Here is a 57,671-nt window from a genome sequence, read left to right on the forward strand (position 1 = left end):
GGTACGAACGGGGTTGTAACAACAGCCATTCCAAATTATTATGCATACGCCAATTCAATAAGTTTACAGCCGGATGGTAAAATAGTAGCTGCAGGTAATGCTTTGCCCCCTGATAGTGAGCAACAGCCATACTACAACCTTGCCTTGGCCCGTTACAACAACGGCAGCCAAAGGAGCCTGATAGCCCGCATAAAAAAATGGATAAAGAACCATCATTTATATTGGCAGGGCATAGCTGATGACGGCAGCATAGCTTATTACAGCATTAACCAAAGCAATAATGCAACCGGTAGTTTTACAGAAATTGCAAAAGTATATCCTACAGAAAAAAACCTGTACAGTTATGCGCTGTCTGCAACTGCAGCCAATGCGCAACCTGCCAGTTATTACCGCATCAATGCTGTTGATGCACGCGGCGATATTGTGGCTTCTGCTGTTATAAACGATGTTGATGCTGCTATGGCTGCAACAAACACTTTGCACATATACCCCAACCCGGTAAAAAACACTTTGCACATAGAAGGGCTGGATGCCTCGCTTAACTATAAGCTTAGTATTGTTAATGCACAGGGCAATATTGTTGCAGCAACAGCCATCGCTAATGTAACTGCGTATAACTTTAATGTGGCAGGTTTAAAAAAAGGCGTTTATTATGCAACAGCCAGCACAGCCGGCAATCAAATATTTTCAACAAAATTTATCAAGGAATAAACCGGAGGTGATGCCCCTGCCTGTTTAATGCAATAAAAATTAATTTTGGAATTTTAATAATCAATCGTTTTATATTTGCAGCCAATGAATAATCTTTCTTCAATGTGTTGTTGTATGTGTAACATATCTTTTCGGAGAAGGATTATGCTATTGTAATACACGAACAAATAGATTGATAATATAAAGCCTTCTCTCAACAGGGAAGGCTTTTTCTTTTTACAACAATTAATAAAAATGGAAAAACATAGTTATGACTGAAGAACAAATAGCCGACAGAATTAAAATCTATAAGCAGCTTGGCCTGAAGCTGTTTACTACCTCCTCTTTTCAAACGCACAGTACCGTATTGCTGCATATATTAAGTAAAACTGATAATACCATACCGGTTTACTTTATTCATACGGGCTATCATTTTCCAGAAACTTTAAGTTATCGCGATGAGATTGTAAAGCTGTTTGGATTAAACCTCATTAATGTTTATTCTGCCACTGCCAAAATCAACCAACGCGATGCCAACAACAGGCTCTTATTTGCCAGCGACCCCGATTTATGTTGCCACTTAAATAAGGTAGTTCCGCTGGAACCTGTTTTGGCGCAATACGATGTTTGGATAAACGGCGTGCGTGCAGACCAGGGCGAAGTACGCAAGAATTTTAAGGTGGAAGAAAAAGCCAAACTTGGAACTATACGTTTCCATCCTATGCTCGACTGGACAAGCAAGATGATTTACGACTATTTGCGCGAACATAAAATACCTCATCATCCGCTTGAAGACAAAGGTTACTTCAGCATTGGTTGCGAACCGTGCACACGCAAGTGGGACCTCAATAATATTGATGAAAGAAATGGCCGCTGGTTCGGGCTTAAGAAAACCGAATGCGGACTGAACACTGAGCTCGTTGAAAAATAATTAACCTGATTTTTTAAAGCCACCAACAACTATATTAAATGAATGTACTTATTACGGGCGGCGCCGGATATATAGGCACCGAACTGGTTTATACGCTTGGAGAATTGCCTGAAGTTGACAGCATAACTGTGTACGATAATTTAAGCCGGGGCAATTATAATTTATTCATCGGCCACAGGGCCACATCGCCGAAAGTAAAATTTATACATGGCGAAATACTTGATTCACGCAAGCTGCGAAGCACGCTGAAGGGTATTGATGTTGTATTTCATCTTGCGGCAAAGGTTACAACACCGTTTGCCAATACCGATGGCCATATTTATGAGCAAACCAATCATTGGGGCACCGCAGAGCTTACTTATGCATTGGAAGAAAGCAATGTAAAGCAATTAATATTTTTAAGCAGCACCGGCGTTTATGGCAATACGATAGACCCTGTTACAGAAAATTCTTTGCCACAGCCTGACAATTTTTATTCTATTTCAAAGCTTCGTGCAGAACGGCATATAAAACGTTTGGAAGGTAAAATAAAAACTATCATTATACGGCTTGGCAACGTTTATGGATACAGCAAAAGCATGCGCTTTGATGCTGTTATAAACCGGTTTATGTTTGATGCTCATTTTATAAAACGCATTACCATAAACGGCGTAGGCAGTCAGCATCGTTCCTTTATTCATATCAATAAAACAACAGAGGTGCTTGCCAGGTTATTAAAAACCGATATTCCGGCGGGCACTTATAATCTTTCAGATAAAACTTTAAGCATTCTTGATATTGTTGATGTAATGAAGAATGTTTATGAAGAGCTGGAGTCTTTCTTTATTAACCAGAATTATACCGGCCCTAATCTCGAAGTGGAAAGGCAATCGAAGCTGCTTGAATATATTCCTTTGCCGGAAACTAACCTTGAAGATGAACTGAGAGAATTCAGGACGAAATTCACATTTTACCCCGGATAGATTTAGTTAGCTGAACGAATAAATCATTTATTGTAAAAAGTGTAAAAGCCTTAAGCTGCTGCAATTTCATTGATAAATATCCAAAATGTAAACAGCTTATAGTATTTTTCAATCGTCAAAAAAAACTTCGATGGGAAAATATTACTTGTTTTTAAGCTTGTTTATAACAGCAGCCGCCGTTGCATCTGCACAACTTAGCAATTCAGTGCCAACTGTAAAAACACAAAATGGCATATTAGAAGGGCTGGATGAATCAGGCATAAAAATATTTAAGGGAGTGCCGTTTGCTGCGCCACCTGTTGGTGAATTTCGCTGGCGCGAACCACAACCTGTACAAAACTGGGCAGGCGTGCGTAAGGCAACCAAATTTGGCCCACGCGCTATGCAACTGCCACTGTTTGGCGATATGAATTTTCATTCCGATGGCATGAGTGAAGACTGTCTTTATCTCAATATTTGGACACCTGCCAAAACGGGTGATGAAAAATTACCCGTTTTGGTATATTTCTATGGCGGGGGCTTTTTAGCAGGCGATGGCTCAGAGCCACGTTATGCCGGGGAAAGCATGGCACGACGTGGTATTGTAGCTATCACCGTTAATTACCGGCTGGGAATATTTGGCTTTTTTGCGCATCCAGAACTTACGAAAGAATCACCGCACCATGCATCGGGCAATTATGGTTTATTAGATCAGGCCGCTGCACTGAAATGGGTACAGCAAAATATTGCTGCATTTGGTGGCGATCCTGAAAAAATAACGATTGCAGGAGAATCTGCCGGTTCATTTTCTATCAGCGCCCAAATGGCTTCACCTTTATCTAAAGATATCATTGCAGGCGCTATTGGTGAAAGCGGATCATTATTAAGCCTTACGCCAACTGCATCTCTTGCTGATGCAGAAAAATCGGGCGCCGGTTTTGCTTCGGGTATTAAAGCCGGCACTTTAGCTGACTTAAGAGCTATGCCCGCAGAGCAACTTTTGAAAGCCACGGCCAGCGCAGGTTTCGGCAAATTTCCTGTTACTATTGACGGTTATTTTTTTCCGAAATCACCCCTGGCTATTTACGAAGCGGGTGAACAAGCGCATGTGCCGCTTTTAGTTGGCTGGAATTCAGAAGAAATGAATTATAAAATGTTGATGGGCCAGGATGCCGTTACAAAAGATAATTTTATCAATGCAATTCAGAAAAGATTTGGAGATAAGGCCGCTGCTATATTAAGCGTATATAACCCGGCCACAGATGCAGATGTTGAGCAGGTTGCTACAGACCTGGCAGGTGATATGTTCATCGGCTTCAGCACCTGGAAATGGAGTGATGTGCAAAGCAAAACCGGAGGGAAGCCTGTATATCGTTATTTATATGCGCATCCGCGTCCTGCTATGCTTACTGAAATGGGTAGTGCTACGGCAGGCCTTGCGGGCGGCGTAATAAAAGATACCGCTAATTCAACTGCTCCTAAAACACCTCTTTCAAAAGGAGCAGTTCACTCGGCAGAAATAGAATATGCTATGGGTAATTTACCAACAAACCGGGTATATGACTGGCAGCCTGAAGATTATAAAGTATCAGCTATTATGCAAAGCTTCTTCGTAAACTTTATTAAAACAGGCAATCCTAATGGCTTAGGTATTCCGGAGTGGCTTGCTGCAGATAAAAGCAATACTGTACCGGTAATGCATATTGATGTTGACACCCGGCTGGAACGGAGTACAAAAGAAGCCCGCTATAAACTGATAGATAAAGATATAAGGCAATAATACCGGCTCAATAACAGTCGATCAATCGTGGTTACTTCGCCATTATTTCAATTGCTTTCAGATTGTCGCTTTCAATATTGCCATCGCGCAAACGCACAATACGCTTTGCATATTCGGCAATATCTTCTTCATGCGTAACCAATACAACTGTATTACCGGCAGCCTGTATCTGGCCAAAAATTTCCATTACTTCAATTGAAGTCTTGGTATCAAGGTTACCGGTGGGTTCATCTGCCAATAATAATGAAGGGTTATTTACCAGTGCCCTTGCAATGGCTACGCGCTGAATCTGGCCGCCGCTCATTTCGTTTGGTTTGTGATGGCTCCTGTCGGCCAATCCAACTTTTTGAAGCGCCACCATAGCCCGTTCGGTCCTGTCTTTTTTACTTATACCGGCATATATTAAAGGCAATGCAACATTCTCTGCAGCGGTTAAACGCGGCAATAAATTAAACTGCTGAAACACGAAGCCTATTTCGGTATTGCGCACTTCGGCCAAATCATCATCCGGCATTTTACTTACATCTTTTCCGTTGAGGATATACTGGCCTGCAGTTGGCGTATCAAGGCAGCCAAGAATATTCATCAGTGTACTTTTGCCACTACCGCTCGGTCCCATCAATGCAACATATTCGTTACGCTGAATGGAAAGCGTAATGCCTTTAAGCACTTCAAGCGAGTTGTGGCCCATAAAATATGTTTTCCTGATCTCGTTTAACTCAATAACCGGCTGCATAATTTTTATTGTATAAGGATGAATCTATTCGGTTTCTTTCTTAATTACTTTAGGAACTTTAATAAAGTTTCCATCCGTTAACGGTGCATTCAGCAAGGCTTCCTGCCTGGTGATTGTTTGCTTCACTTCATCTTCCCGTAACACATTTACAGCATCTGTTATGTGCAGCAATGGTTCCGTACCTGTTGTATCCACTTCTTTAAGCTTCTCCACAAATTCAATCATCCGCTCAAGATCGGTGTTCAATTCCTTTTTTTCTTCTTCAGAAAATTTTAGCTTTGCCAGTACCGCAAGACGGTCAATCATTTCAGACGTAACTTCCATTCAACAAAAATATAGTTTGTGCTTGAGCTAAACAGTAAAAAGGTAGAAACGGTTAAATTTCGGTTTGGATTAAATTGTAAAAAGAATGGCAAATATTTATATTGCAAACATAAAATCCTTCTATGCTAAGGGAAGCCGTTCGCATATTTGTGGTTGACGATGATGAGATTTATGCTGCCAAATTAGCTTATTATTTATCGCTTAATCCTGAGTTCGAGGTTAAGAAATTTTACTCTGCTAAATCATTAAACGCGTCACTTCACGAAAAGCCCGATATTATCACGCTTGATTATTTCATGCCGGATATAAAGGGAGATTCTTTGCTTACCCAGATTAAAGATGTATCGCCGGAAACGGAGGTCATCATTATTTCTGGCCAGGAAGATATACAGGTGGCTATCGACCTTTTTAAAAAAGGCGTTCACGATTATATTGTAAAAGATGCAGGCACAGAACAAAGGCTTTGGATGGCCATTCAAAACCTGAAACAAAATTTTGCCCTTAAAAAAGAAGTAGAAAATTTAAAGCAGCAGGTTGAACGCAAATACAATTTTCAAAACGCCATAATTGGTAACAGCAGCGCTATTAAAAAAGTTTTTAGCCTTATGGAAAAAGCTGCGGCTACCAATATTACCGTATCCATTACCGGCGAAACAGGAACGGGTAAAGAACTGGTTGCAAAGGCTATTCATTTTAATTCTGAAAGAAAAAAATACCCGTTTGTTCCTGTGAATGTTGCAGCCATTCCGAAAGATTTGCTGGAAAGCGAATTGTTCGGCCATGAAAAAGGATCGTTTACAGGCGCAGCCAACAGGCGCATTGGTAAATTTGAAGAAGCACATAACGGTACATTATTTCTCGATGAAATTGGAGAAATGGACATAAATTTGCAGGCGAAACTGTTACGTGCCCTGCAGGAAAAAGAAATTACCCGTATAGGCAGTAATGAAATTGTGAAAACTAATGTCCGTATCATAGTGGCCACACACCGTAACTTAAAAGAAGAAATAGCCAAAGGAAACTTCAGGGAAGATTTATATTATCGCCTGCTGGGTTTGCCTATTGTGTTACCGCCGTTACGGGAACGTGATAATGATATTTTACTGATAGCAAAATATTTTATTGACCAGTTTTGTAAAGAAAACGGCCTTGGCAAAAAGCATTTGTCACTCGATGCCAAGCAAAAGCTCCTAACCTATACGTTTCCCGGGAACATAAGGGAAATAAAATCTATTATAGAACTGGCCTGCGTTATGGCCGATGGAGAACAAATTGAAGAAAATGATTTGCAGATACATTTCACGCCTCTTAAAGTAAATCATACAAAAAATGGTAACTATACTTTAAAAGAATATACCATTAAATTAATTCAACAGTACCTTGATGAATACGATTACGATGTATTAAAAGTTGCCGGCAAATTAGACGTTGGCAAATCAACCATATACAGAATGATCAATAATTACGGGCTGAAAACCGAAAAACGAAAAACCAATGCCTGAAGTAGCAAAACTATACGATACGGCGCTTTTAATTCGCACCCACAATGCCGACCAGGAGTTTGTAAAATTTATGGCCTCACTTTTTGTACAGCACATGCCTGAAAGCAATGCCGGCCTTGAAAAGGCATGCGCAGAAAGCAACTGGGAAAAAGTTTATTTTTTCGCACATAAAATGAAAGCCAGCATTGACCTCTTTAACCTCGAGCCAATTAAAGATATTATCCGCAAGGTGGAGCAGCGTGCACTGAAATTTACGCAAACAGATCTCATACCGGGTGATGTTATTTTTATAACAGATTATATACAGCAATGTATATCGGCCATGAAAATGGAATTTGAACTGGAGTAGTTCAGGCAATAGTTCTCTCGGTTTTACGCAGCTCTCTTTTTATACCCTCGGTTATACTTTTTTGCCTTATAAAATCATCGTTTGCAGCAATTGTTTTAAGCATTGCATAGTGCATTACATTTAATATGCCTGCGCCGGTAAGCTCATATTTATTAGCAAGGTCAGCCAGTTCAACTTCCGGGTCAATTTTTATATTAACAGGCAACGATTTTTCCCAAAGCAAAAGTCTTTCTTTATTATCAGGCATGGGGAAATAAACAGTTGTATGAAAGCGGCGCACAAATGCGCTGTCAATATTGTTTTTAAAATTACTGGCCAGTATTAATAAGCCTGGATAATCTTCAATGCGCTGCAATAAATAACTCACTTCCTGGTTGGCATAACGGTCATGCGAATTCTGCACACTTGTTCTTTTGCCAAACAAAGCATCTGCTTCATCAAAAAATAATATCCAGTTTTTATGCTCTGCTTTTGAAAAAACTTTTTCAAGGTTCTTTTCTGTTTCACCAATATATTTTGATACCACCTGCGAAAGATCGATCCTGTAGACATCCCTGTTAAAATGATTGCCCAATAAAGTGGCGGTAAGTGTTTTGCCGGTGCCGGATGGCCCATAAAATAAAACGCGGTAACCGGGTTTTATTTTTCTTTTCATCACTTCATCTTCAAGCAGCTTTGCATTATGCTCCATCCATATCATTATATCATTAATCTGGCTTGAAGTAGTATTGTTTAGAACAGCATCTTCCCATTGCATTTGTGTGGTAATTTTTTTTGCCGGAAAATCAGGCCCGAATTTTATTTCAGCATCAGTACTATTAATGAATGCAGTAATGTATTCTTCACTCAGTATAATTTTACCGCTCATTAAAGGCTCGCCGTCTTTTACTTTTTCCAGTTGAATAATACCTTCTTTTATAAGACAGCTTTTATTCAAAAGTATCTGTTGAATTTCCAGCCTTTTTTCTATACTGTTGCCGGCTAAAATAAATTGTGCTGTTTCTCCTGTGGGCAACATGCTGCGCTGGCTGGATCCCTTCACCCCTCCTATCTCGGCAAAATCACCGCCCTGTGGTAAATATTGCTGAATGATATTATCATAAAAGTTCGGCTGAATATGCGGCACCAGCGTAATTAAAAAAATTACTTTTTCTTCGGCTGTAACGTCTTTACGTTCAAATAACTGGCACAATAAAGAACTGTCGTTATTCAACGATAACGATGGAAAACTGATTGCGGCAGATTCTGTTTTTCCAAAAAATATATCCAGACGCTGCTGCAGCAGGTTTGCAAGAAAATTTACGGAAGTAATGATATTGGAATAATTCGTTTTCAAAATTTCATCTTGTTTAAAACAAAAAATTAAAACTTATAAACTGCCCGATGTAAACGAAGAAGCTGTTGCAGGGCTCATCTTTCCCCACAGCTGCACATATTCAAACAGTTCAAATTCAGGTTGATCATGAAACAACATAGGATTAATTACAGATGAGTCCGCCGTAAGATCAAACAAGTGATTGCCGCTTACCGTTAATTCGGGTTCATACATTTTTATATGACTATCTGCCGGGTCTTTAAATATCAGCATCTGGTGGCCATGCTTTCTGTCGCGGTTCAAATCAATCTGGCTGGCTGCAGGTTTTCCAACCGTGGTATCAATACGCCTTATTGAAACACTGCGCACCGGCCGGTCACGCTCATCTGTTTGCGTATAACGTAAACGCTGTTGCGTGGTTGGCACACCGGCTTCATCAAAAACAGAATTAAAGGAAACATTCCAGGTATTAAGCATGAATTGTTCACCAGGCTGCAATGTAGCAGCTTGCGAAAGCAATTCAGTACTGTTGTTGCACCACACATCTATATTCGTCATATTCTGCGACATATCAAAACCAGGCGTTACCTGGCCTCTAACCGTATCGGGCGTATTGGCAGGCGTTCCTTCACTATCACTGTAAAACATATCATGTAAAGCTTCCATTGCCCAATACATTTCACCATAAGTACCACGGCGGTTTTCGATCTGGTATTGTACATGTTCCAATACGCGCATAGCCGTTCTTTTTCTTGGCGTTAAACCACCCAGTGTGCCTTGCAGTTGCATGGCCTGTAAATAACTTATTGCAGCCGCAGGTCCCATAATAATATGGCTCATTAAGCCAACTGCCTGTACACATCTTACAGCATCGCTGTCTGTGCCCGGAATACGATCGTATTGGCCAAGTTTATTGGCTATATCATTGCCATTCCAACCGCCTGTCGTGTAAGGCAATGCCGTGCCGGGCAGTTGGCTGTTTAGTTCTATATGGGCTGTATCAAAAGATGCTAACATATCACCTGCCGGCACCGGGGTGCTTAAAGAACTAAGATCAGAAGGCATGCCCACAGATACTGTTAACGGCTCCATGTTTACCACATCGCGTTGTATCATTGAATTATCACTTTGCTGCACCACATGCGTTAATTCATGCGCCAATAATTTTTTACCGGGTTCTGTATTAGGCTGATATTGCCCCTCGCCAAACACAATGTTATTGCCATGCGTATAAGCCAATGCATTTATGTTTTTTGCTGATTGATTGGCCGCAGCATCCGTATGCAGTTTTACACCAGAAAAATCATAACCCATTCTTGATTCAAAAAAACTTTTCTCTTTATTGTTCATTAATGTTCCGCCAGAAAGTGAGCCAAGATAATTTTCTGTTGAAGCATCGGCAACCATTGCATTGCTGCTTGCTTCTTTACGCTGCGCATCTTCTTTTTCACAATCGCTGCATTTACGTTGAATTGGTGTAAAAAACGATTGGCGGTTTGCAGGCATGCGCATTACTTTATCTGCCACCGCATCGGCTTCCTGCTCATACACATCATTCGGCTGATTGATTGAAAGCTTTGGCTGAAAGAATGATCCATTGCCTGTTTTTGCGTTCTCAGTTCCGGTTTCGTGTTTCTGTTTTTTGGTTAGCATAATTATTAACTAAAATTAATTGTAACGGTTAATGAATTTAAGCAGTTTATTGAACCGTTACCAAATCTACAATTGTTATTGTATTCATACACATTGGTTGGTTGACGCGTACACTTATGTTGAAAAAGCAAAGAACCCGCCGAAGCATTATTTCCGGTATGCGCTTCTTCGTTTTCAAACGTATTTAATTTTTAGGTTTCCATTTTCTTGGGTCCCATTTAGGATCAAAGGCCCAAACAATGTTTAAATCTGCTATACCACCCTCCTCTCTCATACGCTTTAAAGTTTCGTTGTGAATGGTATCTTCATCTTTCCCTTGTGCATAAACCACATTATTATATTCCCGCATTTTCCTGTAAGCCCAATACTCAGTCCAGGCTTTCAGTTTCTGCAACTCCTTTGTCTCCGCATCTGAAAGGCTACTGGTTTTGCCGGCAGCTTTATCATCTAAAGCCTTTCCATATTTCTTTGTAGAAACAGGATATTTTTCATTATGCAGTGCATGAATACCTTCATGCAGCAGATTGCCTTCTCCAATGTTTGCAAATACATCAGTCGTATCTTGTAACAGCTTTACATCCATATAAATTTCACCCGTTGTAAAATTGGTAATGCCATGCTGAATACCATCCAGGTAATAGCATTTGATTTTATTCTCCGTAAATTTTTTTCTGAGCAGCTTAATAGCTTCCTTTATATCACCAGGCATGCCTTCTTTTCCTGCATTTGCTTCCAGCTTTTTTATTACGTTATCTATAGCTGCAAGGCATTTGGCATATTGTTCCTTTTCTGTAACCGCATCCAGTTCCCGCCTGGTTTGAATTTTTGCAGATGCGCCATTGTTCTGCTGCACAACATGCGTTAATTCATGTGCCAAAAGTTTCTTGCCTTCTGCAGTGTCAGGTTTATATTGGTTATTGGCAAAAACAATATCATTGCCTTGTGTATAAGCAAGCGCTTTCAATTGTTTTGCCGATGCACTGGCAGCAGCATCTGCATGAATACGCACATTTGAAAATCATAGCGCATTGCTGATTCAAAAAAAGCCTTTTCCGAAGCAGGTAAAGCTTTGCCACCTGATAAATTATTCAGGTATGATGCTGTTTGCGGGCCGGCAACTAATGCTTCTTCTTTATCGTGCTGCTGCAAAGGCCTGATATCAACCGGTGGAAAGAATTTCTTACCTGCTGATGTTTCTTTCATCATTATATTACCGGCTACCACATCTGCTTCTTTTTCATATTCATCATCATGCCCGCCTGCAGCTAACCCGGGCTGAAAGAATAGAGAGGCTGATAACGAATTCACGTTTGCTTTTCTTCTTATGTACCTGCACGTTCTCAAGTGAAATTTATTTTTTAATTAATGAGCGTTTATCACATTTATGCTGCGATGGAAACTATATCAGCTTATTTTTTCTTAATAGCGCCTTTCAATCCTTTTATAGTAATGCTTTCATTCAGCACTTTATATACATCACTTTCATAACCTAACAGCAAAGGCGATACTTCTATTGAGCTATAACTCACTTTTGTAGTTTTACTTTTTTCATCTAATAAATAGGTGGCGCCCGGAATGCTGATGTTATCTTTACCTTCTTTTCCACCTCCAACACGGGCTGCTCCTTTATTAATGCCCTGGTTAATGTAAGCGCCTTCAATATGTATATCTTCAACTTTGTTGCTGCCTTTATCAAAGTTTAAGCTGCCGGCATCTTTTTCTTTTAATAATGCATTGATCACTTCCTGCGGTTTAAGCGATATATCAGCCGTTAAATCAACGGCCAGCTTGCGCATAATTTCTTTTTGTATATCCTCTCCTTCCTTTTTAAAGCAATCGATAAGATAGGCCAGCAATTCCAGGCCTGCCTGTTTCATACCTAATTCATCCAGGTCTTTTGCCGTTTGTGTTCCATCCAGTAAACTTTTTAATCGTGTTGCATTCAACACGCCCTGGTTTGAAACCAGTGCAGGGCTTACATATTTAAGGTTTTCAATAATGCCCCATAAATTATAATAATCATCTTTATTTGGATGTTTATATTTCTTTTCGCAAATGGCAAACACAGGCTGGTCGTCGTAACCGGAAATATCTGCCAGCCATGATGTTTCGAGGTCTATATTTATCCCGAACATATTTGCATCATCTGTCATGGCGCCAAGAGAAAGGCTGGAATCGTTAAACAGGTTATACACTGCTCCTACCCCATTTCCATCTGCAATTGACTTTATATGAGCCATTGCTGTTGGCGCAAATGGAATTAATGACCAATAGAAAAGTCTGTTTGCAAGCATCTTAATTTCCGGGCTTTGCCAGAAAGGTTTATTGGCGGTAAGCGTAATGATAGAATTAACGATGGACTTAACGCCGGTTAATATTGAATCGGGAACATGAACATATTTAGCGCCATCATAAGTTTCTACATTCAGCGTAAGCATGGTATCTAAAACAAATAATTTTAGTTCCGCAGTTCCTTCCACTGCATCAATGTATTTTTTGGTCATTGAGGCGGCAGCTATATCTTTTTGATGAGTTATGATAGCGGCTTTTTGTGCATCGTAAGCTCCTTTTGCCTGCTGGTAGGCGTCAGCAGCTTTATCATAATCCGGGTTGCGCACCGGAAAACGCGGATTGCCGGTTGTTGGTGGTGTGTTTTGTAATTTTTCATCGGCCGCATCTTTTGCTGCTTCCAGCTCAAGCAGCTTTGTTTGCGCTTCTATCAATACCGGATCTGGTTTTTCTGCATCGGGCACGGAAGTGCTCGTGTCTTTATATTCAAACCCCAGGTTGCTTATCTGTACAGGCACATTATCTTCTACGCTAAAAATAAAGGCATCGAAAGGATCACCTATTGTCATGTCTTCAAAGCTGCCATTGCCTAACTCTACATTGCCATCAATGGTAAGGTCGCAACGTATGCTTGTATAATCACCGGCTTTTTTCACGCCTGGCATACGCAGGTTAAACTTACGTATAGTTGGTTTTTGCAGGATGATATGCTGGTGTTTATCCGGGTCTATCTTAATGGTCACTGCTTCTAACGAGATAAGCTCAGGATCGGGCAGTGTAATATTTTTTTCAGATGTTTTTTTACCATCACTTTCAGCAATAAGATCAGCACTTATTTTGCCGCCTTTAATATTGGTGAGTGTAATTTCCTTTGAACCATCAGCATTTAATTTCACACTGGCTGTATCTGCGCCCAGTGCATCAGAAGCAAGCTTAACAGATGTGGTATTTTTTTCTTTGCCTTTTGTTTCAATGCTGTCAACCGTAATACCGCCTGCCGTTAAACTTAATACGTCAATCACCTTGTTCTTATCAGCATTTAAATGTATCAGCGCACCCTCGGCTGTTACGGCTTTATTATCGGTACTTCTGATTACCGTAGTAGTAACCGCGCCGGATGTAGCATCTGTTTGCGTAATGGTCATTTTGGGGAACCCGCCGCTGATAGCGCCCAGCACAATAACCATGTTACCATCTTTATCCCGCATAAATCCAAGCGAGGCTATATCCAGGTCAAGGGCTGAACGGCCACCATCTTTTTCCGCCAGGAAGCCGCCATCGGTAAGCCTTGCCGAAATGCTGTCAAAACCTGCCGTTATACTTTCTTCAGCGCTTCCTGCAGTTAGCCACCCGCCTGCTTTGCCAAATACATCAAAGCCTTTTGCAGAAGAGAAACGGAAACCGCCTGCATGTACATCCGGAATAACGAGGCCTTTTGATGCATCAAATTTTACGTCAACGCCTTCTTTCTTGTTATGGTATTCCAGCCCGAAAACATTCAGCTTTGCTATATCGAGCGACATCAAATAAATATCATAGTGCACTTTGTTATCGCTGTCAAATTCCACATAAGCCCTTAACCGTGCATCCACATCATCCATGAATGAAACATGCGCTTTATCTGCAGGTTTTGGAATGATTACTTCATGCTCATCTTTTTCAATATGCAGACCGGGCACATTCACGCGGGATAGCGGCAGCCGCATATCATAATAACCCGGCTTACCATCTTTTTCTTCTGTATAATCTATGCTGATGGGGATATTTTTCTTCCCCTTTAAACCAAGCTCAACATTTGTTTTTCCTTCTTTATACGTTCCGCCTGCATCAAGGCCTTCCAGCCTTGTTCTGCCAAAGAACTTAAAGAACTCTTTCAGCGTGTATTGCCTTCCATTTCTTGCAATGGCTTCAAGCGTAAGCGAATTAAATTTGCCGCTGTGTAAAGCAACAGCTTTCAATACACTTCCCTTGGCCGTTTTTTCTTTGTAACCAATTCCGCCAAGATCGGTTTTGCCTATACCCACTTCTGCATTGTCGCCAATTGTACTTAATTGTGTTCCTTCTTCAGCCATGGTTATGCGCAGGCCGAGCACATTAATATCCTGTATGGATATTTTATCGTTTTTTGGCAATGTTACTTCCTGCACAGTTTGCTTTGCCGGCTTTGCTTTGGGGTCTTTGTTTTCATTATCCGGCACTTCGCGCATAACCAGGTTAATGCCCTGCGCATTAATTTCACCAACATGCAGGCTGTTTATTTCAATGCTCATGGGCCTGCTGGGTTCTGCCCCGGGGATGGCATTTTTTTCAAGAATAATTTTTACATCAGCCTGTACATCTTTCACTTCAACCGCATTGGAATCTTTTGCCACACTGTTTATACTTAATTCCGGTGACTGCACATCAATTGATGGTATCCACGCAGAAGCTATATTAACCTTTGTAATTACGCTTTCATCTTTCTTATCATAGTTTATCTCAATAGCAGGCTTGAGGTTTTTTCCGGGTTCGTGGCCAATTACTGTATCAATGCCAAAACCAATCTTCCTGCTTGTTTTATCGGCTTCATTCGCATCAGCATAAACGCCCTGTGCTTGTACATCATTTATTTTTAAGTTGATATTGCCAACTTCAGGATCATAATCCCAAACCCGGAGACCGTAAACTTCAACAGGTGTTTTTGAAGGAAAATCCAGCAACGGTTCAGCTTTGCCCATTTTAATAGTAAGCCCATCAAATGTTGCCTTGCCAACATACAAGTTGGATAATTTATATTTATAAGATGCCCCGGCTTCTTTATTCAATGGGTTTTCAGAGAAATCTATGGCTACGGAAACATAAATATTTTCAAGCATTGTATTACCGGCTTCCAACAGCATGCCTTCAGTTTTATAAGCAAGCTTTGGCGAAGTAATAAGCGGGATTCTTAAGTTGCGAACCAAAACGCCAGGTTTTTTATCAAGTGCTGAAACACCTTTACCACTGGCGATAAATGCTGAATCAACACCGCCGATTTCTATATTTTCAAGGCCTTTTAAAGTTGGCTCCTCAAAGCCTAAAGATTTAAGCGTTTCGTTCAGCATATCCCTTACATAAGCGCCACCATGTAAATTGATGCCCCTCAGTTTTACCGTAACATCCGCACTCTTATATTTGGCTTCAAATGCTGCCTTGCGTTTGCGTGCTTCATAACGCTCGATACCGTCTTTATCGCCTGCAGCAAATTTTACATCATCAAAATATTTATTATCAAGATAGTCAAGGTCTTTTTCAAGCGAATCTTTTTCAGCTTCAAGCACTTTAAATACCAGCGGATCGTATAAAGGATTATCAACTTTTTCTTTTGCAAACTGTTCGTCCAGTTCTGTGTTTAATTTTCTTAGCTGTTTGTATATATCACGCATTCTTGTCATTTCTTCATCTTTGTTCTCATACCTCAACGCTTTCCGGGTAGTTATACCCAGTAGCTTTTGCTTTTCATTTTCCAAAGCAATAATGCGTTTATCTGCATCACTGTTTACAAGTTCGGCTTTCGCCGCAAGAATTTTCCTGTCGATGGTTTTTATCCTGTCTTTAATATTGTTTGAAGCGTCAATCGTCCATAAATTGGTTTCTTTTACGGTGATCTCCTGTTTTATAAGCCTGCCTTGTTCGTCTCTTTTTTCTATACTGAAATCATCGAGGAAGCCTGCAGTTGTATCAAACAGGTTTTTTATATTGAGGCTTGTAAAAGTTAACGATCCCTGCAGTTGTGAAAAATCAGCCTGCATTAAATCACCAAGTTTATCTTTATACACATGCGCTTTTGCGCCTTTAAATTCTTCTGTCATTGTCATTACTGCGTATGGCAAAAGCGTCAGCACATTTGGTAATAAAACCATTAATGCATTTAAAGTATAATCAGCGTTTTTGAAAAGCCCGATGAACAGGCCTTTGGCTGCAGGTAATTTGTTTTGTGAGAATGAAATATTCATTCCTTTCATTCCAATCTGCCCGATGGCAATGGTGCTTTTCGGTGCAACCAACTGAAAGTTGTTCAGCAATATATTATCAATACCAAGACTTAAATAAATATCATTGTCGGGATCGCTTGTATCTTTTGTCCACGACAAATGAATCTCAATTCCCTGCAATAGACCGGGGCCGCTGCGATAGAGTGCGCCTGCTTTAAAAAAGTTTAATCCATCAACTAATAAAGTTGAAGCATAAATATTCGCCTGCTTTACGCTGTTGCGTATGCTGGCAAAAATTTTATTTTGTCTTGCACTGCCTTTAGTTAGTTCCAGGTTGGCAAGCAATGTATCAGAACCCTCGTGCGCCTTTACCTTTTTATCAAGCCATTGTTCATCATAATATTCATTGTTTGCGAGCACTGCATTATCAAAACGCATTCCACCCAATGAACCAAGATTATCTGTTGTTTCCTGTAACTTGAGCAAATCAAAAGTGCCTCTTTGCTCACCGATTGCTTTGCCTGACTTATCTCCAAAAATAGTGCGGCTCATGATGTAGCCTGTTTGCCAAACATCATGATCAACATTCCTGGCTTTGTCTGCATGATAATTAAACTGGTCATTTGCCAGGAAGCCATAATTTTCAATAAGCACCAATAACTGCTTATCAATTTTTCCTTCTGCACTCTTTGGCCTCAATACTTTTCCTGTAATGTCTTTCTCCAAACCACCCCTCACACCAATAGCAAGTAAAAGATAAAGCCGTGATGCGCTTGTGAAAATATTATCGTCCTGCATTTGCGCTATCAGCTTTTCCGCATCACTTTTATCTTTTCCTGCCGCCGCATCTTTCTTATTGTCAATGCCCGTATCAAATCCAAACTTTCGTGTGCTTTTATATTCGTAAGTGAGCTTTGCACTCATGAGTGCAACGTGATCAATAGTTAATCGTTCGGCGAAAGGTGCATCCCACCTGTCCCAGTTCCAGGGCATAATAGCGCTATCCCAATTATGCGGCAGCGCTTTGTATTGCGCTTTAAAATTCTTTCTATAATATTTTTCTGCGTCTTTATCTGCTTCCAGCGTACCTGCAAAAGCAGCGGTTTCCAAAAATGCATTGCGTTGTTCATCCGGTAATTTTTTTAGCGCATCATAAATTTCTATTGCCTTTTCTTTATTTACTTCATTGGTATCGGTAATATCTTCATAAACAGATTTTGTAATGCCAGTGAACGGGTCAAACTTCTTTTGAGCAACTTTAAAAAGGCCATCATATACGGCATAAAATTTTATCTTTCTTTCTATTGTTGGCGCTAATAAATTAATAATATGGAACTCAGGGTTTAAAGTAAAATCTGTATATGTTTTGGAGGGAATTGCGCTGGTTAACCGCACCACTACGTCAACAACATTTTCTCCTGTATATGGTGAAATCTGTTGTACGAGATAATCGAACAGCGGCAGGTTGTTTGCATACACCAGTTTCTTTTCATCTTCGGTTTGATACCAGCAGTTAATGATTGCATAAACTTCTGCACGAGGTTTAAAAATTAATTCATCAGCAGAATATATTTCGGCAATTACAGTTGATGGCAAACTCTTTAAAAACAGGTATCTTATTTCAGCATGATCAAACAGCCATTTTCTTTTTGCTTCAAGCCCCTTCCAATCCAAATAATCATTCAAAGCAAGATAAGCGGTAGCATATTGGCCGGCCTGCAATTGAGCGCGAAGGTCTTCTTCAAATGTTGCCGAAATTACAGCAGGCTTGCGCTGAAGAGCGCCGTTTTGTTGCACTACATGCGTTAATTCATGTGCCAGTAATTTTTTACCATCGTCTGTATCCGGCTTATATTGCCCGGAGCCAAAAACAATATTATTGCCCTGCGTATAAGCAAGTGCATTTAAGTTTTTTGCAGATTGATTTGCTGACCTGTCAGTATGAATTCTTACATCAGAAAAATCTGAATCTATTCTCGGTTCAAAAAAGTTTTTTTCCTGTTTGCTTAAAGGTTCACCGCCGGATAAGGTGTTTATATAATTTTCTGTTTCTTCTGAAACTTCTATTGAAGCACTTCCATCTCCGGCTTTTTTAAAATGAAGCGCCGGCGCATGTATAATTGTTGGATTAGGCAGGCCGCCCCTTCTTTCTTCCTGCTCATTAAAAGTTGGAAAATCGCGTGATAAAGCTGAATCAACAGCAATGGGTGTAGTTGTATTTGACAGCCATGCATTCCAATCGCCGCCCGGTGGCTTTACACCAAAAAAGCGTAAAGCTTCGCCTGCAAAAGTATTGCCGATAACATTGCCTAAGCCAAGCTGCGAATAAAATTGATATTGTCTCGCCCATTCTTGTTGGGCGCTATCCATGTAAAGGCCGGGAGACATTACACCTCGGTTAAAAAACGTTTCTCTTAATCCTAAATAATCGATTGAATCAGTTGGAGGCCTGAGTTGAAGCGGTGGCAAAAAGGGCGGAAGTTTGGGTAGCTGAAAATTCTGATTGCTTTGTGGTGTTTCGTTTTCATCCTGTCTCTGAATGATTGTATCAGCATCATTTACTTGTTTTTTCTGAATTTTTTTCTGCAGATCTTCTTCTTCGCAATGCGCGCATTTGCGTTGAACAACCTGTGGTTGAAAAAATTTTTTTTCAACCGGTGCTTCTTTTTCCTCCACTACTTTTTCAGCCATAGCATCAGCTTCCTGTTCATAGATATCATTTGGCTGATTGATTGAAAGCTTTGGCTGAAAGAAAAACTGTTCATTCCGTTTATGCGGATGGCCAATGGTATTTTCTGGTGTTTTTATGATAGCCTGTTGTTTCAACATTTATTGCATTAATATTTTGCACCGCTGGGTGGATGCTTAAATGTTTTTTCATATTCAGCCCTGTCTTTTGCCGCCTGTTCTTCCGCCTTCATTTTTGGTTCTATTTCAGCAATGGATTCGTCAAAAGGAACTTCCATTTCTACCACCGTAATAAATGGTTTATATCCTCTGTCGTGCTGTAATATAAACCATGCCCTGAAGCCCTGGAGATAACCGTATTTCTTTTCCACATCCGGCTTATCCAGGCCAAAGTCATCATACAACATTATCTTTAGCTTACCCTTGAAATCTTTATCATTCTTATAATCCAGGTAAGTAATTTCAGATTGATAAGCCCATGTATCATTAATCGCAAAGGTTAAACCGCCTGCAAACGTATCGCCGGCAGAATTAAATACAGGGCGGTATTTTTCAAGCGCACCTTTGGTAACTGCAGTTTGTTTTATACCTTCTTTTTCGGCCAATATTTTTTTACTCAGCTCCATCTTTACATACGTAATAAATCTTTTTGTGGCTTCGTGTTCTTCCACAGCTTTGGTAAGTGCAGGGCTGGAGTAATCAGCGCCCGTATTGTCTTTAAAATGATCTATCATGGCCAATGCATTGGTTTCAAGTTCGCCAACAGAAAAGAGCGTTGAAGCCATGCTTTTTAAGAATGAGAATAATTGCTCGTCGCTATAAGAAACCAGGTAATCAAGCTTAAATGAAAGCCCGATGTCCTTAATCTGGTCAGGCGTAAAATCTCCATGTTTCATATCATCGGCAACAGTGCCATCTGCGTTTTTACCTTTATCTTTTTTAGATTCAACAATCGATACAGGTTTTAAAATACTTTCTTTGGATGCGCCATTTTCAGGAGAGGTTGCGTAGGCAAAAATGGTAATCTTCTCTGCTTTTTTTTCAGCGGGAATAAAAACATTCAACGTTGCTGTGTTATCATCAACTGACAATCCTTTGCTGGTATCAAAATTATTAACCGCTTCACTGTTGTATTGAAATGCCCATTTAACGCCTGAAAAGTTTACAGGTGTTGACAACGGCGCCATAGCATGAGCTGTATATTCAAACTGGCCGCCGGGATAAATGATTTCAGGGCCTTCGATAAAAGAAATGGTTTCCGATGCCGGCGTTGATTTTGGAGGCTCCGGCTGCGAAGGTTCAGGCGCTGTTTTATTCTTTAAATATTTTGTTTCAATAAAACCATGCAGTACTGGGTAATTTTTATCGGTTGCGTGTTTGCCCGGCACTTCAACCCAGGCCCAGGTACAGTTTTTTATATTGTTGTAAGTAAGTGCCCCGCCTTCATTTTTTACAGTTACAATATCTCCGTCAACTATAGCTTCGCCGGGAAAATTACTGGCTTCTGCATCCGGCGTTGCCTTCAGATATTTTAATGATGCACCAACGCCCGTTATTTCATGTTCAAATTTTTCATAACTGCAATCGGTCTTTCTTTGAATTGCGCCTGTTTGCTGCAGCGTATGTGTAAGTTCATGCGCCAATAAATGCCTGCCTTTATTTGAAGCAGGGTCATACTCATTTTTATTAAAATAAATATCGTTGCCTGCAGTAAATGCTTTTGCGTTAATGCTGCGGCTTATTTCAGCAGCAGTATTATTGGCATGAATACGTACGCCGCTAAAATCTGTGTTGAAGCGGGTTTCCATAAATTGACGGGTTTGACGGTCTAATGCCATGCCGCCGCCTTTATTTTCCTGCAACTGGCTGCTTATTGTTTCCGAAACTGTATTTTCTGTGTTTGTTTCCTTACGTTGTAATTTTCCTTCCTCTTCTTCACAATGCGCACATTTGCGCTGAACGTTTATTAAAGATGGCCTGAAAAAAGATTGTTGCTCAACAGGGTTATCATGCATTACACGATCAGCCATGGCATCAGCTTCCTGTTCATAGATATCATCCGGCTGATTGATTGAAAGCTTTGGCTGAAAGAAAAGCTGTTTTTTATTGTTAACAGACGGTGCATCTGATTTATTATTGATCAGGCTGGTAAGCATAAATTTTATTCAGCTAAACAAAAGACCAATTGAAAAAAGGTTAGCGCAATAAATGTAGATATTTTATTGAATATAGCTGATGTATTTTTATTAAGTCGTCGTATATAAAAGATGAAATATAACACGCAACATGAGCTTTTTTAATCGCACAAATAAATCAATATAAATATTTGCCTGTGAAAATTTAAGCACTAACTTAGATAGTGAAAAGCATCGCCTCTTAATTTCCCATATAATGTTTTTATTTTTTTGATCATCATTTAAAATGACAGATCATGCATGCTGACTTATTGAAAAACGAAAACGGGCTGCCGCTGGTTTCCTGCATTATGCCAACGTATAACAGGAGAAAGTTTATACCTCATGCAATTGAATATTTTTTAAGGCAGGATTACCCTAATAAAGAATTAATCATTATTGATGATGGCAGCGATACCGTGGAAGACCTGGTGCCTTCAAACACTTCCATCAGGTATTTTAAACTGAGTAAAAAATTAACGCTTGGCGCCAAACTAAACATGGCCTGCACTTATGCCAAAGGCGATGTAATTGCCAATTGGGATGATGACGACTGGTATGCTTCATGGCGCCTGCAATACCAGGTAGAAGCATTGAATAATCCAAAGGTTGATGTATGTGGTATTAACAACCTGCTTTATTATGATATGCATAATAATATTGGTTACCGTTATATCTATCCTGCCAGTCAGCGGATGTGGTTATTGGGAAGTTCTTTATGCTATAAAAAAAAGTTGTGGTGCTACAACCGTTTTGCAGATATTAATGTGGGCGTAGATGGCTTGTTTGTTTGGGCCACTGCACCCGGCCGTGTTAAAGCCTTAAGCAATTCAGGTATTGCCGTGCATATAATTCATGAAAATAATTTAAGCCCTAAAAAAACAACAAGCGCATGGTGGCATAATTACCCTGTTGAAGAACTGCAAAAAATAATGAAGCATGACTGGACGTTATATATAAACGGTTATGATAAAGCAAAGAATGTTTTTATTCAAAATAATAACAGCAAGGAGCCTGCTGCTGAAACCAGCACTTTTAAAAATATATTTGCCTGCCTTGTACATAACAGTAAAGAATGCATTACTGATCTTGTAAAAAACCTGCATTACAACGACCCTTCATCCACCATAATCCTATACAATGGCGGCGCCGATAAAAACCTTTTTGAAGACACTTTGAGTTTTGAAAAATATAATACTGTTATTCATCCTAAACCAGCTTTAACACAGCACGGTTACCTGCACAATTTTGCGCTGCATTGCATGGAATATGCTTTGAATAATTTCAAATTTGATTCAATCACCATGGTTGATTCTGATCAACTTATGCTGAAGAAAAATTATTCAAGCTATCTTAAAACATCATCTGTATTTGAGGGAAATGTTGGTATGCTTTCAAACAAACCGCAACGTTTAACAAGTAATGATTTGAATGTTGAAGTTTGGCCGGCCATACAGGCGTTTAAAGAATACGCTTTGTGGAAACCTTTATTACAAAAATTTAAAGATGGTGAAAGCAAGTTTGTCCATTGGACATTCTGGCCCTCCTGCGTTTTCTCATCGTCGGCGTCCCGCGATCTTGTTCAGTTATTTGAAAGAGATGAAACGCTGAAATCTATCATGCGCCAAACAAAATTATGGGCGACTGAAGAAGTTGTATTACCAACATTAACGGCGCTTTTAGGATATAAGATTGCACGCAACCCGTGCAACTACGAATATGTTAAGTACAAGAAAGATTTTTCAATAAAAGATGTTGACTGCGCTTTAAATAAAAAAGATACTTTCTGGATGCACCCGGTTAAACGGGAATACGATAATGTGCTGCGCAAAAGGATAAGACATTATTTAAATGATTATGCAATTGAAACAAAAGATGAACAACCTATACCCATGTAAAATTTAATCATGTTTTTACACGTCTTTTTCACGGAGGCAGAAACCTTCTTTTACCCGAATCAATAATGTTTTACTTAAACGTTCATAAGTTTAATTCTTCATTATTTATCATCACAATCATATCCTGGTGCCTGTTTATTTAATAAATGTTATCCTGTAAACCACCGCATAACCTGATGGATAATCTTTGCGCGGTTTTATAACTAAGCCGTTTTTAGTTTGAGACCAGCTTACTTTGTCGCTGCTTCCAATCAATGCAACGGATTCAACTGTTCCATTTCCTGAAGCTGATGACAGGTTTTTTATAAGGATATCTTTTTGCGGAACATCCATTGATATGGCATAAAGCGTATCGCCTTTAGTGGTGAACCGTATATCATCAGCAGTAAAAGGTTTATCTTTTGCATCGCTGAATGCGCCGCCGGCCACTTCTGTGGGGCCTTCTCCAAAAATTTTCCATGGCCGGGTAGCATAAATAGCTTCGCCATTAATATCAAGCCATTTACCAATTTCAAGTAAACGCTGCTGCGCTTCTTCCGGGATCGTTCCATCAGGCCGCGGGCCGATATTTAATAAAAGATTGCCATTCTTACTAACAATATCAATCAAATTATTGATAAGGTATTTGGCAGTTTTAAAACTATCATTAGGTATATAGCCCCAGGATTTATAGCTGATAGCATCATCTGTTTGCCAGGGCAGCTTTCTTATGCCGGTAAGTTTGCCGCGTTCAATATCCAGCACAGTTGTTCCTTCAGGATAAGCAATGGCATATTTATTATTTATCACAACACCTTTGTTCCATTCCAGGCCTTTATTGTAATAATAGGCTGCAAAACTTTTGCGGTAAGGCTCCAGTGCAGGTTGTTCAATCCACCAGTCAAACCAGAATAATTGCGGCTGGTATTTATTTACCAACTCCGTACAGCGCAACAGCCAGTCGTTCATATATTCCGGGCTCATTGTTTCATTTTGCTCTCTTGCAGGCCCGTAAAAATCTGCGTACGCAGGATCATTCACATCGCTGTTAAATTTCCTGCCGCCATTCATAAACCACCAGTGCTCTATGCGATGCGATGATACGCCGAAAATTAAGCCGGCCTTTTTAGCAGCCGCATCCAGCTCGCCAACTATATCGCGGTGCGGCCCCATTTCTGCTGCATTCCATTTTGATAAAGCTGTCTTATACATGGCAAATCCGTCATGATGTTCGGCAACCGGCACCACATATTTGGCGCCAGCCTTTTTAAAAAGCGCTACCCATTCATCCGCATTAAATTTTTCTGCTTTGAACATGGGAATAAAATCCTTGTAACCAAACTTATTTTGCGGACCATATTTTTCAACATGGTGCTTATATTCTTCAGACCCCTGCTGGTACATATTACGCGGATACCATTCGCTGCCAAATGCAGGCACAGAATAAACGCCCCAGTGAATGAAGATGCCAAACTTCGCATCGCGAAACCATTCAGGTGTTTGGTATTTTGAAAGCGATTCCCACGTGGGCTGATACCGGTCTTGTGCAAACAAAGCCATGTTTAAAAAAAGTAATGACGCAACAACAATAATAAATTTTGAAGTTTTCATGTGCAATCGTTTTGTGGTTTTATGTGCAGGTATTTTTATGTTGATGAAAAAATTTAAATGCTGGTTTTATCATTCTGCATAATCAATTTCTTTTTTCTCAATTCTTATCATATATGTTTTGAGGCTTTTAAATTAAAGCAATCATGCAAACAAATCAAAAGATATAAACAGGTTAAGTTTTTTATTGCAGCCAAAGCATGATTTAAATCATGCTTTCCGCCACCAGGTTATGCCTGCAATCACCTTTCACACTGTGCATGCCGGTTAATTTTGACTAATGGCGAATAAAGCATTTATAGACAAACGGCTGGTGCACAAATACAATTTGCCTGTGCCCCGTTATACAAGCTATCCCACCGTTCCTTACTGGCAGGATAATATAAAAGCATACGACTGGAAAGAAAATTTCAGGGAGCAATTTATGCTCAATAATAAAAACAAGGGCATAAGCCTTTATATGCATTTGCCGTTTTGCGAATCGCTTTGCACTTATTGCGGATGTAATAAAAAAATAACCACCAATCATAAAGTGGAAAATGAATACATACCTGCCATTCAGAAAGAATGGGATTTTTACCGGCATTTAATGGAAGATAAACCTGTGATACGTGAACTGCATATTGGCGGCGGCACGCCTACTTTTTTTTCTCCTGAAAATTTAAACCGCTTATTAAATTATATATTGGACGATGTGATTATTCATCCGCAGCACGAGTTCAGCATTGAAGGCCATCCTAACAATACAACCAAAGCACATTTACAAATGTTGTTTGATCTTGGCTTTCGCCGCATAAGTTATGGCGTACAGGATAATAATGAATACGTACAAAAAATCATCAACCGCATTCAGCCTTTTGAAAATATTGTGGAAGCAACTTATATGGCAAGAAAGGCCGGGTTTACTTCTGTGAATTTCGATCTCATTTACGGCCTGCCTTTTCAAACGGTTGACAGCATTGAACAAACTTTTAATGAAGTACTGCAATTAAGGCCCGACAGGATTGCATTTTACAGTTATGCGCATGTGCCGTGGACAAGCAAGGCGCAACGGCTGTTTGATGAACATGACCTGCCCGGCCCCACACAAAAGATTGAGCTGTATTTAACAGGTAAAAAGCTGCTGCTCGATAATGGTTATTATGATATTGGCATGGATCATTTTGCATTGCCGCACGATGCTTTATATAAAGCTTCTGCTGATGGAACATTGCACCGAAATTTCATGGGTTATACAACACAGCATACAGGCATGCTGGCTGGTCTCGGCGTTTCTGCAATAAGCGATAGCGGAACAGGATATGCACAAAATGAAAAAACAATCGCCGGGTATTATCAGCGCGTGCATAATGGTGAAATACCGGTGCGCAAAGGATATTTTTTAAATAAAGAAGATATAATTTTTAAACAATACATACTGGATATTTGCTGCAGGGGCGAAACATATTTTCTTGAAGAATCTTTGCCTTTACTGGAAGAATACAGCTTTCCTGCATTACAGGAGTTTGCGGAAGATGGCCTTATTGTGTTTAATAAAACAGCAGCAAAGCTTACACCCGAAGGTCATTATTTCATCAGGAATATTGCCAGTGCTTTCGACATAAAACTGCGCAGGCAAAATATAGCTGCTTTAAATAACCAGGTGTTCAGCAAAAGCATTTAAAGCAGGGCGCTGTTGCCAATATCCTATCATGATTTTTCCGGCAAGGCAACTAAAAAATCTTCTCTCTCATTTCTTATGCAATAAAATAATGCTTATGATTGTACAATAATTCTATTTGATTGTCATCACCGTTGCTCAAACCCATTTTTTTGGTGTAATGAAGATTAATTTTGCAGCGAATGATCTCAATAATATCATAAAGAATGGCAGATACGATAAAACAATTTGAGGCCTTATTTAATTATGCAACTATTGGTATTGTTGTAACGGATGCGCAAGGTTCTATCATCAATTTTAACAGGAAGGCAGAAAGCGATTTTGGTTATACAAAAGAAGAAGTGCTTGGCAAACCGGTTGACATACTTCTCCCCCAGTCATTAAAATCAAAACACGAACATTACAGGTCGGGGTTTTACAAACATCCTTCACCCCGGGCAATGGGCGCGGGCAGGGATTTATACGGGCTAAAAAAAGATGGCTCTGTTTTCCCTGTTGAAGTAAGCCTCAGCAATTATACCATCGAGAATTCAATTTTTGTAATTGCATTTGTGATTGATATTACAATAAGAAAAAACTCCGAAGAAATTCAGCTTGCACAAAAAAATGAACTGGAAAGGGTTAGTAAAGAAGTGAAACAGCTTAATGCAGGGCTTGAAAAGAAAATTGAAGACCGCACTAAAATGTTACGGGAAACTTTAACTGCCCTTGAAAAATCAAAAGGAGAATTAAGTGAAGCATTAAAAACAGAAAAGGAATTGGGCGAATTGAAATCAAGGTTTGTGTCGATGGCTTCACATGAATTTAAAACACCGCTAAGCACTATTTTATCTTCTTCTTATTTACTGGAACAATACAACAATATAGATGCACCGGAGAAACGCATTAAACATATTGAGCGCATAAAGAATGCCGTGGGCGATATGAAAAATATACTGGACGATTTTTTGTCGCTTGATAAACTGGATGAAGGTTTGATAAGGGCCGACATTAAGCCCATGAGCGCCGAAGATTGCGTGAAAGAATTTGACCTGCTGATCAGCGAAATGCAGATAAACCTTAAGCCCGGCCAGAAAATTAATTTTGAATATACCGGCAACAGTGAGGTGATGCTGGATAAGCATCTTTTAAGAAATATCTGCATGAACCTTTTGTCTAATGCAACAAAATTTTCGCCCGAAGCATCAATGATTAATGTTACCGCAGGCTTTAATGCAGATAGTTTTAATTTGTCGATACAGGATTATGGTATTGGAATTTCAGAGAGCGATATGCAGCATTTGTTTGAAAGGTTTTTCAGGGCTAAAAATGCATTCAATATACAGGGTACCGGCCTGGGCCTGCATATTGTGGCGAAATATGTTGAATTAATGAATGGCGATATTAAAATTGAAAGTAAACTGGATGAGGGAACTACGTTTACCATCCGCATTCCTAAATCAGGTAATGAAACGGCACTATAAAATGCATGCTTCACACAGGGGCATGTACACAAGGCCATATCATAAAACAACTGAAAAATAAATATGCACAAATGAAAAAAATTCTTGTAATAGAAGATAATGCACAGGTTCGGGAAAACATTGCAGAAATCCTTGAGCTTTCCAACTATGAAGTTATTACCGCTGAAGACGGGAAAAAAGGCGTGGAACTGGCACAGCAGGCAAGCCCCGATTTAATCGTGTGCGACATTATGATGCCGGTGTTAGATGGCTATGGCGTATTGCATCTTTTAAACAAACAAATAGAAACTTATGGCATCCCATTTATCTTTTTAACTGCAAAATCTGAAAAAACAGATTTAAGAAAAGGAATGGAAATGGGCGCTGATGATTACTTAACCAAACCTTTTGATGGCATTGAGCTGCTGAATGCAATTGAAACAAGGCTTAAAAAACTGGAATCCATTAAACAAAATGCTGCTAAGAATAATAAAAGCGCCGATGCATTTATACAGGATGTAAAAGAAACAGGCAGCATACCGCTTACCTCATCAGAAAGGGAATTATATGATTACAGGAAGAAGCAAACATTGTATTCTGAAGGCCAGCGACCAAAAAAAGTATATTATATAAAAAGCGGTAAAGTAAAAACGTATAAAACCAACGAAGATGGTAAAGACCTGATCACGAACATTTATGGCGAAGGTGATTTTTTTGGTTATACTTATGTGCTGGAAGATATAAATTATAAAGAGAATGCGCAGGTGCTTGAAGATGCAGAAATAATGCATATTCCTAAGGATGAATTTTTAGCGCTCATTTCCGGCGATTCGCAGGTTGCAAAACAGTTTATAAAATTAATAGCGCACAATGTTTTAGATAAAGAAGAAAGCCTGCTTAATCTTGCGTATAGCTCACTCAGGAAAAAAGTGGCTTACCAGCTTATCCAGATGTTTGAAAAATTTAAGCGCGAAGAAAACACCAATACCATAAATCTTTCAAGGGAAAATCTTGCACAGGCCACCGGTATTGCCACCGAATCTTTAATAAGGACTTTATCTGATTTTAAAAGCGAAAAATTAATCGATTTGCAAGGCAGCACCATCACATTACTTAATGAAGATAAGCTGCGTAACCTGCCTTACTAAAAGTTCCGGAAAAAAAGCTAATCATACCTGCGCCCAAAATCACTATGCCCGGCCCTAAAATTTTTATTAAGAATCATACCGCTTAATAAATGATTGCAGCCATTTAATAAACCAGTTTTAAGCGCTGTTAGCCATATAATAGTTTCGCCGACCAATTCTATCAATCAAAAAAGCTAACAATGAAAAACAAAATCTCACTCTCTTTTTTATGCTTGATTATTGCATGCAGCGCATTCGCTCAAAATGTAGGCATTGGTACTGCAACACCGGCTCACAAGCTGGACGTAAACGGAGCTATTAACACAAACAGCAATTGCTACCTCGGCGGTTACCTCGGCGTAGGCACCCAGTCGCCCATATATAAAATACAGGTAGAAGATGGTTCCGTTGCACTCCACAATACTACAGATTCCAAATACTGGATAATGACTTACAGCAGCGGCGGCAATTATTTGAATATTGCTGAAGACGGATCATCAAGACTCGCAATAGCCAATGGCGGAAATGTAGGTATCGGCACTACGGCCCCTTCCGCAAAATTGGATGTTGTAGGTACAACTGAATTAAACGGAACAACAACTGTAAATGGTGCTGCAAAAGTTACCGGCACATTAACAGTCAATAATAACAAAGGCGTTTTATATAACCTTTCCAGCAGCACCAATATAAAATTTTACACGCGATCAGCGGCTTTTACAATCAATAACCTTGCACCACACTCCTTATCGCCCGAAGCAACAATTGGTTTTATAGGCGGGTTTAGCAACGCCCCGCAGGTATATGTTGGCAATATTGTTTCAAATGGCGGCACGGCAGGCCCGCTGTACCAGCTTCAGCTTATAATATATAATGTAACGGCAACAAGTTGCAAATGCAGGCTTCTCAATACAAGCAATTCTACTATCAGCCAAAACATTACCTGGAATATAATGTGCCTTGGCAATTAATACGCCCAATTATTTCATCTTAAAAAATTATATCATGAAATCAATTAAAGGCGCAATGCAAGTTGCATTACTGTTCATGTTATTATTTCTATCACTGCAGGCTGGTGCGCAAATGGTAAATAACGGGGCAGAAATTACAATACAAAACGGCGCTGCTATTTATACAGCAACATCTTTTACCAATGCATCTGCAGGAGTTGTTAGCAATAACGGGGAAATAATTGCAGGTACAGACTTAATTAATGATGCGAGTGCCTCCCTTTCGGGTAACGGGGTTTACAGTGTGCAGGCAAACTTTACCAACAATGGCACTTATACTTATAACAATTCAGTCTTAAATTTTTTCGGAACAGGCAATTCCAATTTAAAAAATAATGGAGGAACTATTTACAAGCTGCAGGTAAATAAAGATTCTGGATTTCTTGTTAACCTTCTTGATAATGAAAGGGTGATAAATACCGTTGCATTTTTAAACAACAATAACTGGATTAAGCTTAACAGCAAAATCTTTACAATAGCCCAGAATTGTGTAATTCAAAACTTTAACAACAAACGTTTTTTTATAACAAACGGAACTGGTGTTTTAAAAAAGATGAATCTAAAAAATGCGCCCTTTGTTTTTCCCGTTGGGTTCAATAAAAGCACCTATAACCAAATAACGATTACAGAAAACGGCACACCGGATGCCTATTCCGTTCGTTGCAAAGACTCTGCATTATTAAACGGGAGTTCTGGTTTACCTGTTTCCAGCGGTGGCATAAAAGCCGCATGGGTTATTAATGAAGCAGTTGCCGGTGGCGCCAATGCTGTTATAGAAGCACAATGGAAAAAACCAGCGGATGAACTTCCCAATTTTGATTATACTAAATGCATGCTGGTACGGTATGTTAGCAATCATTGGGATTACCAGGCAAATAAAGCCGGTACTGCTACCGGCACCACGTACAGGTCGATAGGCCGTTCCAACTTAACTGCATTTGGAAATTTCACTGTGCTTTCAACTGCCAGCCCATCATTTACAAACTCCCATTTTGAAGCGCCAGGAGCATTATCAATTGCAGAAAATAACAACAGGCAAATGAGAGTTTATCCAACAATTGTTCAAAATAATTTCAACATTGAAGTGCCATCGGATAAATCTATTCAAAAAATGAATGTACAGGTGATAGATGCCACGGGCAAAATTGCCTGGCAAAAACAAAATGCAGATTTTATTTCACAACGCGTTTTCCTTCCTTCACTTACACCGGGAACATATATAGTGCTGATAGATTATGAAGAAATTAAGTTTACTCAAAAGATTATTATATCCCGGTAATTATTAATATAAATCCTAGTGCAAATACCTATAGCAGTTACAGTTTTGTAACTGCTATTTTGTTATGGCTTAGCCTGGAAATTGAGACAGTCCGGGTTTAACAGCAATCAAAAAAACAATTCACATTAATCAATGCTGCATCAAATAATCAATGCACTTATCTTCGCCGCATGGCAAAGGAAACTGTTTTAAGCGGAATAAGGCCCACAGGCTTTTTGCATCTTGGCAATTACTTTGGTGCAGTGCAGAACTGGGTGCGCATGCAGCATGAATATAATTGTTATTTCTGTGTTGTTGACTGGCATAGCCTTACAACACATCCTGATACAAAAGAATTACGCCAGAACGTGCACAGGTTATTGGGAGAATTGCTTGCTTCAGGCCTTGACCCCGACCAGGCGGTTATATATGTGCAAAGCGATGTGCCTGAAATTGCAGAGCTCTATTTATATTTAAACATGCTGGCCTATAAAGGCGAGCTGGAAAAGACTGTTACGTTTAAAGATAAAGTACGGCAACATCCGCAAAATGTAAATGCGGGGCTGCTTACTTACCCGGTATTAATGGCTTCTGATATTTTAATTCATCGCGCCACAAGGGTGCCGGTTGGTAAAGACCAGGAACAACATCTTGAAATGGCAAGAAACTTTGGAGAACGGTTTAACCATCGCTATGGCGAAGTATTTCCAATGCCTTCTGCCTTTAACTATGGTGCATCGCTTACAAAAATCCTGGGGCTCGATGGCAATGGAAAAATGAGCAAAAGCGCAAACCAGATGGCTACTATCTACCTTGCGGATGATGATGACCTCATCCGCAAAAAGATTATGAAAGCAAAAACAGACAGCGGCCCCACAGCGCCCGGCACACCAAAGCCTGATTATATTGAAAACCTTTTTTTGATGATGCAGCTTGTGAGCAATGCTGAAATTGTTTTAAAATACCAGCAGGATTATGAAAACTGTACCATCAGATATGGCGACATGAAAAAACAGCTTGCTGAAGATATGGTTGCATTCATAAGGCCCATTCGTGAAAAAGCAAAGGCTATTGAAAATGATAAAGAATATCTTACATACGTTATAAAGAAAGGCGGTGAGAAAGCCAGGGCCAATGCCATGGAGACAATAAAATTAATCAGGAATGCAATGGGCCTGAATTATGTTTGAAATTCAGTTTTAATGCTTTAAGTTTGAAATGTACTTCCAGTATCTCAATTAAGGATAACTATCATCTAAAAATTTAGGAACTTCAGGTTTTATGGCGAAACAAAAAAAACCGAAACATATTGCTGTAGCAGGCAATATCGGGGCAGGAAAAACCACGCTTACAGAATTGCTGAGCAAACATTATAAATGGATCCCGCAGTTTGAAGATGTTGATCACAACCCTTACCTGATGGACTTTTATGAAGACATGCCGCGCTGGAGCTTTAACCTGCAAATATATTTTCTGAATGGCAGGCTAAACCAGTTGCTCGATATTCATAATGGCACCGAAACGGTAATACAAGACCGCACTATTTATGAAGATGCACACATATTTGCGCCCAACCTGCACGATATGGGGCTTATGAATAAGCGTGATTTTGATAACTATTTTAATTTTTTCAAAACACTGCAATCGATGGTGCAACCTCCTGACCTGCTTATTTATCTTAAAGCATCGGTGCCTACACTTGTTGACCAGATTCAGAAACGCGGCCGCGAATATGAAGAGAATATCCGCCTCGATTATTTAAAAAAATTAAACGAACTCTATAACCGCTGGATTGAAAATTATAAAGAAGGCCCGGTGCTGGTAGTAAATGTTGACAAAAATAAATTCCCCGAAAAAGAAGAAGATCTCGGTGAGATAATAAGAAAAATTGATTCGCTTTTATTTGGATTGTTTTAATAAAACTATATGAAACCAACCCTTAAATGCTTACCCTTATCCACATAACTTTATGGAATTTAACCCGCATATGCATCTTGTAAACAAGTCTAACACCTTTGAACGGAAAAGAATTAAAACATATAAGCGACCAGGAGTTACTGGCTCAGTTTAAGCAAACAAACGACAATCGCCTGTTGGGTGTTTTATTGCAGCGCTATACGTTGTTATTGTTGGGCGTGTGCATGAAATATCTAAAAAATGAAGAGGCCGCGAAAGATGCAGTGCAGCAGATATTTTTAAAGGTAATTCATGAACTGCAGCGTTATCCTGTGCAATATTTTAAAAGCTGGCTATATATGATTGCCCGCAATCATTGTCTTATGCAATTACGCCGGCACGGAGAAAAGAATGTGGCTGAATTCAGGGATAATATTGCAGATGAAGAATTTCCGCTGCAGGAAGAAATTGAAAAACAGCAAATGATATTGCTGCTCGAAACTTCGCTGCATGAATTAAATGAGGATCAGAAAACATGTATAACTTTATTCTATCTTGAAAATAAATCTTACCAGCAAATAAGTGAGCTAACCGGCTTCAGCCTGATGCAGGTAAAAAGTTATATTCAGAATGGCAAACGTAATTTGAAATTGCTTGTTGAAAGAAAATTGCATAAAGCAGATGGATGAGTTAAATAATATATGGAATGTGGATGACGAGTTAAATGAAGAGCAGTTAATGAATTACATAAATGGTAAATTAACTGAAGAGGAAGCCAATGCCTTTGAGAAAAAGATGGCTGGTTCTGCGTTTATAAATGACGGCGTTGAAGGATTGCAGCAATTTTCTTCTTCCGAAAAAATAGACCTTTTTACAAGACAGCTTAATGATAACCTGCGCAAAAAAACCGCTGCAAGAAAACAAAAAATGAAACGCAGCTTCAAAGGTTTATCATGGGAGCTAATGGCAATTATTGCGGTAATAATACTCGCACTTATAGGCTATGCTGTTATTCAGTTATTGAACAAATAAATTCTACGCTTTATAAATTGTCATACTCACGTGTGAGTTGTCAATTGCGAGTAGATACTGTATGCTTAGTGGTTTTTCTCATCATTCATACCTTAAAGCAGTTATCGGGTTCAGTCTTGATGCTTTTACAGCAGGCCATATACCCGCAAGCAAACCAACGCCCGAACATATAATGATACCGGCAATAACCCAAGCCCATGGAATAGCAAAACCTGCTTTAAGCAGCATGGCAAATATATTACCGATAATTACACCGAGCACGATTCCAAACAATGCGCCCAGCAGGCTTATAATAACAGATTCAAATAAAAATTGCTGACGAATATTGCTGCGCTTGCCGCCCAGTGCTTTTATCAATCCTACTTCGCGGGTACGTTCATTTACAGAAACCAGCATGATATTCATTAAACCTATAGCGGCGCCAATCAATGTGATTAAACCAATGGCAGCGGCAGCGGCCTGTATGCTTCCTAACAAACTTATGAATGTAGCAGCCAGTTTATCGCTTTTCTCAATTACAAAATTATCGGTGTCTGTAGGAAGAAGTTTGCGCACGCTTCTGAAAACGGCTGTCGCTTCATTTACGGCGCCGTCAACCAGCGAAATATCATCTGCCAATACGCCTATCAAAAAAGAACTGGCGCCATAGCCGGTTGCACGTACATTATTATAAGAAGTAATGATAACATTATCTGCCCGCAGCAAAGCGCTCGACCCTTTTGATTTCAGAACGCCTATTACGCGGTACGGCTTCCCTCCCACATTTATAAACTTATCAACCGCTTTATCTTTAAACTGTCCGAATAACTTGGTGGCAACATCGCTTCCGAGAAGGCATACATTACGGCCGCTATGCACATCAGCAGGCGTTAAATTTCTTCCTGCTTCAATGGTAAAACCGTTTACGGCAAGATAATTCTCATCGCCGCCATTCATGCGCACATTAGGGTTCGTTTTTTTATCCTCATAATGAATTTCATAATTACTGTACCCGCCCAATGAAATAGATACAACTGCCGGGTAATGAAACTTTTCTTTGAAAGTTTCTGCTTCGTTCAGTTGTATCGGTTTATCAAGGTTTGATTTTTTAGCCCTCTTAGTTTTATCAGCATCTCCGTTATCATTATCATCATTAAACCTGAAGCGTTCTTTATAAGAAATAGTAAAGCCATTAGCGCCCATGGTAGAAAAACTGTTGCGCAACCCTTCATTCATAGCCTGTATGGCGGTAATAATGCCAATAAGTGCCATGATCCCAAAAGCAATAATCGCTACAGTAATACCTGTACGCAACCTGTTACTGCGTACGGTGCGATAAGCGAGGTTAAAAGAATCTTTAATTGTCATTCGGTAAAAAATCGAAAGTAATAAAAATTGAAGGTAAGCATCCGGCTATTTCTATTAAATACATTTTATGTAAAAGGTATTTATATGTTACGGGTTGCAAAAACTGTCTTGGGCAAATGTTTTGCCTGTTATCTAAAAAACTTTATATGGTTTATGTAACCGATTTCATAACAATCAGTATATATTTGCATTATTAAGGCGGTTCGCTTTATAAGACTAACGATTTATAAGCTATATTTATATAAATACACTTATGCTAAAATGCTATAATCTGTATATTGCCACCCCCGGATTAAGGCAATGTTTACAGCAGCTTTATGCAACAATCCCGGTAAACCTTTATGAACAACCGGACATTAAAAAACAAGACCATTCAAAAAACATATTTTAAAAACATATAAACATGAAACTCACAATCGGTGAAAAAGAATATTTCACGGGCATAGGACAAATAAAATATGAAGGCCCTAAAACAGATAACCCGCTTGCCTTCCGGTGGTATGATGCCGATAAAGTTGTAGCAGGTAAACCTATGAAAGAATGGCTGCCGTTTGCAGGCGCCTACTGGCATTCATTCTGCGCTAACGGTTCCGATCCCTTTGGGCAGCCAACCCAGTTTTTTGAATGGGATAAAAAAGAAGATGCGGTAGAAAGGGCAAAAGATAAAATGGATGCAGCATTTGAATTCTTTACAAAACTAGGCCTCCCCTATTATTGCTTTCATGATATAGATGTGGTAGATTATACAAGCGATGTGGCAGAAAACGAAAGAAGGCTGCAGGCGCTGGTTGAATATGCCAAACAAAAACAACAGGAAAGCGGCGTTAAGTTATTATGGGGCACCGCCAATGTTTTCACTCATCGCCGGTATATGAACGGCGCATCCACCAACCCCGATTTTCATGTGCTGGCGCATGCAGCCGCACAGGTAAAAGGCGCAATAGATGCAACGATTGCATTGGGCGGGAAAAACTATGTTTTCTGGGGAGGCAGGGAAGGTTATATGAGCCTGCTGAATACTGATATGAAGCGGGAGAAAGAACACCTTGCAAGGTTCCTGCATTCAGCAAAAGACTATGCCAGGAAAAATGGTTTTACAGGCACATTTCTTATTGAACCAAAACCCTGCGAGCCAACGAAACATCAATACGATTATGATGCTGAAACAGTGATTGGTTTCTTAAGGCATAATGGCCTCGATAAAGATTTTAAGCTTAACCTCGAAGTAAACCATGCAACTTTAGCCGGCCACACATTTGCACATGAATTGCAATGTGCCGCAGATGCAGGTTTGCTCGGCAGCATTGATGCTAATCGCGGCGATTACCAAAACGGCTGGGATACAGACCAGTTCCCTAATAATATTAATGAACTGGCAGAGGCAATGCTGATTATTGTTGAAGCAGGGGGATTAGGTTCAGGCGGCGTAAATTTCGATGCCAAGATCAGGCGCAATTCCACTGATAAAGACGATATATTTCATGCCCATATTGGCGGCATGGACAGCTTTGCAAGAGGATTGATTGTTGCTGACCAGGTGCTGAACTTGTCTCCTTACAAAAAAATGAAGCAGGACCGTTACAGCAGTTACGACAGCGGCAAAGGCAAAGCTTTTGAAAACGGCGAGCTGAGTTTTGAAGACCTCAGAAATTATGCAGCCGAAAATGGCGAGCCTGCTGTAAAAAGCGGCAAGCAGGAATTGCTGGAAAATATTATCAACCAATATATTTAAACTCACTTGAAAAATTTATCCGGATGGCACAATAAAGCTATCCGGATTTTTTAATAAAATATACGCAACCGATTACAATCTTTGATGCCGTTTTTGTATTTTATTTAAATATTACTTTAGGGTGAAAAAAAATTCAGCAGCCAAACATTTTACAAGTATGAAAAATAACAGGAAAAAAATTGCAGTTGTTACGGGCGGGGGCTCAGGCCTGGGTTTTGCTATAGCGCAAAAGTTTACACAACACAATATAGAAACTATCATTATCGGGCGCAATATTCAAAAGCTTGAGCGGGCACAGCAACAACTGGGTTCATCATGCCATATCATGTGTTGCGATTTAAGTGACCTTGCAACCATTCCTTCCCTCATACAAAAAATTGTGGAAACGCATGGCCGGATAGATATATTGATAAATAATGCCGGCATTAATATGAAAAAGGATTTTACCGAAGTAACGGATGAAGATTTTGCTGCTATCATCAATACAAATCTTAATGCTGTGTTTGCTATCAGTCGCGAAGTGGTAAAAGATATGCTGAAATATAATTCAGGCTGCATTATTAATATCAGTTCAATGGCGGCGCAATATGGCTTGCCGAAAGTGATTGCTTATTCTGCCAGCAAATCTGCAATTGACGGCATTACAAGGGCAATGGCTACAGAGCTTTCACCAAAAGGCATTCGCGTAAATGCCATTGCTCCGGGTTTTATTTATTCTGATATGACGGCCAAAGCGCTCAATGAAGACATAGACCGCAAAACACGGGTATTTGCAAGAACGCCGATGGGCAAAATGGGCCAGCCTGAAGATATAGGAGAAGCTGCATTATTTCTTGCCAGCGAAGGCGCCGGGTTTATTACAGGAGTTGTATTACCGGTTGACGGTGGAAATTCCATTGGTTTTTAATTACAATAACAGCATAATTCCATAATAAAAAAGCGCTTTAACAGCGCTTTTTTATTATATCTTAATCCTGGCTATGGCCGCTTAGGCATGCCCGGTGGTGCAGGGGGCCTTGGAGGCCTGTGGCCTTTTCCCGGTGGTGCACAAGAAATAATCATAGCAGACAAAAACAGGGTTATAAATAATAAACGAAGAATACATCTTATTTTTTTCATGCCGGTGTTTTTTCTATTCATAAAAAAAACCATGCCATTTGACTGAGCCGGCAAGGCAGCTTTATAGTTTTTATTTAATTCTAACTTTCTTATCAGGGGTTAAAGTGCAGGAAGCGCCATCCTCCACAACATTCACCGATGCCTTCGTTATAAATAAACCGGTATCTGCATAAATATGTGTAACTGATATACTATCGCCCGATAAACTTGTGCCATCACCAAAATTCCAGTTTACAGAAGTTATGGTTTTGCTGCCGGTATAATTGATAGAAAAATCAATTGCGTTTTTATTATCAGCATGGCGCGTATGCTCAATTTTCACCAATATCTGCTCCTTAATACAATCAATATTCTCATTATCCCGGCTGCATGAAGTGCAGGCTAAAACAGCAGGAAAAAGCAGCACGAATGCTTCTTTAAGTTTCATATAATTTATTTAAACCAGCAGGATAGTTAAGTATTTATTACAGTCAATCTATTAATTCATCTTCTGCTATTGCAGCATCTTCTTTATTCTCAGCAGCAGCCTTAAACGAAAAATTACGTTGGGTAAAATAACTGAATAATACAACAATAACAGTTGTGATAATCTTTGAAAAAGTAGGCCACCAGTGGAAACCTTCCACGAATAATTTCAGGAAAAAATAATTGAGCGCAATACAGGCCACAACAATTAAAAAGTAACGGAATATTTGTATGCGTTTACGGGTTTTTGTTTGCTGCCATACCACATAACGGCTTAAATAAAAACCCACCGGGAAAGAAATACAAAATGCAATAAGGAATGCAAAAATGTATGGGCTAATGGCAAAACCGGCTATATAAACTATTTGCTTATTAAGAAAATAGTTATACGAAAGCATGAAAATCACAATATCAAAAACCATATTTATGCCGCCGCAAGCCGCATACCGGAAGGTTTGCAAAGGCATGAAACGCCTGAATAAAGGATAAAATGCATCCACAACAGCCAAAACCATTTTCCGTATGAATGCATGTGATTTTTGCATCGGACGAAGGTAACAGCAAAAAATACACCTGTTTTTTTGTTTACAGATTTAAGGAAGATTTTACAAGTTGCCTATAGTATTTTTGCCCCTCACATTTTATTATGAGCCTTACAAACATTATTAAACTTAGAACTAAAGAAGCAATTGAAACATTGTACAATGTTTCAATTGATGAATCTGCCATCACAGTAAACGTTACCAAGCCTGAATTTGAAGGTGATTATACAATCGTTTTATTTGCCTTGCTAAAGCCCTTAAAAAAATCGCCGGATGCATTGGGCAATGAATTGGGAAAATATTTAGTTGATAATAATGCCGGTATTTTTCAATCATATAATCTTATAAAAGGTTTTTTAAACCTGGTTATTGCAAACAGTTTCTGGATAAAATTTCTTTCGGATAATTACAACAATACTTCGTTTGGCAGGCAGCAGGTAAGCCATAAAAAAATTATGGTTGAATATTCTTCACCCAATACCAACAAACCCCTGCACCTTGGCCATTTAAGAAATATTTTTTTGGGATGGAGCGCTGCAGAATTGTCAAAAGCCATTGGCAATAATGTGATAAAAACCTGCATTGTAAATGACCGCGGCATTCATATTTGCAAAAGCATGATTGCCTGGAAAATATTTGCCAATGGCGCTACACCGCAATCCACACACACAAAAGGCGATCATTTTGTGGGCGATTACTATGTAAAATTTAATGAGGCATATAAAGGTGAAGTAAAAACACTGGAAGCAGAAGGTTTAAGTGCGGAAGAAGCAGAAAAAGAAGCGGCCATAATGAAAGCCGCGCAGCAAATGCTGGTGGACTGGGAAGCGGGAAAGCCCGGTGTGATTGAATTGTGGGGCATGATGAACGGCTGGGTGTATGAAGGTTTTGATGAAACGTATAAACGCATCGGCGCTGATTTTGATAAAGTATATTATGAAAGTCAAACCTATCTTCTTGGTAAAAACCTGGTAGAGGCAGGTTTGGAAAAAGGTATTTTTTATAAAGAAGAAGATGGCAGCGTCTGGATTGATTTAACCAATGATGGCCTTGATAAAAAAATCGTTCGCCGCAGAGATGGAACCGCGGTTTACATAACGCAGGACATTGGACTGGCTGTAGATAAATATGAAGAGTATAAAATTGATGAAAGCATTTATGTTGTAGGCGATGAACAGAACTATCATTTTAAAGTATTAAAATTAATTTGCGAAAAGCTTGGCCTGCCTTATGCAAAAGCTATTTATCATTTAAGTTATGGTATGGTTGAACTGCCATCCGGCAAAATGAAAAGCCGTGAAGGCACTGTGGTGGATGCAGATGATATAGTAGATGAAATGATCAACATTGCAAAGCAGAAAACAGAAGAACTTGGCAAAGTGAAAGATTTTACAGAAGATGAATTAACTGACCTATACGAAACAATCGGCCTTGGCGCTTTAAAGTTTTTTTTATTGCGGGTTGACCCGAAAAAGAAAATGGTATTTAACCCTGAAGAAAGCATAGATTTTCACGGGTTTACCGGCCCGTTTGTTCAATATACGTATGCGAGAATTAAGAGCGTATTAAGGAAGGCGTCAACCGTTGACAGTCAACCGTTAACCGAAGACAAAAACACTCAACATTCGGCTGTCGGTCAACAGTCATCGGCGAACGGTGAACTTCTTCCGCTGGAAAAAGAAATTATTATTTTGCTGGAGCAGTTTCCTGCAACGGTTGAAGAAGCAGCAACATTATATGATCCTTCCAAAATTGCATTGTATGTTTTCAATCTTGCCAAAACATTTAATTCATTTTATACAGAACATTCCATTGCCAATGCAGAGAGTGAGGATAAAAAAACATTGCGTATTAAATTGGCACAGCTTACAGCACAAACCATACAAACAGGCATGCATTTATTAGGTATTAAAGTGCCGGAAAGAATGTAACGGTAACCGGCCAGGCCATCATCACGGGCCGGCCGGTTTATTAAACATTTATCTCCAGTTCCACATCACCGTTTATGGCATGGCCAACGCAGGTTAATACAAGGCCCTGCTGTATTTCGTTTTCGGTAAGCACTTCGTTATACGAATGCCAAACATCGCCCTTTAAACATTTGGCAACACAACTGCCGCAACGGCCTGTTTCGCAACTGTAAGGCAAAACAATATTAGCTTTCTTCGCTGCCGATAAAATGGAATCAGGATAATGAACATCGAACTTAACATCCTCCTCTCCCATTTTTAAAAATATAGTATGCGAAGATTTATCGGGTGGTGAAACATCACGTTTAACCGCATTGATTACAAAATCTTCCCGCTTAATATTATTCTTCGGCACATCATGCTCCTGCAAGGTATAAGTGCATAAACGCATATAAGATTGCGGCCCGCAGATATAGAACAAGGTTTGCCCAAAATCTGCAACAGATAATTCCTGCAAAAAATTTATGATTAAATTCCTGTGCAGCCTGGCTTTGGCAAGCTGCATAATATTGCTGAATAAAAACTTTATAACAAACCTGTCTTTAAATTTATCTTCAAGCAATTTCAACTCATTAAGAAAAACTGTTTTTTCTTCTGAAGCATTGCTGTAAATCAAAACAACATTTGTATGCTGGTGTACAAATAATAAAGTTTTTATAAGCGCATAAACAGGTGTAATGCCGCTGCCTGCGGCAAAAAAGAAAACCTGTTTAAAATCATCAATATTATCCGGCAAAACAAACAAGCCGCCTGCGCCAATAGTTATAACTTCATCGCCGGCAGCAGCATGATCAACAAGCAGGCGTGAAAAGTACCCGTTTTCTATCCGCTTCACCCCTATTGACAATGGCTCATTTAAATCAGGGGAAGATGTAATGGAATAAGAGCGGCGTATTTCCTCATCATGGCTGAAACGCACTAATGTTATATATTGGCCTGCCTTATATTGAATGTTATGCCCTTCTTTGAAAGTGATGGTTTTAAAACCCGCCATTTCTTCTGTAACCGATTTTACATATAAGGTTTTATACAAAGAAGTATTCATGTTAATGCCGCAATTTGAAATAGCAATATATAAAACAATTGGCGGCAGCTTTAGCTGCCGCCAATAAATCATTACAAACAAATTTTAAAGCTATTTCGCCAGGCTTTGTATTACATCATATTTGGTAACGATGTGATAATCGCCTGTTTCATCTTTTGCTAAAACTGCGCCGTTACCTTTATTAATTAAACTGCCAAGCCGTTCAACAGGCGTATCAAAATCAACAACGGGATAGGCTTTTTCCATGATACTTTCAACAGTTGAATCTTTTAATTCAGGATGATCAAACACTTTTTGGAACAAACCTGTTTCGCTGATGGAACCAACCGGCCCGCTGCCGTTCATTACAGGGATATTTTCAATATCGAATTTCTTCATGAGCTCAACGGCTTCTGCAACGGTTTGCGATGGCTGAACTGTAACGAGTTTCTTCCCTTCCCTCGCACTAACAATATCTTTAAATGTTTTCACATCAAGAAAACCGCGTTCCATCATCCATTGATCATTATAAATTTTTGCAACATAGCGGCTGCCATGATCATGAAAAATACAAACTACCAGGTCGCCTTCTTTTAATTTTTCTTTTAACTGCATCAGCCCCTGCACACAACTGCCCGCGCTATAACCAATAAAAATGCCTTCCTCTTTTGCAATGCGGCGTGCCATAATAGCGCCGTCTTTATCTGTCACCTGTTCAAAATGGTCAATCACGCTCATATCATAATTTGCAGGCACAAAGTCTTCACCAAAACCTTCGCTTATGTAAGGGTGCACTTCATTCATATCTACTTCGCCGGTATTAAAATATTTGGTGAGCAACGAGCCATATACATCAATCGCCCAAACCTGAATATCCGGATTCTTTTCCTTCAGAAATTGTGCAGTACCTGTAACTGTTCCGCCCGTGCCTGCCGTGCAAACAAGGTGTGTAATTTTACCTTCGGTTTGTTCCCATATTTCCGGGCCGGTGGTTTCATAATGCGCCAAACGGTTTGCAAGGTTATCGTATTGATTAAAGAAGTAAGAGTTGGGAATTTCTTTGGCTAACCTTCTCGCAACAGAATAATAACTTTTAGGGTCATCCGGTTCAACATTCGTGGGGCAAACAATTACTTCTGCGCCGACTGCTTTCAGAATATCCATCTTCTCTTTACTCTGCTTATCTGTAGTGGTAAAAATGCATTTATAGCCTTTAACGCAGGCTGCCAAAGCAAGACCCATTCCTGTATTGCCGCTGGTGCATTCTATAATGGTTCCGCCGGGTTTTAATTTACCTTCCTGTTCAGCCACTTCAAGCATTTTTAATGCCATACGGTCTTTAATGGAATTGCCGGGATTGAAGTAATCAACCTTGGCAAGCACCGTGCATGGAAAATCCTTTGTTATTTTATTCAGTTTAATTAATGGTGTGTTTCCAATGGTTTCAAGAATGTTGTTCTTCCACATAATTTAAATGAATTTTTGTAAAGATAGGATTTGTGTTTGGGAAGGGTTGTTAAGAAGCAGGCGCCTGCAACAGATAATTTGTATTGCAAAAAAATAGTGCTGCAATTGATGCAGCACTATTATGTAATTCACAGGCAAATTACTTGCTGAATTTTATTATTGGTCCCACCACAGATGGTCTGATAGCTGAACGGTTGGTATATTACTGCCATTTGTTGAAATTTCGGTTGACGGATAGTTCATGCGCCTTATAAAAGTATTTAATGCAGCGCCTACAGGCAATTCAAAATCCTTGTAATCATAATCTGTGCGGCGCATATCATCCCAGGTTACCGGGCTCAGAAAGAGTGCTGCATATTTTTCTTTAAATATCAGCTTTAAGGTAATACCGGCTTCACCTACGGCAACTATGGGATTGGCTATATAAGAAGTTATATCGCCGCCGCTTACGCCTATCTTATTCATGTTTGCCGTTATGCCTGCTAAATAAGCAGCATAGGCGCCGGCTTTATCACCCTTTCTGAATTTAGCTTCAGCCTCTATAAATTTACATTCGGCAAAGGTTATAATTTCCAATGGCGATTGATCGCTTGAATACCATTTGCCTACTGTAAGATAACATTCATTATGCACGGTATTATTGCCAATTGCACCAGCACCGTTAACTGTTCCCCTGTAATCGCCGTAACGGGTGGTATCTGTAATAAGCGGAAGCCGCGGATCGAATAGTCCATAAGTAGTGCCGTTCATAGCATTTATAAAATTGGCAGACAGCCACCCATCCAGCAATAAACTCGCATTATTATGCGCTTCCTGCGCCCAGGGGTTAAAGCCGTCAAAGGCTGTTATTTGTGCATCATCTTCATTACTTGTATAAGCCTGTGCCAATTCAACCAGAACAGCATCTGCATTGTAAGATGAAGTTTTAGAAACCTGGTTCAGCATACGGGCCTTTAGTGCATGTGCGGTTTTTATCCATGCAGCCACGTCACCTGCATGAATGAAATCACTGCTGGCATCTAATTCGCCATCAGCATCAGATTGATTTAAAGCAGCGATGCCATCATTGAGTAATTTAAGACAAGTATCATATAAAGCTTTCTGATCATCATAAACAGGATGAATGTTATCAACCCCTATAAAAGCTTCCGAATACGGAATATTTCCCCACACATTGGAAGCCATATTTATATGTAAAGCCATCAATACATCAGAAACACCTATGTAAGCATTTAAACCATTTTCCCGTCCCTGCATCTTCATATCATACAAGTCGGTCATTATATTATAATAATTGTTCCATGCACTGCTGGCATCTACATCTTCATAAGTATCGGTAGAAGCCCCTGCACTGGGTGAAGCGAGGTATTGTGTATAGTAAGATGTCCAGTCTGCAATTCTGAAAACATTTATGGCTGCAGTATTGGTAACATTTGCCAATAAGCCGGCAATTGGCGGCTGCAGCGCTGCATTTGGGTTTTGATTGATGTCGAGGTATTTTTTACAACTGCCCAATAAAAGAACCATACAACCAAAAACCATTAATCTTTTATATATTTTAAGTTTGCTCATCTCTTTGTTTTTTTTAAATAAATAATGCTTAACAATCAGAATCCTACGTTTAGAGAAAATATATAGCTCCGCAAGGCAGGATAACTGAAACCTGAGCTTACATTGAGGTTGCTTCCCGGCGCAGCATCACTGCGTGTTTCGGGATCATATCCTTTATATTTTGTAATAAGAATAAGGTTTGTGCCTGTAAATGAAAGCGAAACATTATTTATAAATGAATTCTTGATTAAGTTTTCAGGCAAAGAATAAGACAGGGTTGCTGTACGTAGCCTAACCCATGATGCATCTTCCACGAAATTCTCTGAAACACCACGATAAATATTCCTGTAATAGCCTGCCCCGTAATCAACATTATCAGGCCCCACACCCTGGCCAAGCCAAACAGGTTTAGTGTTTTGCTTGCCATCTGCAGTTACGCCATCAAATACAATTGTTTCATTACGGTTAAGGGTAACTGTAGATTCGCCAAAAGCAGCAAGAAAGTTGGTAAACTGGTCATATTTATGCACCCCTAATTGTGCATCCCACATAAAATACAAACTCCAGTTTTTATAGGTCAACGTGTTGCTAAGACCGGTGAGCCATTTTGGATAAGAGTTACCCAGTATTTTTTGATTGGTGCCGTCTGCATAAACAGGAAAACCGTTGTCACCAATAAGCACGGGTAAATCTTTATTCGCATGAACGGCATCATCTGCTATTGCCGGGTCATCGCCATAGCGCATAACGGGTGTTCCCCAGATATTTCCAACAGGCTCACCCGGAACATAATAACTGCTTATTGTTGACCTGCCATAACCAAATACACTGCCTATATAAATACTCCTTAAGCCTTCATAAAGTGATAATACTTTATTACGGTTGGCTGAAAAGTTAGCTGAGATATCCCAATTGAAATTCTTTGATTTTACAGGATTTCCCGTTACAGTAACTTCAATACCCTTGTTTTCAATTTCGCCTGCGTTTAAGGTGATAGAACCAAATCCTGTAGTGGTAGTGGTAGTTACATCTATGATCTGGTCTTTACTATTAGATTTATACAGGGTTAAATTAAGGCCAAGACGGCTTTTGAAAAAACTCAAATCCGTGCCTATTTCAAACGTAGTGGTTTTTTCCGGCTTAAGATCTACAGAACCGGCATTGGAATTACGTGTCCAGCGAATAATATCTACGCCATTATTTGAAATGGGAGAACCGGAAGGCGCATAGGTGATACTGGTTCTGTAGGGAGGCGCATCCTTTCCAATACCTGCCAGTGAAGCCCTGAACTTGCCATACGTAAACCATGATGGCATTGTTAAATGCTGTGAGAAAATATAACTCAGGCTTGCAGAAGGATAAAAGAAAGAACGGTTATCCATTTCCAATGATGAAGTCCAGTCGTTCCTGCCTGTTAATGTTAAATAGAGATAATTATTATAACCTAAAGTAAGATCGCCGTATAAACCTATGATGCGGTATTTTGTTCTCGTTTGATCAATTTGTGTATGTTTTGCATTGGCCAAAGAGAACCAGTTATATACATCAAGACCGCTTCCTTCGGCTGAAATACGTTTTATATTCCTGTCTAATATATCATTCCCCACGCGGAATGTAGTTTGAAATTTGTTGGCCCAGGTATGATCAAACGTTAACAACAGATTTGAATTAATCTGCCGGTAGTTTAACTGATAGTCGTGCACAAAACCGGTCCCGTATTTACCATCATAATCCTGGTTATCGGCAGCAATAAACTCGCCGGGGAAACCAACGGCGCCGGGTGCAGTTGCCGTTCTCGCATCACCATATTGGTCAACCCCCACCAGGTAGGTTGCCGTAAGCCATTTAACCGGTGAGTAAGCAAAATTTACACTGCTGATAATATGATTTACCTGCGAGCCGAATTTGTTGGTGGCTGTTTGATAAATAGGATTATCATTACCATAGCTTTTCATGGTTCCCTGCGGTGTAAGATAGTCGCGTACATCCCATCTTGGTGTCCAGTAAACCAGGTCTTCATTATACCTGTTGGCATCATAAAAATTACCGTTTGTATTGGTATAATAAATCGACGTTCCCATTTTAAATTTCTCGCTGAATTTAAGCTGGCCATTCAACCTGCCATTAATCCCCTGATAAAAAGTATTGGGAATAACGCCTTCCTGCTTTAAATAAGAAAAAGAGGAAGAATAGGTAATTTTTTCGCTGCCGCCGGAAAAGTTTACGCCTGATCTGAATTGATGCCCGGTATTGTATGCGTGCTTCCAGTTATTGAACAGCTTATCAGGATGGGAAGGATCAATTTTTTTGGCTTCTTCAACGGTTGGGCCCCATGCCGGCCAGAAATCGGTTGAATCATACACGCCCATCCATCCCTGTGAATATTTTAACTGGATATCCGGTATTTTATTTACGTTGTCAATATTATAAGATGCATTAAAACTTACGCGCATTTTACCGGCCTGGCCGGACTTTGTTGTAACAACTATAACACCATTCGCCCCGCGCAAACCATATAAAGCCGTTGCTGCACCACCTCTCAGCACATTTATGCTTTCAACATCATCCGGGTTTAAATCAGACAGCCGGTTAGGCATACTGGCGCCTCTGTCGCCGGTGGTGCCGGTTGTAAAGGTGCTGTTATCCACCGGCAGGCCATCAATCACAAACAAAGGCTGGTTATCATTTGAAGGGCTGATAGAATTTACGCCACGAATTAAAATACTGGCGCCCTGGCCCGGCCCGCCACCGGAGCTTTGTATGGTTACACCTGCCACTTTTCCCTGCAGCGCATTAATTAAATTAGGTTGTTTTGCCTGTGCAATTTGAGTTGCATCAACCTGTTGCGAAGCATAACCCAAAGTCTTCACTTCCCTTTTAATACCCAGTGCCGTAACCACCACATCGGTTAGTGCATTGCCAGATGGATCAAGCGCTACATCCAAAATTGCAGAGCTGCCAACACCAGATTCCCTGGTATCATACCCCACATAAGAAAATACGAGCGTTGCATTGCCTTTGGACAATGTAATGGAATACCTGCCGGTATTATCAGTCAGCACAGAATTCCTGGTACCCTTTTCCTGCACAGCTACCTTTTCAAGCGGTTGCTTTGTGTCAGAAGCAGTTACCGTACCGGTTATTGTTTGCCCCGGTTGTGCATTTAAACCATAAAATAACAGCAAAAAAAATCCTGTAATGATCGTGGATCTAAGCATGGAATTTGGTTTTTAAATAAATTATGTAAATAAAGCAGATACGAGACTCTTGTTTACTGTAAGCCGGTCATTCCTCTGTGCGCCAAAATAACATTTCTATGACAAAAACTTAACAATTAAAGCTGCTTTTTTACTTTTCTTTTTTATAAGCGGTTACAGGGTTTTGAAATATGTCAGCATCATTAAACAGCATAAAAATTATATATTACACCGATAGCTTTTACCTTCGCAGCTTTCTGTTATTGTTTGATTTGAGAAGATATGCAAAGAATTTATTTTGACAACGCTGCAACTACCCCTCTTGATGCGGAAGTACTTGATGCCATGATGCCCTATTTAACCACGCATTTCGGCAATCCTTCTTCTATTTACAGTTATGGCAGGGAAACAAGGCTGGCTGTGGAAAATGCGCGCAAAACAGTTGCAAAAATATTAGGCGCCAACCCCGGTGAAATATTTTTTACAAGCGGCGGCACGGAAAGCACAAATACGGCTGTGTGCGCTGCCATAAACGATTTGGGTTGTGAAAGAATTATAACATCCCCGTTGGAGCATCATGCCACATTACACACGGTGGAACATTTGCATAAACAAAAAGGCATCGACCTGCAATTTGTAAAAGTTTCACCTGACGGTCATATTGATTTGAATGACCTGGAAAAATTACTCTCGGCGTCTAACAAAAAGACACTGGTTACTTTAATGCATGCCAACAACGAAATTGGCAACATTACTGATATACATGCAGTGGGCGAACTATGCAAAAAATACAATGCGGTTTTTCACAGCGATACCGTGCAAACCGTTGGTCACTTTCCTTTCAATCTGCATGCAACGCCGGTTGATTTTATAAACGGCGCCGGGCATAAATTTCATGGGCCAAAGGGCATTGGTATTATTTATATAAGTGAAAAAAATAAGATAAGCCCTTTTATACAGGGCGGCAGCCAGGAGAGAAATATGCGTGCCGGAACAGAAAATATTTATGGCATTGTAGGCTTTGCAAAAGCACTGGAACTGGCCACAAAGAATTATGAAGCCGACAAAGCGTATATCTGCGGTTTAAAAAATTATATGCTTCAGCAATTGCAAAACAATATTGAAGGCGTAAGCTTTAACGGTGATTATGCAGGCAGCAGTTTATATACTGTATTAAGCGCTAACTTTCCCAAGAATGAAAAAAGCGAGTTGATATTATTTAATCTTGATATAAATAATATATGCGCCAGCGGCGGCAGCGCCTGCACAAGTGGTGCAAACGTAAGCAGCCATGTAATAAGCGCCATTAATCCAAATGCTGATATAGATTTTGTAACAGTTCGCTTTTCTTTCAGCAGGCATAACACAAAAGAAGAAATAGATACAGTAGTAAGTAAACTGAAAGAAATTATATAGGCCCGCATGAGCAACACCATTCATTATAATAATTGCCCGGCCTGTTCAGGCGCTGATATTGAATTTGTGCTGAAGGCAAAAGATGAAACTGTAAGCCACGATTATTTTGAAATATGGCAATGCAATAATTGCACACTTCGCTTTACACAGGATGTGCCCGATGAAGAAAGCATTGGCCGTTATTACCAGTCGTCAGAATATATTTCGCACTCCAATACTTCAAAAGGCATGGTGAACAAGCTTTACCATGCAGTTCGTTCCGTCACGTTGCAAACAAAAAGAAAACTGGTTGAAAAATATAGCGGAATAAAAGGGGGCAACCTGCTTGATATTGGCGCGGGCACCGGCGCTTTTGCTGCGGCCATGAAAAATGCAGGCTGGCATGTTACAGGCCTTGAACCTGATGAAACAGCGAGGGCCAATGCGCAAAAAGATTTTAATATTGAATTACAGCCAACAGAAAATCTATTCAACCTCAACCGCGAAAGTTTTGATGCAATTACGTTATGGCATGTTTTGGAACATGTGCACCGTATGCATGAATATCTCGATGCGTTTCATACCTTATTAAAACCCGGTGGCACATTAATTATTGCCGTTCCCAATTACACCAGTTACGATGCTAAAATCTATAACGCAAACTGGGCGGCATACGACGTGCCGAGGCATTTATACCACTTCTCCCCGGCAAGCATGCAAAAACTTTTAAGTGCACACCAATTTACGCCTGCAGGCAACAAACCAATGTGGTTCGATAGTTTTTATGTGAGCCTTTTAAGCGAAAAATATACTTCAGGCAAAAGCAATTTTATAAAAGCCTTTTTTAACGGCCTTCGCTCAAACAGGAAAGCTTTACAAAATGCTTCAAATTGCAGCTCCGTAACTTATATTGCCAAAAAATAATTTTGGCATTGTATCTGCCTGAATGTCTCAGGATTTTCTCTACTAATTTTGTTGAAGTTGTTGTGAAGTAATGATTATAATTATAACATATTGTGCTATTAAGCTATAGAAAAAGGTTGAATCGTCATTACGACGATAGGAGAAATCTCTGCTTTATTTTGAAATTTATAATTGTGCAGAGATGTCTCGTTACCTCGACATGACGTGCTAAGAACATTATTTAACAGGCACTCTCTAAAACTTTAATAGCACCACAGGTTAAATTATAATTATCCGCAATTGATTTTAAAAATTGCTGTTATTATTCAGTACCAAAAAAATTACCGGTTGAACGCAAAAAAAATTGGCAAGACGGTTTTAAAGGTTTTCGCATGGATTATTGGCATCGTTATTTTTTTAATCGTGCTTGTTTATATATTAATACAGGTGCCTGCTGTTCAAAACTTCGCAAAAAACAAAGCCGTTACTTACCTCGAAGGAAAAATTAAAACCAAAGTTGAAATAGAAAAATTCGGGCTTGACTTCCCCAAAAGAATTGTTTTAGAAAAAATTTATTTTGAAGACCAGCAAAAAGATACGCTTTTATATGGCGGTAAAATAAGGGTTGACATTTCATTGTTCAGCCTGCTGCGCAACGAAGTAAATCTTCAATATCTTGAATTGAATGGTATTAAAGCAAACATTTACCGCAACTATCCCGACACCAGTTTCAACTTCGATTATATTGTAAAAGCATTTGCAAGCGAAGAAAAAACGCCGGAACCTGAAGACTCTTCCGCTGCCATGAAATTCAATATTGGCAAAATTGTTTTAAAGAATATTACAGCAAGGTTTAAAGATGATGAAAGCGGCAACAACGTTTATTTTTATCTCGGTGATTTTAATACAAGCATTGACACCTTCGATCCCGACAAACTCATTTATAAAATAAAGGATATAAATATTGCGGATATCAATGCAAAGGTTTACCAGTACAAACCTTTAATTAAAAATAAAGACAGCACCAATCCTGTTCCGCCGCCATCTGAATCTTCCTCGCAAATGCCTGCGCTGGAAGTAAGCGGCTTAAACCTGCAGCGTATTTATTTTAATTACAGGAATGATGTTTCGGCATTGCTGGCATTTTTAAAGATTGGGGAGTTAAGTACACACCCGGAAAAAATCAATCTCGAAAACCTTGATATAGCCCTGAAGGATTTTACATTTAATAATTCAGTAATTAAAGTTGGCCTTGGCAAATCGCAGGAAGCGAAGGAAACAAAAGATGTGGTGGCCGCTAAAACCGACAGCCAGCTAAATAACCCCTGGAAATTTTATTTAGCCAAAGCTGATTTTAAAAACAACGAATTAATTTATGATGATAACAATGCCAAACCTTTGCCCGAAGGTTTTGATGCCAGCCATCTTCATGTAAAAGATTTTGTATTGATGGGTGATAGCTTAAGCTTCACGCCGGCAATTTTCCAGGGCAATATTCACCAGCTTGCATTGAACGAAAAAAGCGGGCTTGCCTTACAAAAATTCCACACAAAATTTTATTACAGCGATACCACAGCATCGCTCACAGATTTATTACTTCAAACAGATGGCACAATAATTCAAAACAAACTCATTGTAAAATATCCGTCAATAGAAGCTATATCAAAAAACATCGGTGCTTTGTATGTTGATGCCAACCTGCCCAATTCAAAAATATCTGTAAAGGATTTCCTTGCATTCATGCCTTCTTATAAACGAACAATGGGCAACTATAAATTGTCTGCCATAAAATTGAATGCAGCGGTTAAAGGTTTTATACGTGATCTTTCCATACCCACATTTGAATTGAGCGGTTATGGTGACACTTATGTAAAATTATCGGGACGATTGCAGGGCCTGCCTGATACAAAACGGGCTTATTATAATGTAAAGATCAACCAGTTTACTTCAACCAAAAAAGATATACTTAGCTTATTGCCGCCTAAAACTTTACCGGATAATTTTAATCTTCCCGACCGGTTTGCTTTGAATGGATTTTTTAAAGGAAGCACCAGCGCATTCAATACACAACTTGCTTTAAAAACCAATAAGGGTAATATAAATGTTGATGGCAGCATGAAGCCCGGCGATGTGTATGCAATAAATGCAAAATTGCAAAATGTTGATGCAGGTTATTTAATGAAGCAACAGGATAACCTTGGGAAAGTTACCGCCAATTTAACGGCAAGCGGCAAAGGCATTGACATAAAAAAAGCCAATGCAAAATATAATCTTGATGTTGCAAGCGCAGAAGTAAAAGGCTATACTTACCAGGGGCTGAATGTAAACGGTGAAATTAATGATGGCGTTAATACAACAAAGGCTTCTATTAATGATTCTGCTATTGCATTAAACCTTGATCTTACAGCCAACCTGAATACGCCGTCAACCTACCCACCGCTGAAATTAAATTTATTAATAGATACATTAAATGCAAAAACATTAAACTTAATGAGTGATACATTAAGTTTAAGCGGGCATATAACTGCAGACCTTCCTTCCACCAATCCTGATGATTTGGTTGGAACAGTTAGCATCAATGATCTATCGTTAACAAGGGCAGGGCAAAAATTGAATACTGATAGTATTTCTCTTGTTGCAAGCGGCGATTCAACCAATAAAAGCATTGTAATTAAAGCAGGTAATGATATTGATGCGGCACTTGCCGGGCAATATAAATTAACGGAAATAGCGCAGGCATTGCAGCAGGTAATTAACCAGTATTATCAATTACCAGGTTACGAACAGAAAAATATTACCCCGCAAAACTGGACGTTTGATGCCATCGTTCGCCCACAGGGTTTAGTGTTACAATTAATGCCTGATTTAAAAGGCAGTGATTCCATTGCTGTAAATGCGCACCTTAATTCTGCACAAAACGATTTGGGTTTAACGGCTAAAAGCCAGCGCATAATTTTCGGCACAAATCAAATTGACAGTTTAAATGTAAATGCGCAATCTGCAGCAGATGCTTTTAATGCAAACCTTTCTGTTGATGGCATTAAAGCCGGTTCAACGCAGTTATATAAAACCGCAGTAAATGCAAAAGTTGCCAATAACCAGTTGGATGTGGATGTTAATTCTAATAATTCAAAAAATAAAACACAATATGCGCTGGGTGCTTTATTAAACCAGGTTGACAGCGGTTTCAGCGTAAGCTTAAAACCTGATCTTATTTTAGATGGCGACAATTGGAATGTTAGCGCTAACAATTCCATTCAATACGATTCATCGGGCATCGTTATTAATAATTTTTCCATCAGCCAGGGTAACCAGTCTTTATCATTAAACAGCACAGCGTCATCACCGGCAGCACCCATAAAAATTGACCTGAAAAATTTTGAAATAGCTACTATTACTAAAATTGCCCACCAGGATTCTTTGCTGGCATCCGGCACCATTAATGGTACTGCAGAAGTCACCAACCCCACAAAGGATATGGTATTTACTTCAGACTTAACTATAAATAACCTTGCCTATAAAACGGATACAATAGGCAATCTTGCCATAAAAGTTGATAATAAAACAGCTAATGCATACAACGCAGATATTGCCATTACCGGCAATGGCAACGATGTTCGTTTAACCGGCTTATATTATACCGGCGAAGGCCGGATGGATTTAAACCTGGCCATGAATAATTTAAATCTTGCTATGATAAAAGGTTTTACTACAGGCCAGTTAGATGATATAAGAGGCGCTTTAAAAGGCAAGGTTGCTATTAAAGGCACAACTGAAGATCCTGATATTGATGGCAGGTTAAATTTTGCAAACGCATCGTTCATTCCAACAATTTCAGGGGAAAGGTTTACGATTCCGAAAGATGTTATCCGGGTAAATTCAAGAGGTATTCATTTTAATAATTTCGACCTCGTTGATTCTTCTGGCAATAAAGCCACCATTGATGGTGATATTCTTACCAAAGATTATAAAAGCTTCACTTTTAACCTCACTTTAAACGCCGATGATTTTACGGTAGTAGATGCGCCGCAGGCCACAGACCGCATTATATATGGCAAACTGAATATTGATGCAGCCGCTGATCTAAAGGGCGATTTAACAGCGCCAACCGTAAACGGCGACCTGAGGGTGAATAAGGTTACCGATTTTGTTTTTGTTCTGCCGCAATCAGATCCGGAAGTACAGTCCAGGGAAGGCGTGGTTGTATTTATAGATAAAGATAACCCGGCTGATACAGCAGAAGTGGTTATTGATTCTGCTGCCATTGCCAAACTCACCGGCATATCGGTTGATGCCAATATTGAAATAGACAGTTCAGCAAAATTCACTGTGGTGATTGATGAAAGAAATGGCGATGCATTAACGCTGAAAGGAAGGGCCAATTTAAACGGCGGTGTTGACAGAAGCGGTAAAACCACTTTAACCGGCGCTTACGAACTGGAAAGCGGCTCCTATAATTTATCATTAAGCATTTTAAAAAGGCAGTTCCTTATTCAGAAAGGAAGCACTATTACATGGACGGGCGACCCCACGGCAGCCAATATTGATGTAACGGCTGTATATGACATTAACACGCCTCCTATTGATTTAATGCAATCTTCTGTTTCGGGCAATTCAACCGCTGAAATGACGCGGTATAAAGAAAAATTACCCTTCCAGGTTTTACTGCACATGACTGGTGAACTATTAAAGCCCGTAATAACTTTTGATATAGTGCTGCCTGAAAGAACAGCCGCCCAATGGAGCGATGTTTCAGATAAATTGCAGCAGGTGCGTAATGATGAAGGTGAATTAAACAAGCAGGTGTTTGCACTTTTGTTACTGGGCAGGTTCATACAGGAAAACCCGTTTGTAAGTTCTGCCGGCGGCACTGGTGTTGAAGGTGAAATAAGGGCAAGCGCCAGCCGTATTTTAACCGACCAGCTAAATAATCTTGCAGGCAGTTTGATAAAAGGCGTTGATGTAAATTTTGGCGTGGAATCAGGCGCGGATTATTCAAGCGGCACTGCACAAAATAAAACAGACCTTAATGTAACGGTATCGAAAAAATTGTTGAACGACCGGCTGCGTGTGAATGTAGGCAGCAATTTCCAGTTGGAAGGGCCGAGCAATCCTAATCAGAATACGGTAAACCCGGCTGGTGATGTTTCGGTTGATTACCAGCTTACAAAAGATGGCCGTTATATGATACGTGTGTACCGGTTAAACCAATACGAAAACCAAATAGATGGACAGGTGGTTGAAACCGGCATGAGCTTTATTCTTACGTATGACTATAATAAATTCAGCGAAATATTTACAGGAAGGAAAGAAGCAAAACTGATAAGGAAGAAAAACAAAAGAATTACAAAGCAGCAAAGGGAAAAAAGAAGGCAGCAGGAAATAAAACAGGCGTCTCAATATCAAAATCCAGCCAATACACCTTAACTGTTTTTATAACAGAAGCACGAATGAAACCGAGCATGATAATTTTTCTCACCCAGGGGAAATGCGCATAGCGAGGTTCCATAAGGCCATTGAAAAAACAAACATGCACGAATGAATTTGAAAAAAATACATAGCATATATTTTAAACACCTCGCAGTTTTTGCCGGCCTGGTTCTGCTGTTTGCTTCATGCAGCAATACTAAAAACCTTGCTCCCGGCCAGAACCTTTTTGTGGGCTCAAAAGAAAAAATAAAATCAACAGATAAAATCCCATCCAATAAAAGAAAAGAACTGGAGAGTGAATTAAGTTCGCTGGTACGCCCCGAACCTAACTCTACTATTTTAGGCGCACGGTTTAAGCTTACTGTTTTCAACATGTTTAAAGAACCAAAGAAACCAAAGGGGCTTATATACTGGTTGAAATACAAAGTTGGCGAGCCGCCGGTGCTGGCTTCTAATTCGGCGCTTGAAAAAAACAGGCTGGTGCTGCAAAGCCATTTGGAAAACGCAGGTTTTTTCAGGGATTCTGTTGTTATGGATACATCCGTAAAAAACAAAAAATTATCTGTAACCTATACAGCATTAGTTGATACACAATACAGGATCAACAACGTCTCCTATCCTAACGATTCAAGCATTCTTTCCAAAAATATCCGGCAGTATGCAACGGGGAAAAAATATGTGTTGTTAAAACCAAACAATCCTTACAGCCTTGATGTTATAAAAGATGAGCGCACCCGCATTGACGCCCGGTTAAAAGACAAAGGCTTTTATTATTTCAACCCGGATTATTTATTAGCCAAAGCAGATTCAACAATCGGCAATCATAAGGTGGATATTGATTTGAGAATAAAGCCTGAAACGCCTTCAAACGCCAGGCTTCCATACTATATTAATAATGTTTATGTTTTTGCAGACTATGATATAAATGCAGACACAGCGAGGCGAAGGGGAAAGTTGTTTGAAGGTTACCGTATCATTGATCCTAATCATAAATACAATCCTAAAATATTCAGCAGGACGCTTGTGTTTAAACCCGGTGAATTATATAACCGCACCGATCATAACCTAAGCCTTAACCGCCTTATAACATTAGGCATATATAAGTTTGTAAAAGTGCGTTTTGAGCCGGCCAGGGACAGTGTGCAAAAATTAAATGCCTTTTATTATTTAACGCCTACCAATACAAAGTCAATACGCTTTGAAGTATCCGGGCTTACTAAATCCAATAATGCAACCGGCGGTGAGTTTTCAACTAACTGGCGGCACCGCAATTTATTTAAAGGGGCAGAACTGCTTA

At 39.6% G+C, this 57,671-nt stretch carries 39 protein-coding genes (1 of these 39 running past the window's edge); 23 read left to right on the forward strand and 16 right to left on the reverse strand.

Annotated features, from left to right (window positions below; genetic code table 11):
* The 4 genes from BM015_RS18015 to BM015_RS18030 form a co-directional block, all read left to right on the forward strand.
* On the forward strand, positions 1 to 711 hold a 711-nt coding region (locus BM015_RS18015; RefSeq protein ID WP_143075915.1), incomplete at its 5' end, for a T9SS type A sorting domain-containing protein.
* A gap of 250 nt (positions 712 to 961) precedes the next feature.
* On the forward strand, positions 962 to 1,621 hold the full coding sequence (locus BM015_RS18020) for a phosphoadenylyl-sulfate reductase (RefSeq protein WP_090662053.1): 660 nt from the start codon (positions 962 to 964) through the stop codon (positions 1,619 to 1,621).
* Positions 1,622 to 1,659: 38 nt separating this feature from the next.
* Positions 1,660 to 2,583, forward strand: coding sequence for an NAD-dependent epimerase/dehydratase family protein (locus BM015_RS18025; RefSeq protein ID WP_090662056.1), 924 nt, complete (start codon positions 1,660 to 1,662; stop codon positions 2,581 to 2,583).
* A gap of 130 nt (positions 2,584 to 2,713) precedes the next feature.
* The gene (locus tag BM015_RS18030; RefSeq protein ID WP_090662059.1) at positions 2,714 to 4,342 is read left to right on the forward strand and encodes a carboxylesterase/lipase family protein; all 1,629 of its coding nucleotides are present in this window, start codon (positions 2,714 to 2,716) and stop codon (positions 4,340 to 4,342) included.
* Between the two features lie 31 nt (positions 4,343 to 4,373).
* Here the strand turns inward: BM015_RS18030 and BM015_RS18035 are convergent, their stop codons facing one another.
* Positions 4,374 to 5,078 (reverse strand): ABC transporter ATP-binding protein, encoded by a 705-nt coding sequence (locus BM015_RS18035; protein WP_090662062.1) that lies wholly within the window; start codon positions 5,076 to 5,078, stop codon positions 4,374 to 4,376.
* A gap of 24 nt (positions 5,079 to 5,102) precedes the next feature.
* Positions 5,103 to 5,402, reverse strand: coding sequence for an Asp-tRNA(Asn)/Glu-tRNA(Gln) amidotransferase subunit GatC (gatC, locus tag BM015_RS18040; RefSeq protein ID WP_090662066.1), 300 nt, complete (start codon positions 5,400 to 5,402; stop codon positions 5,103 to 5,105).
* 122 nt (positions 5,403 to 5,524) lie between these two features.
* On the opposite strand from gatC, the gene BM015_RS18045 reads away from it, so the two are divergent.
* Together BM015_RS18045 and BM015_RS18050 are read left to right on the forward strand one after the other, a co-directional pair.
* Positions 5,525 to 6,904, forward strand: a complete 1,380-nt coding sequence (locus BM015_RS18045; protein ID WP_090662069.1) for a sigma-54-dependent transcriptional regulator — start codon at positions 5,525 to 5,527, stop codon at positions 6,902 to 6,904.
* Positions 6,897 to 7,253 (forward strand): hypothetical protein, encoded by a 357-nt coding sequence (locus BM015_RS18050; protein WP_090662072.1) that lies wholly within the window; start codon positions 6,897 to 6,899, stop codon positions 7,251 to 7,253. The genes BM015_RS18045 and BM015_RS18050 overlap by 8 nt, the downstream gene beginning before the upstream one ends.
* 1 nt (position 7,254) lies before the next feature.
* Here the strand turns inward: BM015_RS18050 and BM015_RS18055 are convergent, their stop codons facing one another.
* The 6 genes from BM015_RS18055 to BM015_RS18080 form a co-directional block, all read right to left on the reverse strand.
* Positions 7,255 to 8,589, reverse strand: a complete 1,335-nt coding sequence (locus tag BM015_RS18055) for an ATP-binding protein (RefSeq protein ID WP_090662075.1) — start codon at positions 8,587 to 8,589, stop codon at positions 7,255 to 7,257.
* Between the two features lie 33 nt (positions 8,590 to 8,622).
* Positions 8,623 to 10,221: an eCIS core domain-containing protein gene (locus BM015_RS18060; protein WP_090662078.1), complete on the reverse strand. Its 1,599-nt coding sequence runs from the start codon at positions 10,219 to 10,221 to the stop codon at positions 8,623 to 8,625.
* Between the two features lie 184 nt (positions 10,222 to 10,405).
* A complete protein-coding gene (locus tag BM015_RS18065) occupies positions 10,406 to 11,230 on the reverse strand; it encodes an eCIS core domain-containing protein (protein ID WP_090662081.1) in 825 nt (274 codons plus the stop codon).
* Complete coding sequence (locus tag BM015_RS18070; protein WP_090662083.1) at positions 11,182 to 11,529, reverse strand: hypothetical protein; 348 nt, start codon at positions 11,527 to 11,529, stop codon at positions 11,182 to 11,184. Before BM015_RS18070 ends, BM015_RS18065 begins: the two co-directional genes overlap by 49 nt.
* Positions 11,530 to 11,630: 101 nt before the next feature.
* A complete protein-coding gene (locus tag BM015_RS18075) occupies positions 11,631 to 19,292 on the reverse strand; it encodes an eCIS core domain-containing protein (protein ID WP_090662086.1) in 7,662 nt (2,553 codons plus the stop codon).
* Between the two features lie 8 nt (positions 19,293 to 19,300).
* Positions 19,301 to 21,307: a DUF3289 family protein gene (locus BM015_RS18080; protein ID WP_090662089.1), complete on the reverse strand. Its 2,007-nt coding sequence runs from the start codon at positions 21,305 to 21,307 to the stop codon at positions 19,301 to 19,303.
* Positions 21,308 to 21,582: 275 nt separating this feature from the next.
* Between BM015_RS18080 and BM015_RS18085 the strand changes: the two genes are divergently transcribed.
* Positions 21,583 to 23,223: a glycosyltransferase family 2 protein gene (locus BM015_RS18085; RefSeq protein ID WP_090662092.1), complete on the forward strand. Its 1,641-nt coding sequence runs from the start codon at positions 21,583 to 21,585 to the stop codon at positions 23,221 to 23,223.
* Positions 23,224 to 23,358: 135 nt separating this feature from the next.
* Here the strand turns inward: BM015_RS18085 and BM015_RS18090 are convergent, their stop codons facing one another.
* Entirely contained in the window at positions 23,359 to 24,813 is a 1,455-nt protein-coding gene (locus BM015_RS18090) for an alpha-L-fucosidase (protein ID WP_218148545.1), read from the reverse strand.
* 277 nt (positions 24,814 to 25,090) lie between these two features.
* On the opposite strand from BM015_RS18090, the gene hemN reads away from it, so the two are divergent.
* From hemN to BM015_RS18135, 9 genes are all read left to right on the forward strand, one after another.
* On the forward strand, positions 25,091 to 26,473 hold the full coding sequence (hemN, locus tag BM015_RS18095) for an oxygen-independent coproporphyrinogen III oxidase (protein WP_090662095.1): 1,383 nt from the start codon (positions 25,091 to 25,093) through the stop codon (positions 26,471 to 26,473).
* A 203-nt stretch (positions 26,474 to 26,676) separates the two neighbouring features.
* Positions 26,677 to 27,933 (forward strand): PAS domain-containing sensor histidine kinase, encoded by a 1,257-nt coding sequence (locus BM015_RS18100; RefSeq protein WP_090662098.1) that lies wholly within the window; start codon positions 26,677 to 26,679, stop codon positions 27,931 to 27,933.
* Positions 27,934 to 28,004: 71 nt separating this feature from the next.
* Complete coding sequence (locus BM015_RS18105; RefSeq protein ID WP_090662364.1) at positions 28,005 to 29,060, forward strand: response regulator; 1,056 nt, start codon at positions 28,005 to 28,007, stop codon at positions 29,058 to 29,060.
* Positions 29,061 to 29,239: 179 nt separating this feature from the next.
* Complete coding sequence (locus BM015_RS18110) at positions 29,240 to 30,007, forward strand: hypothetical protein (protein WP_090662100.1); 768 nt, start codon at positions 29,240 to 29,242, stop codon at positions 30,005 to 30,007.
* 34 nt (positions 30,008 to 30,041) lie between these two features.
* The gene (locus BM015_RS18115) at positions 30,042 to 31,325 is read left to right on the forward strand and encodes a T9SS type A sorting domain-containing protein (protein WP_143075916.1); all 1,284 of its coding nucleotides are present in this window, start codon (positions 30,042 to 30,044) and stop codon (positions 31,323 to 31,325) included.
* 170 nt (positions 31,326 to 31,495) lie between these two features.
* A complete protein-coding gene (gene trpS / locus BM015_RS18120; protein WP_090662106.1) occupies positions 31,496 to 32,494 on the forward strand; it encodes a tryptophan--tRNA ligase in 999 nt (332 codons plus the stop codon).
* A 91-nt stretch (positions 32,495 to 32,585) separates the two neighbouring features.
* The gene (locus BM015_RS18125; RefSeq protein ID WP_090662109.1) at positions 32,586 to 33,221 is read left to right on the forward strand and encodes a deoxynucleoside kinase; all 636 of its coding nucleotides are present in this window, start codon (positions 32,586 to 32,588) and stop codon (positions 33,219 to 33,221) included.
* A 98-nt stretch (positions 33,222 to 33,319) separates the two neighbouring features.
* Positions 33,320 to 33,889, forward strand: a complete 570-nt coding sequence (locus BM015_RS18130) for an RNA polymerase sigma factor (protein ID WP_090662113.1) — start codon at positions 33,320 to 33,322, stop codon at positions 33,887 to 33,889.
* Complete coding sequence (locus BM015_RS18135; protein ID WP_090662116.1) at positions 33,882 to 34,232, forward strand: hypothetical protein; 351 nt, start codon at positions 33,882 to 33,884, stop codon at positions 34,230 to 34,232. The genes BM015_RS18130 and BM015_RS18135 overlap by 8 nt, the downstream gene beginning before the upstream one ends.
* A gap of 81 nt (positions 34,233 to 34,313) precedes the next feature.
* Here the strand turns inward: BM015_RS18135 and BM015_RS18140 are convergent, their stop codons facing one another.
* Complete coding sequence (locus BM015_RS18140; protein ID WP_090662119.1) at positions 34,314 to 35,579, reverse strand: ABC transporter permease; 1,266 nt, start codon at positions 35,577 to 35,579, stop codon at positions 34,314 to 34,316.
* 403 nt (positions 35,580 to 35,982) lie between these two features.
* On the opposite strand from BM015_RS18140, the gene xylA reads away from it, so the two are divergent.
* A complete protein-coding gene (gene xylA, locus BM015_RS18150) occupies positions 35,983 to 37,311 on the forward strand; it encodes a xylose isomerase (RefSeq protein WP_090662125.1) in 1,329 nt (442 codons plus the stop codon).
* A gap of 157 nt (positions 37,312 to 37,468) precedes the next feature.
* A complete protein-coding gene (locus tag BM015_RS18155) occupies positions 37,469 to 38,218 on the forward strand; it encodes an SDR family NAD(P)-dependent oxidoreductase (protein ID WP_090662366.1) in 750 nt (249 codons plus the stop codon).
* A gap of 282 nt (positions 38,219 to 38,500) precedes the next feature.
* Here BM015_RS18155 and BM015_RS18160 read toward each other — a convergent pair whose 3' ends face one another.
* Both BM015_RS18160 and BM015_RS18165 read right to left on the reverse strand, forming a co-directional pair.
* Positions 38,501 to 38,857, reverse strand: coding sequence for a PKD domain-containing protein (locus tag BM015_RS18160; protein WP_090662128.1), 357 nt, complete (start codon positions 38,855 to 38,857; stop codon positions 38,501 to 38,503).
* Between the two features lie 43 nt (positions 38,858 to 38,900).
* A complete protein-coding gene (locus tag BM015_RS18165) occupies positions 38,901 to 39,440 on the reverse strand; it encodes a GtrA family protein (RefSeq protein ID WP_090662131.1) in 540 nt (179 codons plus the stop codon).
* 101 nt (positions 39,441 to 39,541) lie between these two features.
* Between BM015_RS18165 and argS the strand changes: the two genes are divergently transcribed.
* Positions 39,542 to 41,368: an arginine--tRNA ligase gene (argS, locus tag BM015_RS18170; protein ID WP_090662143.1), complete on the forward strand. Its 1,827-nt coding sequence runs from the start codon at positions 39,542 to 39,544 to the stop codon at positions 41,366 to 41,368.
* A 40-nt stretch (positions 41,369 to 41,408) separates the two neighbouring features.
* On the opposite strand, the gene BM015_RS18175 is transcribed toward argS, so the two are convergent.
* The 4 genes from BM015_RS18175 to BM015_RS18190 all read right to left on the reverse strand — a co-directional run bounded on the left by BM015_RS18175 (position 41,409) and on the right by BM015_RS18190 (position 48,667).
* A complete protein-coding gene (locus BM015_RS18175; RefSeq protein ID WP_218148547.1) occupies positions 41,409 to 42,524 on the reverse strand; it encodes a flavin reductase family protein in 1,116 nt (371 codons plus the stop codon).
* 18 nt (positions 42,525 to 42,542) lie between these two features.
* A complete protein-coding gene (locus BM015_RS18180; protein WP_090662146.1) occupies positions 42,543 to 43,898 on the reverse strand; it encodes a pyridoxal-phosphate dependent enzyme in 1,356 nt (451 codons plus the stop codon).
* Positions 43,899 to 44,054: 156 nt separating this feature from the next.
* On the reverse strand, positions 44,055 to 45,470 hold the full coding sequence (locus BM015_RS18185) for a SusD/RagB family nutrient-binding outer membrane lipoprotein (RefSeq protein WP_090662149.1): 1,416 nt from the start codon (positions 45,468 to 45,470) through the stop codon (positions 44,055 to 44,057).
* Positions 45,471 to 45,505: 35 nt separating this feature from the next.
* Complete coding sequence (locus tag BM015_RS18190; protein ID WP_090662152.1) at positions 45,506 to 48,667, reverse strand: SusC/RagA family TonB-linked outer membrane protein; 3,162 nt, start codon at positions 48,665 to 48,667, stop codon at positions 45,506 to 45,508.
* A 261-nt stretch (positions 48,668 to 48,928) separates the two neighbouring features.
* Between BM015_RS18190 and BM015_RS18195 the strand changes: the two genes are divergently transcribed.
* From BM015_RS18195 to tamL, 4 genes are all read left to right on the forward strand, one after another.
* Positions 48,929 to 50,062 (forward strand): cysteine desulfurase family protein, encoded by a 1,134-nt coding sequence (locus BM015_RS18195; RefSeq protein ID WP_090662156.1) that lies wholly within the window; start codon positions 48,929 to 48,931, stop codon positions 50,060 to 50,062.
* Positions 50,063 to 50,068: 6 nt separating this feature from the next.
* Positions 50,069 to 50,965, forward strand: a complete 897-nt coding sequence (locus BM015_RS18200) for a class I SAM-dependent methyltransferase (RefSeq protein ID WP_090662159.1) — start codon at positions 50,069 to 50,071, stop codon at positions 50,963 to 50,965.
* 327 nt (positions 50,966 to 51,292) lie between these two features.
* On the forward strand, positions 51,293 to 56,371 hold the full coding sequence (locus tag BM015_RS18205; RefSeq protein WP_143075917.1) for a translocation/assembly module TamB domain-containing protein: 5,079 nt from the start codon (positions 51,293 to 51,295) through the stop codon (positions 56,369 to 56,371).
* Positions 56,372 to 56,482: 111 nt separating this feature from the next.
* Positions 56,483 to 57,671, forward strand: partial view of a translocation and assembly module lipoprotein TamL gene (gene tamL, locus BM015_RS18210; RefSeq protein ID WP_090662165.1) — the 5' portion only. Its footprint extends 1,124 nt past the window's final position; only the first 1,189 of its 2,313 coding nucleotides appear in the window; its start codon is at positions 56,483 to 56,485; its stop codon lies beyond the right edge, outside the window.

Source organism: Parafilimonas terrae (genome assembly GCF_900115755.1).
Classification (GTDB): Bacteria; Bacteroidota; Bacteroidia; order Chitinophagales; family Chitinophagaceae; genus Parafilimonas; species Parafilimonas terrae.

Bases quoted from the DNA above. Each gene is read 5' to 3' on its own strand.
- BM015_RS18020 (WP_090662053.1), top strand. From the start codon at position 962: ATGACTGAAGAACAAATAGCCGACAGAATTAAAATCTATAAGCAGCTT.
- BM015_RS18025 (WP_090662056.1), top strand. From the start codon at position 1,660: ATGAATGTACTTATTACGGGCGGCGCCGGATATATAGGCACCGAACTG.
- BM015_RS18030 (WP_090662059.1), top strand. From the start codon at position 2,714: ATGGGAAAATATTACTTGTTTTTAAGCTTGTTTATAACAGCAGCCGCC.
- BM015_RS18035 (WP_090662062.1), bottom strand. From the start codon at position 5,078: ATGCAGCCGGTTATTGAGTTAAACGAGATCAGGAAAACATATTTTATG.
- gatC (WP_090662066.1), bottom strand. From the start codon at position 5,402: ATGGAAGTTACGTCTGAAATGATTGACCGTCTTGCGGTACTGGCAAAG.
- BM015_RS18045 (WP_090662069.1), top strand. From the start codon at position 5,525: ATGCTAAGGGAAGCCGTTCGCATATTTGTGGTTGACGATGATGAGATT.
- BM015_RS18050 (WP_090662072.1), top strand. From the start codon at position 6,897: ATGCCTGAAGTAGCAAAACTATACGATACGGCGCTTTTAATTCGCACC.
- BM015_RS18060 (WP_090662078.1), bottom strand. From the start codon at position 10,221: ATGCTAACCAAAAAACAGAAACACGAAACCGGAACTGAGAACGCAAAA.
- BM015_RS18075 (WP_090662086.1), bottom strand. From the start codon at position 19,292: ATGTTGAAACAACAGGCTATCATAAAAACACCAGAAAATACCATTGGC.
- BM015_RS18080 (WP_090662089.1), bottom strand. From the start codon at position 21,307: ATGCTTACCAGCCTGATCAATAATAAATCAGATGCACCGTCTGTTAAC.
- BM015_RS18085 (WP_090662092.1), top strand. From the start codon at position 21,583: ATGCATGCTGACTTATTGAAAAACGAAAACGGGCTGCCGCTGGTTTCC.
- BM015_RS18090 (WP_218148545.1), bottom strand. From the start codon at position 24,813: ATGAAAACTTCAAAATTTATTATTGTTGTTGCGTCATTACTTTTTTTA.
- hemN (WP_090662095.1), top strand. From the start codon at position 25,091: ATGGCGAATAAAGCATTTATAGACAAACGGCTGGTGCACAAATACAAT.
- BM015_RS18100 (WP_090662098.1), top strand. From the start codon at position 26,677: ATGGCAGATACGATAAAACAATTTGAGGCCTTATTTAATTATGCAACT.
- BM015_RS18105 (WP_090662364.1), top strand. From the start codon at position 28,005: ATGAAAAAAATTCTTGTAATAGAAGATAATGCACAGGTTCGGGAAAAC.
- BM015_RS18110 (WP_090662100.1), top strand. From the start codon at position 29,240: ATGAAAAACAAAATCTCACTCTCTTTTTTATGCTTGATTATTGCATGC.
- BM015_RS18115 (WP_143075916.1), top strand. From the start codon at position 30,042: ATGAAATCAATTAAAGGCGCAATGCAAGTTGCATTACTGTTCATGTTA.
- trpS (WP_090662106.1), top strand. From the start codon at position 31,496: ATGGCAAAGGAAACTGTTTTAAGCGGAATAAGGCCCACAGGCTTTTTG.
- BM015_RS18125 (WP_090662109.1), top strand. From the start codon at position 32,586: ATGGCGAAACAAAAAAAACCGAAACATATTGCTGTAGCAGGCAATATC.
- BM015_RS18135 (WP_090662116.1), top strand. From the start codon at position 33,882: ATGGATGAGTTAAATAATATATGGAATGTGGATGACGAGTTAAATGAA.
- BM015_RS18140 (WP_090662119.1), bottom strand. From the start codon at position 35,579: ATGACAATTAAAGATTCTTTTAACCTCGCTTATCGCACCGTACGCAGT.
- xylA (WP_090662125.1), top strand. From the start codon at position 35,983: ATGAAACTCACAATCGGTGAAAAAGAATATTTCACGGGCATAGGACAA.
- BM015_RS18155 (WP_090662366.1), top strand. From the start codon at position 37,469: ATGAAAAATAACAGGAAAAAAATTGCAGTTGTTACGGGCGGGGGCTCA.
- BM015_RS18160 (WP_090662128.1), bottom strand. From the start codon at position 38,857: ATGAAACTTAAAGAAGCATTCGTGCTGCTTTTTCCTGCTGTTTTAGCC.
- BM015_RS18165 (WP_090662131.1), bottom strand. From the start codon at position 39,440: ATGCAAAAATCACATGCATTCATACGGAAAATGGTTTTGGCTGTTGTG.
- argS (WP_090662143.1), top strand. From the start codon at position 39,542: ATGAGCCTTACAAACATTATTAAACTTAGAACTAAAGAAGCAATTGAA.
- BM015_RS18175 (WP_218148547.1), bottom strand. From the start codon at position 42,524: ATGATTTATTGGCGGCAGCTAAAGCTGCCGCCAATTGTTTTATATATT.
- BM015_RS18180 (WP_090662146.1), bottom strand. From the start codon at position 43,898: ATGTGGAAGAACAACATTCTTGAAACCATTGGAAACACACCATTAATT.
- BM015_RS18185 (WP_090662149.1), bottom strand. From the start codon at position 45,470: ATGAGCAAACTTAAAATATATAAAAGATTAATGGTTTTTGGTTGTATG.
- BM015_RS18190 (WP_090662152.1), bottom strand. From the start codon at position 48,667: ATGCTTAGATCCACGATCATTACAGGATTTTTTTTGCTGTTATTTTAT.
- BM015_RS18195 (WP_090662156.1), top strand. From the start codon at position 48,929: ATGCAAAGAATTTATTTTGACAACGCTGCAACTACCCCTCTTGATGCG.
- BM015_RS18200 (WP_090662159.1), top strand. From the start codon at position 50,069: ATGAGCAACACCATTCATTATAATAATTGCCCGGCCTGTTCAGGCGCT.